The sequence below is a fragment of the Acinetobacter sp. MF4640 genome, assembly GCF_002018895.1.
In the GTDB taxonomy this organism is placed as follows: Bacteria; Pseudomonadota; Gammaproteobacteria; order Pseudomonadales; family Moraxellaceae; genus Acinetobacter; species Acinetobacter johnsonii.
Genome location: NZ_MVOM01000022.1, coordinates 1 through 56959, shown reverse-complemented (window position 1 = coordinate 56959; position 56959 = coordinate 1). Strand labels below are relative to the sequence as shown.

General features: G+C 42.0%; 47 protein-coding genes and 1 pseudogene. 27 read left to right on the top strand and 21 right to left on the bottom strand.

The window, feature by feature from the left end:
* Positions 1-183: 183 nt before the first annotated feature.
* From MF4640_RS09215 to MF4640_RS09175, 9 genes are all read right to left on the bottom strand, one after another.
* Positions 184-951 carry a ThiF family adenylyltransferase gene (locus MF4640_RS09215; protein ID WP_005400793.1) on the bottom strand — a complete coding sequence of 256 codons (768 nt, stop codon included), beginning with the start codon at positions 949-951 and terminating at the stop codon, positions 184-186.
* Positions 952-1065: 114 nt separating this feature from the next.
* Positions 1066-3819: an aconitate hydratase AcnA gene (gene acnA, locus MF4640_RS09210; RefSeq protein ID WP_078389375.1), complete on the bottom strand. Its 2754-nt coding sequence runs from the start codon at positions 3817-3819 to the stop codon at positions 1066-1068.
* Between the two features lie 127 nt (positions 3820-3946).
* Positions 3947-4762, bottom strand: coding sequence for a TatD family hydrolase (locus MF4640_RS09205; protein WP_161944379.1), 816 nt, complete (start codon positions 4760-4762; stop codon positions 3947-3949).
* 12 nt (positions 4763-4774) lie between these two features.
* Positions 4775-5725 (bottom strand): RsiV family protein, encoded by a 951-nt coding sequence (locus MF4640_RS09200; protein ID WP_078389373.1) that lies wholly within the window; start codon positions 5723-5725, stop codon positions 4775-4777.
* Between the two features lie 47 nt (positions 5726-5772).
* Positions 5773-6591, bottom strand: coding sequence for a hypothetical protein (locus MF4640_RS09195; RefSeq protein ID WP_078389372.1), 819 nt, complete (start codon positions 6589-6591; stop codon positions 5773-5775).
* A gap of 90 nt (positions 6592-6681) precedes the next feature.
* Positions 6682-8271, bottom strand: coding sequence for a peptide chain release factor 3 (locus MF4640_RS09190; RefSeq protein WP_004979098.1), 1590 nt, complete (start codon positions 8269-8271; stop codon positions 6682-6684).
* Positions 8272-8654: 383 nt separating this feature from the next.
* Entirely contained in the window at positions 8655-9161 is a 507-nt protein-coding gene (locus MF4640_RS09185) for a hypothetical protein (protein ID WP_078389371.1), read from the bottom strand.
* A gap of 224 nt (positions 9162-9385) precedes the next feature.
* Positions 9386-11464 carry an EAL domain-containing protein gene (locus MF4640_RS09180; protein ID WP_078389370.1) on the bottom strand — a complete coding sequence of 693 codons (2079 nt, stop codon included), beginning with the start codon at positions 11462-11464 and terminating at the stop codon, positions 9386-9388.
* 263 nt (positions 11465-11727) lie between these two features.
* The gene (locus tag MF4640_RS09175; protein WP_078389369.1) at positions 11728-13923 is read right to left on the bottom strand and encodes a carboxy terminal-processing peptidase; all 2196 of its coding nucleotides are present in this window, start codon (positions 13921-13923) and stop codon (positions 11728-11730) included.
* Positions 13924-14164: 241 nt separating this feature from the next.
* Here MF4640_RS09175 and nagZ point away from each other — a divergent pair, with 241 nt between their 5' ends.
* Both nagZ and MF4640_RS09165 read left to right on the top strand, forming a co-directional pair.
* Positions 14165-15181: a beta-N-acetylhexosaminidase gene (nagZ, locus tag MF4640_RS09170; RefSeq protein ID WP_078389368.1), complete on the top strand. Its 1017-nt coding sequence runs from the start codon at positions 14165-14167 to the stop codon at positions 15179-15181.
* A 158-nt stretch (positions 15182-15339) separates the two neighbouring features.
* Positions 15340-16215, top strand: a complete 876-nt coding sequence (locus tag MF4640_RS09165) for a class I SAM-dependent methyltransferase (protein ID WP_078389367.1) — start codon at positions 15340-15342, stop codon at positions 16213-16215.
* A gap of 62 nt (positions 16216-16277) precedes the next feature.
* On the opposite strand, the gene MF4640_RS09160 is transcribed toward MF4640_RS09165, so the two are convergent.
* Positions 16278-17609 (bottom strand): alpha/beta fold hydrolase, encoded by a 1332-nt coding sequence (locus MF4640_RS09160; RefSeq protein ID WP_078389366.1) that lies wholly within the window; start codon positions 17607-17609, stop codon positions 16278-16280.
* A 306-nt stretch (positions 17610-17915) separates the two neighbouring features.
* Here MF4640_RS09160 and MF4640_RS09155 point away from each other — a divergent pair, with 306 nt between their 5' ends.
* From MF4640_RS09155 to pta, 3 genes are all read left to right on the top strand, one after another.
* Positions 17916-19181, top strand: coding sequence for a glutamate-5-semialdehyde dehydrogenase (locus tag MF4640_RS09155; protein WP_078389365.1), 1266 nt, complete (start codon positions 17916-17918; stop codon positions 19179-19181).
* Positions 19182-19659: 478 nt separating this feature from the next.
* Positions 19660-20877, top strand: a complete 1218-nt coding sequence (locus MF4640_RS09150; RefSeq protein ID WP_078389364.1) for an acetate/propionate family kinase — start codon at positions 19660-19662, stop codon at positions 20875-20877.
* A gap of 55 nt (positions 20878-20932) precedes the next feature.
* Entirely contained in the window at positions 20933-23074 is a 2142-nt protein-coding gene (gene pta, locus MF4640_RS09145) for a phosphate acetyltransferase (protein ID WP_078389363.1), read from the top strand.
* Positions 23075-23225: 151 nt separating this feature from the next.
* Here pta and MF4640_RS19690 read toward each other — a convergent pair whose 3' ends face one another.
* Complete coding sequence (locus tag MF4640_RS19690; protein ID WP_227518635.1) at positions 23226-23528, bottom strand: hypothetical protein; 303 nt, start codon at positions 23526-23528, stop codon at positions 23226-23228.
* 224 nt (positions 23529-23752) lie between these two features.
* Between MF4640_RS19690 and MF4640_RS09130 the strand changes: the two genes are divergently transcribed.
* A complete protein-coding gene (locus MF4640_RS09130; protein ID WP_078389361.1) occupies positions 23753-24763 on the top strand; it encodes a hypothetical protein in 1011 nt (336 codons plus the stop codon).
* Positions 24764-24937: 174 nt separating this feature from the next.
* Positions 24938-25348, top strand: coding sequence for an NUDIX domain-containing protein (locus MF4640_RS09125; RefSeq protein WP_078389360.1), 411 nt, complete (start codon positions 24938-24940; stop codon positions 25346-25348).
* A 110-nt stretch (positions 25349-25458) separates the two neighbouring features.
* Here MF4640_RS09125 and MF4640_RS09120 read toward each other — a convergent pair whose 3' ends face one another.
* Entirely contained in the window at positions 25459-26364 is a 906-nt protein-coding gene (locus MF4640_RS09120; protein WP_078389359.1) for a DMT family transporter, read from the bottom strand.
* A 179-nt stretch (positions 26365-26543) separates the two neighbouring features.
* On the opposite strand from MF4640_RS09120, the gene MF4640_RS09115 reads away from it, so the two are divergent.
* Positions 26544-27413, top strand: coding sequence for a helix-turn-helix transcriptional regulator (locus tag MF4640_RS09115; protein WP_035326410.1), 870 nt, complete (start codon positions 26544-26546; stop codon positions 27411-27413).
* Between the two features lie 22 nt (positions 27414-27435).
* Here the strand turns inward: MF4640_RS09115 and MF4640_RS09110 are convergent, their stop codons facing one another.
* Positions 27436-27741, bottom strand: a complete 306-nt coding sequence (locus MF4640_RS09110; RefSeq protein WP_004692420.1) for a hypothetical protein — start codon at positions 27739-27741, stop codon at positions 27436-27438.
* Between the two features lie 681 nt (positions 27742-28422).
* Between MF4640_RS09110 and MF4640_RS09105 the strand changes: the two genes are divergently transcribed.
* A complete protein-coding gene (locus MF4640_RS09105) occupies positions 28423-29949 on the top strand; it encodes a fumarate hydratase (RefSeq protein WP_004692421.1) in 1527 nt (508 codons plus the stop codon).
* A gap of 103 nt (positions 29950-30052) precedes the next feature.
* The gene (locus MF4640_RS09100; RefSeq protein WP_078389358.1) at positions 30053-30601 is read left to right on the top strand and encodes a DUF2059 domain-containing protein; all 549 of its coding nucleotides are present in this window, start codon (positions 30053-30055) and stop codon (positions 30599-30601) included.
* 5 nt (positions 30602-30606) lie between these two features.
* Here the strand turns inward: MF4640_RS09100 and MF4640_RS09095 are convergent, their stop codons facing one another.
* The 4 genes from MF4640_RS09095 to tig form a co-directional block, all read right to left on the bottom strand.
* Positions 30607-31323, bottom strand: coding sequence for a DUF2846 domain-containing protein (locus tag MF4640_RS09095; protein WP_078389357.1), 717 nt, complete (start codon positions 31321-31323; stop codon positions 30607-30609).
* A 159-nt stretch (positions 31324-31482) separates the two neighbouring features.
* Positions 31483-32793 carry an ATP-dependent protease ATP-binding subunit ClpX gene (gene clpX / locus MF4640_RS09090; RefSeq protein WP_078389356.1) on the bottom strand — a complete coding sequence of 437 codons (1311 nt, stop codon included), beginning with the start codon at positions 32791-32793 and terminating at the stop codon, positions 31483-31485.
* A 28-nt stretch (positions 32794-32821) separates the two neighbouring features.
* A complete protein-coding gene (gene clpP / locus MF4640_RS09085) occupies positions 32822-33427 on the bottom strand; it encodes an ATP-dependent Clp endopeptidase proteolytic subunit ClpP (RefSeq protein ID WP_004692427.1) in 606 nt (201 codons plus the stop codon).
* Between the two features lie 192 nt (positions 33428-33619).
* Complete coding sequence (gene tig, locus MF4640_RS09080; RefSeq protein WP_004979052.1) at positions 33620-34951, bottom strand: trigger factor; 1332 nt, start codon at positions 34949-34951, stop codon at positions 33620-33622.
* Positions 34952-35224: 273 nt separating this feature from the next.
* Between tig and MF4640_RS09070 the strand changes: the two genes are divergently transcribed.
* The 9 genes from MF4640_RS09070 (at position 35225) to rdgB (ending at position 47198) form a co-directional block, all read left to right on the top strand.
* Complete coding sequence (locus MF4640_RS09070; protein WP_078389355.1) at positions 35225-37408, top strand: TonB-dependent receptor domain-containing protein; 2184 nt, start codon at positions 35225-35227, stop codon at positions 37406-37408.
* A gap of 330 nt (positions 37409-37738) precedes the next feature.
* Positions 37739-40018 carry a TonB-dependent receptor gene (locus MF4640_RS09065; RefSeq protein WP_078389354.1) on the top strand — a complete coding sequence of 760 codons (2280 nt, stop codon included), beginning with the start codon at positions 37739-37741 and terminating at the stop codon, positions 40016-40018.
* A gap of 115 nt (positions 40019-40133) precedes the next feature.
* A complete protein-coding gene (locus MF4640_RS09060; RefSeq protein WP_078389353.1) occupies positions 40134-40817 on the top strand; it encodes a Fe2+-dependent dioxygenase in 684 nt (227 codons plus the stop codon).
* A gap of 49 nt (positions 40818-40866) precedes the next feature.
* A complete protein-coding gene (locus MF4640_RS09055; protein WP_078389352.1) occupies positions 40867-41973 on the top strand; it encodes an alpha-hydroxy acid oxidase in 1107 nt (368 codons plus the stop codon).
* Positions 41974-42330: 357 nt separating this feature from the next.
* A complete protein-coding gene (gene leuA / locus MF4640_RS09050; protein ID WP_004692435.1) occupies positions 42331-44028 on the top strand; it encodes a 2-isopropylmalate synthase in 1698 nt (565 codons plus the stop codon).
* 101 nt (positions 44029-44129) lie between these two features.
* Positions 44130-45287 (top strand): homoserine O-succinyltransferase MetX, encoded by a 1158-nt coding sequence (gene metX, locus MF4640_RS09045; protein WP_078389351.1) that lies wholly within the window; start codon positions 44130-44132, stop codon positions 45285-45287.
* Positions 45287-45880, top strand: coding sequence for a methionine biosynthesis protein MetW (gene metW / locus MF4640_RS09040; protein ID WP_004692438.1), 594 nt, complete (start codon positions 45287-45289; stop codon positions 45878-45880). Before metX ends, metW begins: the two co-directional genes overlap by 1 nt.
* Positions 45877-46467, top strand: a complete 591-nt coding sequence (locus tag MF4640_RS09035; RefSeq protein ID WP_004692440.1) for a tetratricopeptide repeat protein — start codon at positions 45877-45879, stop codon at positions 46465-46467. Before metW ends, MF4640_RS09035 begins: the two co-directional genes overlap by 4 nt.
* Before the next feature lie 104 nt (positions 46468-46571).
* Complete coding sequence (gene rdgB, locus MF4640_RS09030) at positions 46572-47198, top strand: RdgB/HAM1 family non-canonical purine NTP pyrophosphatase (RefSeq protein WP_005400826.1); 627 nt, start codon at positions 46572-46574, stop codon at positions 47196-47198.
* Positions 47199-47315: 117 nt separating this feature from the next.
* Here rdgB and MF4640_RS09025 read toward each other — a convergent pair whose 3' ends face one another.
* Positions 47316-48200 carry a permease gene (locus MF4640_RS09025; RefSeq protein ID WP_078389350.1) on the bottom strand — a complete coding sequence of 295 codons (885 nt, stop codon included), beginning with the start codon at positions 48198-48200 and terminating at the stop codon, positions 47316-47318.
* 159 nt (positions 48201-48359) lie between these two features.
* On the opposite strand from MF4640_RS09025, the gene tatA reads away from it, so the two are divergent.
* The 4 genes from tatA to MF4640_RS09005 all read left to right on the top strand — a co-directional run bounded on the left by tatA (position 48360) and on the right by MF4640_RS09005 (position 52312).
* The gene (gene tatA / locus MF4640_RS09020; RefSeq protein ID WP_004979030.1) at positions 48360-48581 is read left to right on the top strand and encodes a Sec-independent protein translocase subunit TatA; all 222 of its coding nucleotides are present in this window, start codon (positions 48360-48362) and stop codon (positions 48579-48581) included.
* 17 nt (positions 48582-48598) lie between these two features.
* Positions 48599-49054 carry a Sec-independent protein translocase protein TatB gene (gene tatB / locus MF4640_RS09015; RefSeq protein WP_078389349.1) on the top strand — a complete coding sequence of 152 codons (456 nt, stop codon included), beginning with the start codon at positions 48599-48601 and terminating at the stop codon, positions 49052-49054.
* Positions 49051-49830, top strand: a complete 780-nt coding sequence (gene tatC / locus MF4640_RS09010; RefSeq protein WP_078389348.1) for a twin-arginine translocase subunit TatC — start codon at positions 49051-49053, stop codon at positions 49828-49830. Before tatB ends, tatC begins: the two co-directional genes overlap by 4 nt.
* A gap of 172 nt (positions 49831-50002) precedes the next feature.
* On the top strand, positions 50003-52312 hold the full coding sequence (locus MF4640_RS09005; RefSeq protein WP_078389347.1) for a PhoX family protein: 2310 nt from the start codon (positions 50003-50005) through the stop codon (positions 52310-52312).
* Positions 52313-52354: 42 nt separating this feature from the next.
* Here the strand turns inward: MF4640_RS09005 and MF4640_RS09000 are convergent, their stop codons facing one another.
* Positions 52355-53137, bottom strand: a complete 783-nt coding sequence (locus tag MF4640_RS09000) for an NRDE family protein (RefSeq protein WP_078389346.1) — start codon at positions 53135-53137, stop codon at positions 52355-52357.
* 93 nt (positions 53138-53230) lie between these two features.
* On the opposite strand from MF4640_RS09000, the gene lgt reads away from it, so the two are divergent.
* The 3 genes from lgt (at position 53231) to MF4640_RS08985 (ending at position 54899) form a co-directional block, all read left to right on the top strand.
* Positions 53231-54043: a prolipoprotein diacylglyceryl transferase gene (gene lgt / locus MF4640_RS08995; protein ID WP_004692458.1), complete on the top strand. Its 813-nt coding sequence runs from the start codon at positions 53231-53233 to the stop codon at positions 54041-54043.
* 100 nt (positions 54044-54143) lie between these two features.
* A complete protein-coding gene (locus MF4640_RS08990; RefSeq protein WP_005400833.1) occupies positions 54144-54527 on the top strand; it encodes an AzlD domain-containing protein in 384 nt (127 codons plus the stop codon).
* A 3-nt stretch (positions 54528-54530) separates the two neighbouring features.
* Positions 54531-54899, top strand: coding sequence for a hypothetical protein (locus tag MF4640_RS08985; RefSeq protein WP_005400834.1), 369 nt, complete (start codon positions 54531-54533; stop codon positions 54897-54899).
* Between the two features lie 39 nt (positions 54900-54938).
* On the opposite strand, the gene MF4640_RS08980 is transcribed toward MF4640_RS08985, so the two are convergent.
* The gene (locus tag MF4640_RS08980; protein WP_005400835.1) at positions 54939-55448 is read right to left on the bottom strand and encodes a CHAP domain-containing protein; all 510 of its coding nucleotides are present in this window, start codon (positions 55446-55448) and stop codon (positions 54939-54941) included.
* 527 nt (positions 55449-55975) lie between these two features.
* Here MF4640_RS08980 and thyA point away from each other — a divergent pair.
* Complete coding sequence (thyA, locus tag MF4640_RS08975) at positions 55976-56818, top strand: thymidylate synthase (RefSeq protein WP_005400836.1); 843 nt, start codon at positions 55976-55978, stop codon at positions 56816-56818.
* 34 nt (positions 56819-56852) lie between these two features.
* Here the strand turns inward: thyA and MF4640_RS18985 are convergent.
* Positions 56853-56959, bottom strand: a pseudogene (locus MF4640_RS18985) (IS5/IS1182 family transposase); the annotation flags it as partial.

Here is a 56959-nt window from a genome sequence, read left to right as displayed (position 1 = left end):
TCTTGACTATTTTGTATTGCTCGACGCACTGCCTGTGTCGTTGTGGCGCTGCTGTGTAGAACTTGTCCCATAGTGCTTCCTTCCATTTATCTGAGAATATTGCACCATTAAAATCTGGGACTAAACATCTAAGGACTGTATCCATATATCGATGTATACAGTCCAATTAAACCTAAAACAGTATTATTGTTTCGCTTTCATTCCATCTAATTTTTTCAGCACTTCCGCCACTGCCACCATCGCAAAGCTTGAAGTCACCACCACCGCAGAACCATAGCCACCACAGCGTAGGCCTGCACTTGGACACACATCTGCACTGGAAAATGGATTATCAATCGAATACACACAGCTAATGCCGAACTTTTCTTTTGGTTTTTTACAAATTCCCATGCCACGTAACTGGGTTCGAAGCTTCGCCAACATTGGATCTTGTTCAGTTTTAGACAAATCAGCCACTCGGATTTTCAATGGGTCGAGCTTACCCCCCGCTCCCCCTGAAACAATCAATGGAATTTTATTAAAACGACAGTGTAACATCAGTGCTAATTTAGCTTTGACGTCATCAATACAATCTAAAATTAAGTCTGGTCTATGCTCTAAAATTTCTTTGACGTTTTCTGGAGTCAAATAGTCATCGATCAAATTGATTTTGATCCGTGGATTGATGGATCGACAACGCTCGGCCATGACTTCAATTTTTTCATGGCCCAAGGTCGAGCTCATGGCTGGCAGTTGACGGTTAACATTCGAAGCCGCAATCGAGTCCATATCAACCAGTGTTAATTCGCCAACGCCTGTACGCGCTAAAGCCTCTACTGCCCACGAACCTACACCACCAATTCCAATCACCATCACATGACTTTTTTCATAATATGAAAAGGCCTCGTCTCCATAAATTTTGGCTACCCCAGCAAAACGGCGGTCATATTCATCATGTTGCAGATCAGTCATGCGTACATCTATATCGGTAAAATCGTGTTCATTTTACCTGAATACGACCTTGGATTGAATGTATCGCTACAAACAATAAAGCCCTGATGATGACAGGGCTTTATTCCATTGAGATTAGGCCGCAATTAAATTACGCAGTACATAATGCAAAATGCCGCCAGCTTTAAAGTATTCCACCTCATTCAAGGTATCAATACGGCACAACACTGTAAATTGGTCTTGGCTACCATCTTCTCGAAACACTTGAATTTCCAAGGTTTGATGCGGTTGGAGATCATCCGACAACCCATGAATCGAAAGCACTTCCCGACCTGTCAAATTTAAGAATTGGCGTGTTTGTCCATCGATAAATTGCAATGGCAATACACCCATACCAACCAAATTCGAACGATGAATTCGTTCAAAACTTTCGGCAATCACCGCTTTAACTCCCAATAAGTTCGTACCTTTGGCAGCCCAGTCGCGCGATGAACCTGTACCATACTCTTTCCCAGCAATAATGATTAATGGCATATGTTGCTGCTGATAAAGCATAGAAGCATCATAAATCGGCAAGGTTTCTCCGGTTGGAATATAGATCGTGTTTCCACCTTCTTCACCGCCCAACATTTCATTCTTAATGCGGATATTGGCAAAAGTACCTCGCATCATCACTTCATGGTTCCCACGTCGAGACCCGTAAGAGTTGAAGTCTTTGGGTTCAACCCCTTGCTCTTGCAAATAGCGTCCCGCAGGGCTGTCTTTCTTGATATTACCCGCTGGGGAAATATGATCGGTGGTGACCGAGTCTCCAAGCACAGCCAAAATACGTGCCTGTTCAATATTGGTAATCGGTTTCGGTGGCTGATCTATCTCTTCAAAAAATGGCGGGTGGCGAATATAGGTTGAATTCTCTTGCCAAGCATAGGTCTGACTTTGAGGAATCTGAATCGCCTGCCATGCTGCATCACCATCAAATACTGCGGCATATTCTTTATGGAACATCGCGGTATTTACGCTCTGTAGCGCATGATCAATTTCAGCCTGACTCGGCCAAATATCTTTCAAATAGACTGCTTGCCCATCTTTGCCTAGACCAATCGGTTGTGTAGTCAAATCTGTACGGATATTGCCCGTCAAACCATAAGCCACCACCAAAGGCGGCGAAGCCAACCAGTTGGTTTTCACCAGAGGATGCACACGCCCTTCAAAGTTACGGTTGCCTGAAAGCACTGAAGCGACATTGAGATCATGGCACTGTATGGCTTCTTCAATCGGTTCAGGCAGTGGTCCAGAGTTCCCGATACACGTGGTACAGCCATAGCCGACCAAGTTATAACCCAACTCATCCAAATACGGTGTTAAACCAGCCGCAGCCAAATAATCGGTCACTACTTTAGAACCAGGTGCAAGCGAACTTTTCACCCACGGTTTACGCTGTAGACCTTTTTCAATGGCTTTTTTAGCGAGGAGCCCTGCGGCTAACATGACACTTGGGTTTGAGGTATTGGTACATGAGGTGATGGCTGAAATGACCACATCACCATGGTTCAATGGGTAAGATTTTCCATCAATGGTGCAAGATGGCTCCTCATGCGGCAGATTGGCTTTTTTAGCTTCAACAGCTGTGCCACCGCCTTCATTTTCTAAACGCTCTTTGGCTTCTTTGGCTGGCTTGAGATTTAGTTCCATCAAATCATGAAAAGTTTTAGGTACATCTGACAGCAAGACACGATCTTGCGGACGTTTAGGGCCTGCCAAACTGGCCTGCACGGTGCTCATGTCCAAGCTCAAAGTATCGGTAAAAACGGGTTCATCACCTGCATTTCGCCACAGGCCTTGCGCTTTACTATACGCTTCAACCAAATCAATCCGTTGTTGCTCACGACCTGTCAACGCTAAATAAGCCAAGGTCACATCATCAATCGGGAAGAAACCACAGGTTGCACCATATTCAGGGGCCATATTGGCAATAGTGGCGCGGTCAGCCAAAGGCAAGTCGGCCAAACCATCGCCATAAAATTCGACAAATTTACCAACCACGCCTTTTTGGCGTAGCATTTGTGTGATGGTTAAAACCAAATCTGTTGCAGTAATGCCTTCATTCAATTTCCCTGTGAGTTTGAAACCGATGACTTCAGGAATCAACATGGATACAGGCTGCCCGAGCATCGCCGCTTCAGCTTCAATCCCGCCAACACCCCAACCGAGCACGCCTAAGCCATTGATCATGGTAGTATGCGAATCTGTTCCCACCAAGGTATCAGGGAACGCAAAAGTTTGTCCCTCATCCTCCCCCAGCCATACCGCTTGAGCCAAATACTCTAAATTGACTTGGTGGCAAATTCCTGTACCGGGCGGGACAACGCTAAAGTTATTAAAGGCCGATTGTCCCCAACGCAGAAATTGATAGCGCTCACCATTGCGTTGCATTTCAATTTCGACATTTTCAGCAAAGGCATCTTTATCCGCAAAATGATCGACCATCACGGAATGGTCAATCACCAAATCGACAGGGGACAAGGGATTTATCAAATTCGGATCGCCACCCGCTTGTGCCATTGCGGCACGCATGGCAGCCAAGTCAACCACGGCAGGAACCCCTGTGAAATCCTGCATCAGCACACGTGCAGGCCGATATTGAATTTCTTGATCAGAGCTTCTGGTTTTTTGCCAATCGACTAGGGCTTGAATATGCTCTACTTTTACACTTTTTTGATCTTCAAAACGGAGTAAATTTTCGAGTAAGACCTTTAAAGACTTGGGTAATTGATCAATATTACCCAATGTTTGGGCGGCTTGAGGGAGGTTAAAAATTTGATAGGATTTTTCACCCACCGTGAGTGTTTGTAATGCATTGAAACTATTGATTTTGCTATATCTGGCCATTCGGTTGCCCTCCCAGTATTGGCGAATTTATTTATTATGATGTTCTTTCTTTAATGTAAGCCTGTTTAGAAAAGAATGTGTTCCCTTTTGGTTATCTTATTTTTATCGAGATTATTGTCTTATTCTTCTAAAATTTTAAATGCAACGCAGCCAATGAGTTCTGCCAGAGTTGAGTTGCTAGCGCCCACTCAGTCTGATCCAATGTCTGTGCGAGACTCTCCAAAACATAAGGTAAATTCACCGGTGTATTGCGGGTACGGTGCTCAGTCGATGTTTGACAACACAACGGCGTCATATCTGGACAGTCCGTTTCAATCACCAAATGTTCACTACCAAGTACTTGCACCACTTGATGCAATTTTTTGGCATTTGGATTGGTGATTTGCCCTGTCACCCCAATTTTAAAACCGAGTTTGACCAAGGCCTTGGCTTCTTCCACCCCACCACTAAAGGCATGAGCGATACCACCGAATTTAAATTTTTGGGCTTTTAAAATGGCAATACTTTCTGCATGTGCTTTGCGAATATGCAATAACACAGGTTTTTGATATTGCTTAGCAAGTTCCAGTTGTTCAGAAAAATAAGATTGCTGCTTGGCGAAAAGTGCAGGCTGTTTATGCTCTTTTAAAAAGGTGTCTAAACCAATTTCACCCACAGCTACGCAGTCCTGCTGCTGCAGGACCTGCTCTAAACGTTGTAAGTGTTCGGTCTGATGCTGTTCGATATAAAACGGATGTAAACCAGGGGCAAGATAAGAGCACGGAACATTCTTCCAGCTTTTTAATTGCTGATGGGTCTGAATCAGCGTATCAAATCGTGATTCAAGAAAACCAATAAGGACCAGTGCCTCTACCCCAACACGTTTTGCTTGCTCAGCCAAATGTTGCCGATCAGTATCAAAATCGGCAACATCAAAATGAGTATGGGTGTCGAACAGAGGCAAGCTCATGCTTGATTAGCTCTTGGCTTCTGAAGCAGCCTGTACGCTCTGTTTGGCTTTGGGTAAATACTCAGGCTTTAAAATTTTCTGGAGTTGATCATAACCAAGAGTTAAGCGCGGTAAACCCACCACATAAGGGCCAATTTCATACTCGCCATATTGCAAAATCAGACCTTCAGTGCCCAAGTAATAATTGTTACTCAAACTAAACTTCCACGCTTGCTCATATTCATCGACATTGGTCGCTAACTTAGAGTCGACGACCCAAGTACGAAAGGCTTCATGCGCAACTCTATTTAACGCCGCCTTCTGATTCGGCAACAATAGATCATCCAAACTCACCAGCTTTTGCTGCTTCAAGTCAAAATTATAATAATGCTGCGACGATGAACCATGTGCACCGCCTAAGTAGCTGCTGGTGTTCAACACCACCGTAGCCAAAGGATCTTTGGCATTTAGAATTTTCGGCTTAATCATCAAACTAATTTGATGGTTAGAACTTAAGGCTTTCAACTCTTGATCTAAACCCAGAAAAGCAGCTAAATAAGGTTGAACTTGTTTCTCTAGTTTCAGTTTAGGGGTGAGGACTTGGCCCACTACCGCAGGTTCAGAACTTGCCGCCACAGCACTTGATGCCTCGGTAGCAGAACTGCTATGCATAGGCGAAATATCAATAATCTGCGATAAATCTTTCACAATTTGTTGATCAATAAAATCATCAATAAACGCTTGATTACTTTGCAAACGATCAATGTTTAATTCTGGGCAAGCATTGCCATCACATTCAGGTAATTCGAATTGTAATTTTTCTGTGTCACCGACCAGTTTTAAAGTGGTGTCTACCTCTGAAGCCGCTGTGGTTTGCGTTGCAGGAGTTTGAGGCTCTTTATCTTTTGGTTGGCAGGCCGTCAAACTGATGGCAGCTGCAAGTACGCTGATTGTCAATATTGTTTTGCTTTTTAACATATATAACCTATTACCTTTTGAAGCCAGCTCTTGCTTTGGCCAGTACACTAAAACAACTGGGTATAGACATCGGCTTTTAATACCTGTTGAGTTTGTGCTTTCGTCAAATAAATATCAAGCTGAGTCCCATCTTTTACAATCTCATGAGTCCGATAGTGTAAACCGATGCCCTCTTGGTCAAAGAACCAATCTGCTTGCCCCCAGTACAACTTCGCAGGTGCAGATTTTCGCGCTTCGGGTTCTTGTTTCTTCAACCAGTCTTGATACGCTTTTTGCACCAACACATTCATCGCCAGCTGCTGTTTCGGGTGAATTAAATCTAATAATGCCACCGCTTTTTGGTTTTTACGATCCGCAACAAAGAAATAATAACGTTCCTTAACATTTACATTCTCTTGATTGGTATCAACCCCAATTTGCATGAGCACAAACTGATTGCGCTGATACGGTATACGCGTATACATCGCCAAGCTATAAGCCTTATTGCCCTTGAATTCAGCTTGCCATGTATCCGACTTTTTCACATAGGCATTAATGGCTTGCTGTAAGCTCATGTCTTGTTTTAAGCCAACCTGATCTTGAATCACTCGAGCCTGACTTTTGGCAATCCATTGGTTTAGCCACGGATCTGCCGTTGTTAAGCTTTGCAGATCTAATTCAATACAATTCTTGGTTTCACAAAATGGTTGTGCAATATCAGCCGCTTGTTGCTGAATATTTAAATATGGTAACACTTCAGCCTGCTCTGTTTTAAATACCGAGCTTTTGGCATCTGCGTCTGTTTCAGATTGTTTAGAGGAGTCACATGCCGTCAATAAGACAGTCAAACTCACCAATATTGTATAAATAGCCTGTTTCTGCAACATGCGTCTTCCATGAAATTCATGATTAAAATAAAGTATCTTGCATAATAAAACAGCTTCACGAAGAAGCTGTTTTATTTTTTAACATCCCGATTAGTGTTCGCGGGTATTGCGGAACACGATGTCTGGATAGCGCTCTTGCATCAGTTGTAAGTTCACACGACTCGGTGCCAAGTAGGTCAAGTGACCACCACCATCTACCGATAATTGATCATGTGCTTTTTTCTTAAATTCATTGAATTTTTTGTCATCATCACATGACACCCAGCGCACAGTGTTAATGCTCACAGGCTCGTAGACGCAGTCGACTTTGTATTCTTCTTTCAAACGGTATGCCACCACTTCAAACTGAAGCACACCTACCGCACCGACAATCAAGTCATTGCTATTTTGCGGCATGAAGACCTGTGTTGCACCTTCTTCTGAAAGCTCTTTTAAGCCTTTTTGTAACTGCTTCGATTTCAATGGATCTTTCAAACGTACACGGCGGAACATTTCAGGGGCGAAGTGCGGGATGCCCGTAAATTGTAGTTTTTCACCTGAGGTAAAAGTATCACCAATTTGAATCGTACCGTGGTTATGTAAACCAATAATGTCGCCCGGCCATGCTTCTTCTAGATGCTGACGATCACCGGCTAAGAAAGTCAAAGCATCACTAATGCGCACATCTTTATCTAGACGCACATGCTTCATTTTCAAACCTTTTTCATATTTGCCTGAACAAATACGCATAAAGGCAATACGGTCACGGTGTTTCGGGTCCATATTGGCTTGAATTTTAAAGACAAAGCCAGTAAAACCCTCTTCGGTGGCTTCAACCAAACGATTTTCTGTTGGGTGTGCTTTAGGTTCAGGTGCATAGTTACTAAATGCATCTAACACATGGTCTACACCAAAGTTACCCAGCGCTGTACCAAACAATACAGGCGTTTGACGACCCGCAAGGAACTCTGTGCGGTCTAAAGGCTCATTGGCCATTTGCACCAACTCTAGAGACTCTTCAAATGCCGCCCAAGCCAGCTCACCGACTTTTTCACGTAAGTCTGGATAGTCATAACCATCACGGACTTCGATTTCGGTAATGGTTGAACCAAAACCTGCTTTATACACATAAAACTTTTCTTCGATCAGGTTAAACACCCCAGCGAAGTCGCGACCGGTACCGAGCGGCCAAGTGATCGGCACACATTTAATTTTGAGAACGTTTTCAATTTCATCCAACAGCTCTAAAGGCTCACGGATTTCACGGTCCATTTTGTTCACAAATGAAATGATCGGTGTGTCACGCATACGACACACTTCCATCAGTTTCACGGTACGATCTTCAACACCTTTTGCACCATCGATTACCATCAAAGCTGAATCGACCGCTGTTAAGGTACGATACGTATCTTCAGAGAAGTCTTCGTGTCCCGGCGTATCGAGAAGGTTGATCATCTTGTCTTTAAATGGAAACTGCATTACAGAAGTGGTGATCGAAATACCACGTTCTTTTTCCATTTCCATCCAGTCCGAAGTGGCTGCACGGTCCGATTTACGGCTTTTCACCATACCAGCAATCTGAATAGCTTGTCCCCACAACAGCAATTTTTCTGTCATGGTGGTTTTACCAGCATCGGGGTGGGAAATAATCGCAAAAGTCCTACGAGCCGCGACTTCTTTCGCCAATTGATCTTTAAACATAAGAGAAATCTTCAATAGGTACACGGTGTTGTACACAACTTATGGATGTGTATCCAACCCGTAAAGTGATAACTTAAAATTGGCGCAATTGTAGCAGATTTATCAATGAGATTTTATTGATAATTTTCCCTTAACCCATCAGCTTAGTACATCGCATTCGTCGTCCATTCGAATGCTTTTTAGCTCTGGTAATGGGTAAGAATAGAAACGCTATAGTCCTATCAGCGACAACTTAGATGTACAGAAACATTGTTTGATCCGATCTGAACGTACACTTAATCACGCTGTACCCAAGGACAACTAGGAGTAAAACTTCCGTTACCCCTCATACATCAAGCATTCTTTTATCTTGTTAAGCCTAATCTGAGGTCATTTTATAAACTTCATTCAAACTCTGGATATACGAAACTATATTTCCCTGTTTTTATACGTTCTACTATAGCCAAAGGAGGCATAACCACACCTATTTCTGCTTTACGGTTTTCTCCATCTAGATTTCCAACATAAGAAAATTTATCATCATTAATGTGCCATACAAACCAATTGTGAGAAATTTTTATTGGTTCTTCCCCTACCATAACACCATAATCATCTGTGTCTCTGAATAATATTGTAGAAGTTCCACCCACATCAGATATGTTTCCAACTTTCTCCCAAAGATTCATTTTTATGCCAAACTTAGTGACACAATGCGCATAAAAATCGACATCATCATTAACGATATCCAATAACGTAGGAGTTACATGGATAGGGTACACTTTTTTAAATGCTCTGATCACATCACTATTTAATTGTGTTAAATCAAAAGCAATGAGCTGGAAATATTTTTTCATCTCATTATCCAACTTTACAGAAAAAACATCACCAACCTTAGTCACGACTCTAACCATAATTATTTAATTCCAAATTGTTCCCAATGTTTTGAACTGATTGAATTGAACGGCTTGGTATACGGACAACAGGACACTAAAACGAATAGATTCTAAAGAATGCATAAAAAGCCGATATCACTAGATAGAGGATTTTGCGAACACTGCTTATTTTTTATTAGATTCTCAACTGAATTACATCACCATAAAAGCGATCAGCCATCAGCACAAATTGTAGATATCGCTTAATTGAAATAAGTTGACGATGTGTACTCAAACTCTTCCAAGCGCTTAACATCCATAGGCATACCCAACAAATAGCCTTGTAATTGCTGACAGCCTAACCGTGATAAAATTTCCATTTGCAGGGGACTTTCTACACCTTCTGCTGTCACGACCAAACCCAAGTGAATCGCCAGATGAACAATACTTTCTAAAATCATTTCATCTTTTGAGCCAACGGTCAGTTCATGAATAAAACCGCGATCAATCTTCAACTCATCTACTGGTAGATTTTTTAAATATAAAAAGCTGGAATGGCCTGTCCCAAAGTCATCAATTGCCAAACGAATCCCCATTTCACGTAAACGCTGTAAGGTACGAATGCTGCCTTCGATATGGTGCATGGCTGTACTTTCAGTAATCTCAATAATTAAATGATTAGGGTTGACTTTATATTTATCAAAAAGATGCTCAAGATTATTAAATAAGTGCTTATGCTCAAACTGCACCGCCGATAAATTCACGGCAATTGGATAGAGTTCAATTTTCTCTCGCTCCCAGATTTGCAGTTGTTTACAGGCTTGCTCCAGAGCCCAATACCCCATTTGGATAATCAACCCTGTTTTCTCCGCACCTTTAATAAACATATTGGGGGTCAACAAACCTAAAGTCGGATGTTTCCAGCGAATCAATGCCTCGACCCCACAAATCCGTTGATCTTGGATGGTAAATTTAGGCTGATAATACAAAACAAACTGTTGTTCTTCTACGGCTTTATACAAGTCATTGATCAGCTTAGTTTGGCTTTTCGCTTCTTGTTGGTCAAAACTGTAATTAAAAATAGAATAGGTATTTCGTCCCTGATATTTTGAGGTCAGCATCGCTGCATCGGCATTAATCAATAAATCTTGCAAATTACTACCATGCTCAGGATACATCGCAATACCAATACTGGCCGACACATTGATTTCTTTACCCGCAATCAAAAAGCTATCTTGAATCAACTCCAGTACTTGCTCGGCCATTTGGCACGCTTGCTCAGCAGTCGCCTGCTCCAACACCATTAGAAACTCGTCCCCACCAATTCTGAGAATTTTTTCATTTTTACTTAAGTGGCGATGAATTCGTGTGGTCAGTTGAACCAATAATTGATCCCCAACATGGTGCCCAAAGACATCATTCACAGCTTTAAAGCGATCTAAATCGATATATAGAAAAGCAATGCTTTCATTGCGGAAGCGGTGATCTGTAAACAGAAAATGGGCGTATTCTGCCAAATACAATCGATTGGGGAGCTTGGTTAAATTGTCTTGTACCGCCTGATTTGCCAACTCTTTATTGGCGAGAGAGAGTTGAATATTACGCTCTTCTAAACGCTGCTCCAACACCGCAACAACAAATGCCGCCACCAAAATCAAACAGGTAATAAAGATAACAACAAATAAAACAATGCTTTGACCTGCTTCAAGGGGCATCACCAGCTTGTCACTATGGGTTGGATAGAACGAGACTGCTAGCATACCGGTATAATGCATACTCACGATGGTCAAGGCCATCATCCCTGCAACATACCATTGGTACAACAGTTTCTTGCTGACCGCACTTTTATATTTAAAGATCAGCCAAAAGGTTAAACCCGAGCCACTGATGGCAAGTAAAATAGAGAAAACTGTCAGCAAGGGATCGTAAACACTCTGATAGCCCTCAATAATCAGCCCCATCATGCCAGTATAATGCATGCCCGAAATACCAAGCCCCATCAATACCGACCCCAAGACTAATCTTAAAAAAGGTAAGGTCTGACGCGTGGTCAACCAAATTGAAAAAACAGATGCAATAAAAGCAATAAAAAAAGAAAGAATTGTCAGTGCAGGGTCAAAATAACTATGCGTCGGCAAATCACAAGCCAACATGCCCACAAAATGCATGGCCCAAATGGCACAGCCTAAGAAAAAACTACTGAGTAAAATGAGCGCTGTTTGAAATTTTTTACGCCAAGCACGAAATAATAAGCGTTCGGTCGACACTGCAAAAAAACACGCCAACAATGCCACAACAATTGAACCTAATACCAAACTAAAATCGTAATGCACATGCATCATATAAAGTGTCCGTATTAATTTCTCTTTTTCTTCATTTATATCCTTTTTATCAAAGGCGAAAAGCATTACTACCCGATTAAGAATCTTATACAAACAGGTTCAGGTCAAGAAAAAATCACAGAGATATCATTAGAATTTATAGATTTATTTTACCTAGCAGATTGCTTTGGCAGCCTGCCAATCCCACATTTGTGTTTTGAATCACAATTTAAATAAAAAGCCAGTCGAAACTGGCTTTTTAATACATTGCGTCAGAGATTAAACTATTTTGCAGTGCCTTTTTGCAACTTGGCATAATCTAACAAGACATTTGCAGATTCAGTCACAAATGCTTCCTCTTCAGGCAATGCAGGACGTTGATTCGCTTTCATTTTAGCGCGTGCTTCAACCAAAGCTTCCATAGAAGCTTGATAGCTTTCCCAGTTTGCATAAGGCTTTTGTCCTGCAATCTGACGGCGCTTGTTTTCCGAGTCTAAAGTCTGTTTTTCCAGTGCCAACAATTCAGCTTTACGTTGATCAATATCTAAAACCACACGTTTTTGATCTTCGGTCTTTTTCGAGATGTCTTTACGCTGTTCAAGATAGTTAAACTGCGGGTCGACTTTAACGCGTGCTTGCGACAGCTCACCTAAACGTTTTACATACGGTGCAATGCTGCCTTCTCGTTTAAACGGTGCTGTTGGGATTGTGTCCCACTCAAGCGCATTTTTCGCTTTACGCTCACCAAACTCTTCATTGTAAATGTCTACCAATTTCACGTCTGGAATCACGCCTTTGTTTTGTGTACTGCCACCCGTCACACGGTAAAACTTACGTTGCGTTAGTGTTGCTTGACCATGTGCCAAGTTATCCAGCTGTACTTGTGCTGTTCCTTTACCTGTGGTGGTGCTACCAATCACAATGCCACGTTCATAGTCTTGAATCGCAGCAGAATAAATTTCGCTTGCAGACGCAGATGCTAAATTCACCATCACTGCCAGTGGACCTGCATAGGTCTGTGCACCATTGTCATCGTCTTCGAAAACGCTCACATTGCCGTTACCATCTCGAATTTGCACCACAGGACCTGACTTAATCACCTGCCCAAGCATACGAGCCACTTCTTCAAGTGAGCCCCCTGGGTTATTACGTAAGTCGATAATAATCCCTGATACATTTTTGGCCGCTAAAGTTTTCAGCGCATTGTTGGTATCTTCAGATACAGAACGATATTCCGTGCCCGCACGACGTGCACGATAGTTCAAATAGAAAGACGGAATCTCAATCACACCAAAGGTGTATTGTTGCCCATCGCGCGTCACATTCACAGTACGTGAACGTACCCCAGCATCTTCTTCTTGAATGACGTCACGGGTAATGGTCACATTACGCGCTTGGCTCATCGGTGCACCTGAACCGAGTAAGCGTATGGTAACTTTGGTACCGCGTTTACCACGGATTAAGCCCACAATTTCATTGCTCGGCCAACCGATCACATCCACCATTTTTTCGCCATCTTGCGCCACACCAATAATGCGGTCACCCGACTTCACCTGTCCAGACTTGCTCGCAGGACCACCTTCTACAATGGTTTCGATTTTGGTGTAGTCTTCATTGCCCCGTTCAGGTCGAATCGACACCCCAATCCCTTCAAGTTGCAAAGTCGTCTGGCGATTCAACTCCATTGCATCGACAGGTGGGAAATAGTTACTGTGCGGATCATATGTCAGCGTCATCGCATTGAGTGTTTTGTCTAACACATCATCACTTTTCACCCGTGAAATACGTTCTAACTGGCGCATATAACGCTTGGTTAAGGTTTGTACTGGGGTTAAATCTTCCGAGCTAGTGAGATCTTGTCCATTGGCCAATTCTGGGTTGGCTTTAAGCGCTTTTTGCTTCGCTAACTCTTCTTCTTTGCTAATGGTCAAATTAATCAGCTGCGAAACCAACATTTTGTTCCAATGCTGACGCTGCACTGCTTCATTCGCAAAATAAGGTGCCTTTTCACGATCCGTTTCGATATAAACGTTGGCTTGTTTTAAATTCTGCGGCTTTTTCAGCTCATCCAACATATAGGTATAAAACTGGGTCAAACGATCTCGATACTGTGCATGAATCGCATACGGCCCACTTAAGTCACCTGCTTTTAAAGCCGCACCTAAGTTTGAGCCATATTTACGCTTATAACTCTCTACTTCAGAGGCAAGAAACAACGAATGGTCTGGATCTAAACTGTCCAGATAGAAATCGAGAATACGCGCCGATGTTTTCGCATCTAAACGTTGATTGAGATAATGTTGACGGTCAACCAAGGTCGCCAGTTGACGAGACACCAAAGCCTGCTCCTGCGACGGAACAATAGCTTGTTTGGTTACAGCGGTAGTTTCAGTCGCTGCAATAGCTTCATTAATGGCATGGGTGAAAAAGAATCCACCCGTTGCAATTGCAACCGCACAAGCAATGGTTTGAAGTTTCATAAATAATTCTTAGTTCCTTGGTTTTTGACCAAAATTACAATGTCATTTTTCGACATGAATTGAGAATATTCAAAATCTTAAACAACTTAATCTGTTTATGTCGTGTAGTTTTATCATAATCTGTGCTGACAAAATGTAGCAAATCATTGCAAAATTCGGGTATTGTTTTCGACGACCTGTTTCGCTCACCTTTCAGAGCCAAAACAGCCACTGACTAAAAAATCAAATACGGACACCCAGTATGATTGGCGCATTGATGCTCGACATCGCAGGCACAGAACTTACTCAAGAAGATATTGCACTATTACAAGCACCGCAAGTCGGTGGCATGATTTTATTTGGACGAAATATTGAGTCTCCTGCACAAGTTCGCGCCCTCACCGACCATATGCGCCGAATTCGTCCTGATATTTTGATTGCTGTCGATCAAGAAGGCGGACGTGTGCAACGCTTAAAACAGGGCTTTAGCCTACTTCCAGCCATGGGTAAGTTTGGCGAGCTATTCTTAAGCGAACCTGAAAAAGCCTTAAGCTTGGCAGAACAATCTGGCTGGTTGATGGCGACAGAAGTGCTTGCCGTCGGTATCGACTTTAGCTTCGCCCCTGTACTCGATTTAAATGACATCAGTGATGTGATTGGTGACCGTGGCTTTGCCAAAAATATTCAAGACATAGTACCACTGGCCAGTGCATTCCTAAAAGGGATGAAAGCCGCAGGCATGGCATCGACAGGCAAACATTTCCCCGGTCATGGTTCAGTCAAAGCAGACTCGCATGTCGCAGCAGCCATCGACTCACGCACATATGATGAAATCTATGCCAAAGATATGCAGACTTTTATAAAACTGATGCCACAGTTGGATGCACTCATGCCTGCACATGTGATTTATAACCAAGTCGATCCAAACCCAGCAGGTTTTTCACCGTATTGGATTCAAACCGTTCTACGTCAACAACTGGGTTTCAATGGCGTCTTATTCTCAGATGATTTAAGCATGCAAGCTGCATGTGTTGCAGGCGGTGCAGATGCACGCATTCAAGCCGCACTCCATGCAGGCTGTGACATGGGACTGGTGTGTAATGACCGAGCAGCTGCATGCGTGGCTTTGGAGGGGATTAGCCAACTGGCGCTACCAAACCAAGCTCGCTTAGAACGCATGCGTGGTCAGATTCCAAACGTCAACGTTCAATCGACGCTGCATTTAGGTGAAGATTGGGCCAAAGTACGCGACCAAGTGGAACTGTTTAGATTAAGTTAAGCACTTCATCTTTGACCATTTCAACCACGATATTTCGGACAAAGGGACATCACAAGATGTCCATTTTTCATTATGATAAACTTAAAATAAATCAACAGGCTTGCTCTGCATTGCCCAAACAACAACGCTAAAATAACAAAATATCGGGTACGGATACCATGACAGATGCTTTATCGGCTCATCGCCACATCTCTTTTACTGCGCACTATACAGGCTATATTTGGTATAGCATGGGCATCTCACATCCTGTATTTGCCACCCGCAAAGGGAAGTTACTGGCCAAACTGGTGCATCCACTCGAAAGCTGGGCCGAGAAACACGTCGGTGGCAGTATGCGCACCACCTTAAAACAGCGTCATCAAATGATAGACGCGCAACTCTGTGCACTGATAAAACAAGTCCCGAACTTACAAATCTTAGAAATTGCCAGTGGCCTGTCCCCACGTGGCTGGAGCTTTCGCCAACAGTTTCCCGACATTGACTATCGTGAACTCGACTTACCAGATATGGCGAAAATCAAAACTCAGGCCTTAAAACAGATCGATCAGACCAGCCCAGCTGTTCTCTCCGCCGACTTATTTAGCGCAGATTTTGCCCGTGCTTTTGAGGTGTTTGACCCAAACCGCCCTTTGGTGGTGGTGAGTGAAGGTTTGATCAACTACTTTAGCAAAGACATGCTCGCTCAACTGCTACAAGGCATTGTCCAATACGGACAGCAGTTTGATCAGTTATATTATCTGACTGACCTCTACCCTGAACCTGTGAAAAATAAGCTGGCTAACTTTATCTGGAACAGTAGCAAGCTTTTAAAATGGATGTCCCGTAGCGCCTTTGGCTTTCACTTTATCAGTCCGACTGAAGCCACTCAGTTTTTCAAACAAGCGGGCTTTCATACTGTGACCGTTCACCAACCCACTTTGACCTTCAATAGTACTCAGGCCGATACTTCAAACTTAGATCAGCAGAATCACTTAGGCGACTTGGTCTGGTTGATACATAGCCAATGGCAAAAGCCCAATCAACCCGAGCAATAGCCTAAAAACCCAACCCACAAAAAAACAGCGATGAAACGCTGTTTTTTTATTTTGAATTTCACTTAACTTACGGCTTCGAGCAACGTCTGTTCTTGTTTCTGATGCCCCACAAAGCGGAGCAGTCGCTCCGCGAGTTCAAAACTGCCATGTTTAAATAAGGCACGAATATACGGTCCATCTTCCGCAAAAATTAAACATTCAATCTGAAACTCGCCTTCTTCATCGCTCAAGTGCAAAGCTAAATCACGCGGATATTCAGCCGCGACAGCAGCCAAGTCTGACTCAAAGCGTAAAAGCACCCCAAAGTAGTTCAAATCCACCACTTCTGTCTCAATCACCAAATCCGAATGGCGATAGCTTAAAAAGGTTTCAGGGTGTTGAATCTGAACCCGCTCTTCACCACGGCGCTCCATATCTAGCATTTGTGCTCGACTAAAGGGAATAATCCCGTCTAAGTGCTGAATGGATTCGTCCTTCAGAAACGTCGCAAACAAGTGCATTGTTTCTTTACGGCGTTGTAGCTGTGGCACATGGTCTGCATTAGCAATTTGCGCATATTCCATGTCAGGACATTGCAACGCAAAGTTGGCATTTTCATGTGGCAAGGTAAAACTGTCATATTGGCCACAGGCCACCAAGACTCTGCACTGTGGAATCGGCACATCGGTGAGGCGAAGCAAACGATTACAGTTGATTTCATAACGCTCTTGTTCTGTTGCGGTAAACTCCGCCATCTGCCTGAAGAACAAACGCTTGGCTGTGGGTGACATTTTGGTTTTATCCATTTTGGCATGATTGACCAAATACAAAATCACGGCCTGACCAAATTCATCCATGCGTTGTTCACGCATTAAATGTAACGACTCTTCCAGCAACATCCGCCAGCTTTTACGGGTCTTTTGCATAACGCCCATTAAAATCATACGGTCAATCAGCTCTGGTCGTTGATCGGCCAGACAAGACGCCACCACTGAGCCCAGTGACATGCCCATCACTGAAACTTTGTCTAATCCTTCAATATCGAACCAGATGCCAAGCATCTTCGCGAGATCACCCAGTTCTAATGTTCCTGCAGACAAGCCCGTATCGATATTACGAATTTGTTGATTGGCACCCATTGAAGGCAGATCAATCAGGACAATCGGACCGGCATCCAGCAATTGCTCAACACAGTATTTGTAGGAATTAAAGTTTTGAAATGCCCCACCGATAATCACGATAGGCGTACGATGGAATGACTCTGGCCGAGCAATCGCCATGTATTCGACTTTCCAGCCCTCAATCCATGTGGTTCGTGCAGGTTCTTTAAAGCTGTTACGATGGTAAACATCAAAAAAACCTAAGCGTAAATTCGCGTCATTCAGCTCGGCATCCCTTTGAATCATAGAATTCATGTTCCTTCCCTCTACTCTTGCCTATACTTTTTGTTTTGCAAGAAATGCACGATCACGCCTGTCAACAGCAACAGGGTGTTCAGTGTTGTAATAATTATGCAAGGACTTCATGTCCTAAAATTCATTCTATACAGAGCACTGTTTTACACGCAACAGATTGTATAACCGCTCATCATGTTTTAGATAAAAAACAATTTCAAAATATGTATAAGTCCGCCTCTGCACTGGATTTTTCATGTAGAGACTATGCGGTCGAGTGTTAGGCTGTTACTATCTTCTGTGAAATTTCTAAGTGATCAACCCGCTATGCAAGAGTCGATTGAACAATATATGCAAACGGTAGGACAGCAAGCACGTCAAGCTTCTCGTATTTTGGCGCGTGCCTCTACCGAAACTAAAAACAATGCGTTGTCAGCTATTTATACTGCTTTAGTCAACAGTGAACCTGCTATTTTAGCGGCGAACCAAGCAGATATGAACAAAGCGCACAGCAACAACTTAGACAGTGCTTTACTTGATCGCTTAGAACTGTCTCCCGCACGATTTAAAGGCATGTTGCAAGGCTTAAAAGATGTGATTAGCCTCAAAGATCCTGTTGGTGAAATCACCGACATGGCCTATCGTCCGTCAGGAATCCAGCTCGGTAAGATGCGCGTTCCTTTAGGCGTGGTTGGCATGATTTACGAGTCTCGCCCAAATGTGACCTTAGAAGCCGCGTCTTTAGCACTAAAGTCTGGCAATGCCATTATTTTACGTGGTGGTTCTGAAGCGCTCGAATCAAATAAAGCCATTGCTGAAGCCATCCAACGCGGTTTAAAACTGGCGGGTTTACCTGAACATGCGGTTCAAGTCATTAACACCGCAGACCGTGCAGCCGTGGGGCAACTGATTACACTCACTGAATTTGTCGATGTGATTGTTCCACGTGGAGGCAAAAGCCTGATTGAACGTATCAGCAATGAAGCCCGTGTCCCTGTGATTAAACACTTGGATGGGAACTGTCACGTTTATGTTGAAGCGCAAGCTGACCTACAAAAAGCCCTACCGATTGCGCTCAATGCAAAAACTCACCGTTACGGCGTATGTAATGCAATGGAAACTTTGCTGGTCGATGAAAAAGTCGCAGATGAGTTTTTACCGCGTGTCGCTGAGCTCTACACTGAAAAACAAGTAGAATTGCGTGGCTGTGCTGAAACTCAGCGCATTTTAGGTACGGCAGTCAAAACGGCAACCGAAGAAGATTGGTACACGGAATACCTCGGTCCAATTTTAGCGGTGAAAGTGGTGTCTGGTATGGAAGAAGCGATTGAGCATATCAATAAATATGGCTCACATCATACCGATTCGATTATTACGGAAAACTACTCTCTAGCTCGCGAGTTCTTGGCCGCTGTGGATTCGAGTTCTGTCATGATCAATGCGTCGACCCGTTTTGCCGATGGTTTTGAATATGGCTTAGGTGCAGAAATTGGCATCTCAACGGATAAAATCCATGCCCGTGGCCCAGTCGGCTTAGAAGGCCTGACTTCACAAAAATGGATTGTGTTTGGTGATGGTCAAATTCGCCAATAACTCATCCGACACATTTTAAATATCTATGTTCAGCTCTTTCCAAAGGGCTGAACATTTTTTATATCTAAACATTCTCTGCCTCTGCGAATCCTTAAAATCTACAGGAAATCCTGATTTTTTTGATGGTCACGTTGATTGCGTATGTGATTATGTGTGGACTTAAAATGACATATCAAAAATAAACAGGAACGCCACAATATATTCAGCTGCTTTCAGCAGATAGCGTGTTATTTTTATAGCGTTGAAGTTGATGAATAATTCAGCATCATTTCATGAATAAATGAAAATCATGAACCGATAAATTTTAATTATTATTCATCAGATGGTCGATAGTGCTTAAGTCTAATCACCTAAAGTCTATCTTGGACTAAAAATATACACATGATACAACATAAAAAATGATCAAGATTGCATAAGAACGTACTGCATGAAGATCAGTTCTAGGACGGATAATTCAATTAGAATCAGGTATTAAAACGTGTCTACATCAGTATTAGTAATTAACTGCGGATCTTCATCAATCAAATATGCGCTCGTTTCTGAACGTCGTGAAGATCGTATTTTCGGTTTAGCTGAGAACTTAGGTTCTGCTGACGCTCGTATCAAAGGCATTACTGCGGGTGGTCAACCCCTTGAATTGTCTATTCCACATGCCGATCATGAAAAAGCATTGGAAACCATCTTAGAACGCCTTTCACATTATAACCCTCAAGCCATTGGTCACCGCGTGGTACACGGCGGCACATTGACCAAAGCTGAGCTTTTAACAGAAGAAATTGTCGAACGCATTCGTGCAGCAACACCACTTGCACCATTACACAACCCTGCACACTTGGTTGGGATTGACGCCACGATGCGTTTATTCCCAGAGCTACCGCAAGTGGCTGTATTTGATACAGCATTCCACCAAACCATGCCTGCACATGCTTATCGCTATGCTGTGCCAAAATTTTTATACACTGAGCATAATGTCCGTCGCTATGGCTTCCACGGTACGAGCCATGCTTATGTGTCTGAACGCGGTTCAGAACTGGCAGGTAGCTTCAAACAAGGAGGCTGGTTAACCGCACACTTGGGTAATGGTAGCTCTACTTGTGCAATTTGGAATGGGCAGAGTGTCGATACCTCAATGGGCTTAACTCCACTTGAAGGTGTTGTGATGGGCACACGCAGTGGTGATGTCGATCCAAGCTTACATAGTTTCCTTGCCAACAACCTAGGCTGGGATATTTATAAAATTGATAAAATGCTGAATAGCCAATCGGGCTTACTCGGGTTGTCTGATCTTTCGAATGACATGCGTACTTTGATTGAAGCCTCAGAACAAGGCAATGAAGATGCAACTTTAGCCATTGAAGTGTTCTGCTATCGCCTCGCAAAATCATTGGCCGCACTAAGCTGTGGTCTACCACGTCTTGATGGCTTATTCTTCACGGGTGGTATTGGTGAGAACTCGGCATATATTCGTGAAAAAACAGTCGCTTTCCTACCGCACTTTGGTTTTAACTTGAGTAAAGAAGCCAATGACAGTTTAAAACGTGGTACCGAAGGTCGTATTGATACAGGTACAGGCCCGCAAATTTGGGTTGTACCGACCGATGAAGAAGGCCGTATTGCCAAAGAAACTGCATCCGTGGCCAATGAGGTGATTCAAACTGCTGCAAAAAAGTCTGAAGACAATGTAGCGATCGCTTAAGCGGTCGTTACATTCCCTCAAGTCTGTTTTAAATTCTTGTATGACGAATAAATATATGAAAACGATTTTACTTGTGCCCACTGGGGAAGGCGTCGGCTTAACATCCGCTTGTCTGGGTTTGGTTTATGCGCTTGAATGCCAAGGTGTTAAAGCTGGATTTTTAAAACCTTTTTCTCAAGAACTGAGCACGGGTGCAGACCGTACCACAGCGCTCTATCACCATGTTTCAAAAAATGAAACCGTTGAACCGATTAGTTATCACACCATTTTGCAACAACTCAGTGCAGGTGAAAATGATGAGTTGCTTGAAGATGCGGTTCGTTTGCACCGTGCTATTGCGCGTAAGCATGACCTGATTATTGTTGAAGGCTTAGTCCCGAATAGCCGAGATTCTTTTGCTTCTGAACTAAATGCACAACTTGCGCAAGCACTCGATGCCAAAGTCATTATTGTCAGTAATGCAGACATTAACAAGCCAAGCGCGACGGCTGAAAAAGTCGATAGTCAACTACGCTACTTTGGGGGTGCGAGTTCAGAGCGAACTGCGGGTGTGTTATTGATGCGCACCAAAGGCTTGCCCGATGACTCAGCACACATTCCAGTAACGTTTGACCCAAGTCTGCGTTTAATCAGCGATACCAATAAATTTATAATTGAGCTCCAAAAGACCCATCCAAAGCTCGGATCAGACAAACTCCCTGTAATAGGCTTGGTTCCGTTTAGCAACACGCTCAGCGTACCGCGTATGTCAGACTTGGCTTCACACATTCAGGCGGAATGGATCAATCAAGGCGATGCAACTCAACGTCGTGTGTTGCATAGTAGTTTGATTGCATCGAACATTGAACATGAACTACATAAGTTTGTCGCAGGCGAGCTGATCATTAGTGCATCAGATCGTATCGATGTGCTTTTGGCATCCAGCTTAGCCAGCAGTAACGGTATTCCACTGGCAGGTTTAGTACTGACTGAACACCATACGCCAAACGAGCAAGTGCTTGCGTTCTGCCAAACAGCAATTAAGCAAGGCTTACCAATTTTACATACAGCGCTCAGCACGTTCGACACGGCACAGAGCTTAGCCAATCTCAGCAATGAAATTCCTGTCGATGATACGGAACGCGCTGAGCAAGTCACTCGTTTTGTGTCGAGCCATATCAATGAAGAATGGTTAACGGCAATGTTGAATGGCTCGTACCAACCTCGTCTCTCACCTTCGGCTTTTCGCCATGAATTGGTCCAAAAGTCAATTGCTGCGAAGAAGCGCATTGTCCTCCCTGAAGGCGATGAGCCACGCACAGTTCAAGCGGCGGCTATTTGCCAATCTCGTGGCATTGCACACTGTATTTTATTGGCGAAACCTGAAGCTGTAGTAGAAGTGGCAAAAGCACGTGGTATTGAGCTTCCACATGACTTAGAAATTATCGATCCAGATTTGATTCGTGAAAACTATGTCGAAAAAATGGTGGAACTGCGTAAAGGCAAACTGAACGAGCTGCAAGCGCGTGAACAGCTGCAAGACACTGTCGTTCTAGGCACCATGATGTTAGCGCTCGATCAAGTCGACGGTTTGGTTTCAGGTGCAATACACACCACAGCCAATACTGTACGCCCAGCCTTCCAACTGATTAAAACAGCGCCTGAGTACTCACTGGTCTCTTCCGTGTTCTTTATGCTGTTACCCGATGAAGTCTATGTGTATGGCGACTGTGCGATTAACCCAGACCCAAATGCCGAAGAGCTCGCTGAAATTGCGATTCAATCGGCTGATTCAGCAAAGGCCTTCGGCTTAGACCCACGTATTGCAATGATTTCATACTCTACGGGTACCTCTGGTGCTGGAGCTGAAGTTGAAAAAGTCGCTGAGGCAACACGTATAGCGAAAGAACGCCGTCCTGATCTATTGATTGATGGCCCACTTCAGTACGATGCAGCATCGGTTGAAAGTGTCGGACGCTCGAAAGCACCTGATTCTAAAGTTGCAGGTCGTGCCAATGTGTTTATCTTCCCTGACTTAAACACAGGCAATACGACCTATAAAGCCGTGCAACGCTCTGCCAATGTCGTAAGCGTCGGCCCAATGTTGCAAGGTTTGAACAAACCTGTAAATGACTTGTCTCGTGGTGCTTTGGTGGATGACATCGTGTTTACGATTGCACTCACTGCAATTCAAGCGGAACAACAAGCAACAACTTAAAGTAACTTGATGTGATCCAAACCATCCAACGGAAAAGTTGGGTGGTTTTTGTTTTTAAAAGAGCTATGTTCAACGAAATAAATGTTTAGAAGAAGCCACACACCTTCAAAATTATTTAATAATATATTAGGTTGAAAACCTACTTCTTTACTTAAAATAATAATCCAATCAAAAAGAAGAGTCCCCCCAAAATTGGAATGTAAATCCAATTTTTTCTTATCCATTGATTGATCTTAAAATCAATAATCCATCCACGGTCACCTTTCCTCATCATCTCTTGATACTGGTCATTTGATTTTTTTGATAAAGGAAATAAATTTGCTGTGTAAATTGGAAGTAATAATCCACCAACTATCAATAAACAACCAACTATTGAAAGAAATGAAAGCTCCATTATTTTCTTCTCTTGAACTATTTTAAAGTGTAATTTTGCGATTGCTACTGTAATCAGCACACGATGTGAAACCATTTTTCACTAAATACAAATTCGTCACTCTCCAGCATATACAATTGAACTGAGTGTGTAGTACCACCTAATCGTATAGCCTCTCAAACATTCGACTAATGTATATTTACGAGCATAGCCCAAACACAGATAAAACAGTAAGACTTTACTTTTCAGACACTTAAACAATATACTCAAGCGATATAATTAAATTCTAAATCATTGGTCTCATAATGAATAAAAAATTGCTTCCAATTCTAATAGTGACAACATTTTCACTGACAGCATGTAATGAATCTAAGCAGCACCAAACACCGTCAGACTCAACCACAGCATATAAAAACTTAAGTACAGCAAATCCAACTGACATTAAAGCGGATCTTGATGCCCTAGATCAGATTTCGAATAAAAACTCTCAAGCCATTTTGAACGCACAAGATGCACTTAAAGCGGCTCGTCAAAATAAAGAAGTCGATACCATCCCCGCCCTGCTAGAACAACTGAAAACCCATTCTCTTGCGTTTAATACTGCACTAGATGCAACAAACTTCAAAAGCCAAGAAGGTGCTGCGTTACGTGAGAAATTTAAGCAAGTCCATTTACTTGGTGTGGAACTGGCACAAGAAAATACTAAAAGTCCGCCACAGATGCAGCGTATAACAGCACTTGAAGCAGAAATCAGCGTCATACAACAAAGCTCTATCAGTGAAATGAGAGCCTTACAACACATGATTTACCCTCAACTGAATTCAGAGGCATTAAACAACACGCGACAACAGGTAAAATCAGACCCTGAGCTCAATGTTACGGCTCATACCCCACCCCATAGCACCTCACATCTGAGTCAAGATAATGCTGCAGACATTAAATATGATCTCATCGTTCTTGGAGCTGTATCTCAAACAGCCAAAAAAAAGGCTCAAGATTCTTTTATGGGCATGCAGTATGCGATAGACAGCGGTAATAGGAATGCGCTTATGACGGCTGTTAAACAAACCACTACGCAAATTCATGGCCTGAATCAAAAATACGATGCTGTGACACTCAAAAATGCTGAAGTCACAGCAGCTCGTGAAAGGTTAAAAGAAGAAAATAATCTCCAAATCGAAATGGGTAATATCATCTTATCGGACTCACCAGATCGACAGAGGTTTGCTGAGCTAAATGAGAAATGGAAAAATGCTCAGAAAATGGTTGAAATGGAGATGGAAGCGCTTCGAATTAAAGCTAATACAGCGTCATAACAAGCTCATGCAGCTTTGGTTCAAGCTATTTTAAAAAATTCCCTGATCGCTTTTGGTCTCGCGATTAGCCACGATAATCGGTGCTGATCGTGGCAGTGCTGTATACAATTCAGTTGTGTAAGCTCGATTTTATTCAGGCACTACAACAACCCACTTAATGGATAACATTGAAAAATGACATTAATAGAAAAAGTAGTCCCAGTTATATTTCGGGATATCAATCAAAGAACAGAAATATTAGTGTTTAAACATCCTATTGCAGGTATTCAAATCGTAAAAGGTACAGTTGAGAAGAATGAAGAACTAGAAGAGGCAGCTTTGCGAGAGCTTTATGAAGAATCAGGGATTTCGTCTGCACGCATTCACTCATACTTGGGTTTACATCATCCAGCTGAGCAAGGTCCTAACTGGCATGTATTTATATGCCATAGCACAGAGACTTTAAAAGAGCGCTGGACACATTTATGCAATGATGACGGTGGATTAGAATTTAATTTCTTTTGGCACCCTCTGTTTGAGTCACCAACCGCAGATTGGCATCCACTATTCCAAGAATTACTAGCGTTTATAAAATCAAAATATTAAGTACCGTTTAGGAAACATTATTATTCACTAGAACGAACAGAATATAGATTTAAAAACCCTAATCTCGTGCCTGAGTTTTATAAACTACAGTGCTTTGAGATATTCATCGCTCAACTTCGCTTCAACATTTGACTGAATTTCAACTTGGGCGGCTTGATAAAGAAAATTGCATTACCACATAAAATCAAAATCACCCCAATGATCGCATTCATATGCCATTGATACCCTTCCCAAATGGTCGAAATCACCAAAGCCACCAAAGGAAATAACAAAGTACTATAAGCTGCCTTACCCGCACCAATCCGTCCAACCAAATAGAAGTAGGCGGTAAAGCCAATCACTGAACCAAAAACAGCCAAATACAATAAAGCACTCACCGCACTGAATTCCATAGTAGGGAAAAACTCGTCTTGTTTAAATCCAGCAATCAATGCCATCAAGATTGAACCATATAGCATGCCATAAGCATTGGTGGTAAAAATATCCAGACCTTGTTTTTGATGACGCGCACTGATCATATTGCCCAATGAAAAACCATAGGTTCCCAACACACAAAGGCCAATTCCCATCAGCGTATAATTGTTTAAGGTACTCCCCACTACATCATGCCAAAACAAGGCAATAATTCCCAATCCACCCAACAAAGCTGCAGGATAAAAACGGGTAGAAACTTGTTGTCCAAAGAACAGTTTAGCGTTGAGGGTATTAAAAATGACCGCCATCGAAAAAATAACAGCCTCCAAACCGCTGCTGATATATTGAACCGCATAATAGAAACAAACAAAGTTAAAACCAAAAATACAGCACGCCTGTAACACACAAAACAGATGGTCTTTTACAGCCAGCTTTTGCAGTTTTCGGCACAACACAACAAAAGCAAACAACACCAGAGCCGAAATAAAGAAGCGCCAAAATACGGCTACATTGGGCGATATTCCACTTTGTTGTTGCAAACTAATCGCAATCCATGTCGTCCCCCAAATCACGACCACCAAAGCATATAACAGCGCATTCATACTCTTTAACCCAAACTCAAACCACTCACGCTATTGTGCTTGGTTTAGGACTCTCATTTCTTGCACCTTCTTGTGGTCATTATCATGAACTTGTGATTTTTTACTGATTTTCTGCTATAGATGACAAAATGAAATCAAAGTCCTACACTGAATCTTCCATTCGGCACTGCGTATAGATGATGAAATATCAGATTCTAGATCAATTACAACAACATAAAGCTCAACTCCTCGACTCGGTCGAATTGGGTTCGGGCATGCAGTTGGCCATGTGGCAAAACAACCAAGACCGTGTCAGTGTTTGTAGTAACCACCATACGCTTAGTATGTACATTCAAGGGGGATATCACAGTTATCAAAAGACAGCTCAAGGTTGGCATAATGGCGGTGGGCCAGATCATATGTGCTTGATGCCACAGGATTTTGAATCCACTTGGGATCTGCGCGACCCTCTGACTTTTGTGCATTTGTACTATACTGAACAACATTTACAACGCGTCGCCGAACAGGTGTGGGATCGTGAGCCAAGCCAAATTATTTTAAATCCACAAAGTTTCGTGGCCGACCCACAGATTGCTATGATCTATCGACATTTTTTACTCAATGGGGCTTGGCAGAACAGAGAAAATCACTTGCAGATGAGTACTGCCACAACGCTTCTGCTCAACCATCTAATTAAAAATTATAGCCATACCGAATGGCAAGTCCCTGAAGTAAAAGGTGGGCTGTCCCCGTATACCCTGAAACAGTTATTAGAATGGATTGATCAGCATATTCAACAAAGCTTGACCTTATCAGATTTGGCTGAACAAACTCAGCTCAGTGAATATCATTTTGCCCATATGTTTAAGCAATCCATGCACATGCCACCACACCAATATGTGATGCAACGTCGACTTGAACTGGCACACCAAGCTCTACAGCACACATCTGCCAATATGACCGACATTTCGGAACAGTATGGATTTAGCTCCAGCAGCCATTTCAGTCATCGCTTTAAAAAGTACTTTGGCTACTCTCCATCCCAAATGCGGAAAAGTGAGAAAAATTAGATCGGATAAACTCACATTCAGCTTATTTATCTAACATCAAAATAAAGCTCATCATTAAACTCGACATTAAAAAACCGAAAAAAGCACTCATCAAATAAGCTTTCCGACGCTCTTGAGCAGATTGGCTCAGGACTTGATGGCGCATTTCCATATGTTGCTTTTCTTCAAAAATCGTCATCTCGACATCATTCTTAGGCGGAGCTTTTTTCAAAAGCAAAGGCAACATTGCAAGCATCATGCAGTAAAAATTAAATTTAAATATATCTTCGACAATGACATTGCCTGCATGCTTTTGAGCCATTAAATAAAACAGGAAAATAGACCACAAGAAAAAGCATCCGATAAATAGCAAGGCTGAAGTCGAGGAATAGTATTTCATTGTATTTTTTTAAGATTTGAAACTGGAATCTTAAGGCGTTAAACAATTTTTAGCTAGTTGAAGATTTGAAGATTTGAAGATTTGAAGATTTGAAGATTTGAAGATTTGAAGATTTGAAGATTTGAAGATTTGAAGATTTGAAGATTTGAAGATTTGAAGATTTGAAGATTTGAAGATTTGAAGAGAGCTTAAAACAAAAAAAAGAAGATAAAGCTTAAGCCTGATCTTCTTTTTGACCGTACATCCAAGTCGCTGCGATATATACACAAAAGCCCGCAGCCATCACTAAACCTGTCAACATGTTCGATGTCCTATTGTTTGATGAATGCATTATGCGAAAGTTTTATGACAACTTTATGACAGTGCTGTCATATTTCGAAGATTATTATTTTTACAACAAATTCAACACCTTAAACAATAAATCATATTTATAATTCAAATTTAGACATGAAATATTTCATTAAACTTAGATATTTTTGTCATATTTACCAGCATTTACAACCCCATTTTCTCGTCAATTTTGTTCAACTATTAAACTTTCGCCCAAAGCCCTCGCAAAACATCCACAACCTCGGCATTTTGTCTTATAATTTAACCCGCTAGCTATCAGCCCGCTCAAGAGATATTTGTATGACCACTATTATCAAGCAAGATGATTTGATCACATCGGTCAAAGACGCGCTTCAGTTCATTTCTTACTATCACCCACAAGACTTCATCCAAGCGATGAGCCGTGCATATGATCGTGAAGAGAACAAAGCTGCGAAGGATGCGATCGCACAAATCTTAATTAACTCGCGTATGTGCGCAGAGGGTCACCGCCCAATCTGTCAAGATACAGGTATCGTCAACGTATTCGTTGAAGTGGGCATGGATGTTAAATTTGATTTAACTATGAGCTTAGACGATGCAATCAACGAAGGCGTACGTCAAGGTTACTTAGAAAACTCAAACGTATTGCGTGCATCTGTATTGGCTGACCCAGCTTTTGGTCGTAAAAATACCAAAGACAACACCCCTGCGGTGATCTATCACAAACTTGTTCCAGGCAACAAAGTGGATATTACCGTTGCGGCAAAAGGTGGCGGTTCAGAAAACAAATCTAAACTAGCTATGTTAAACCCATCAGACTCAATCGTGGATTGGGTACTAAAAACTGTTCCAACCATGGGTGCAGGCTGGTGTCCACCAGGTATGTTGGGTATTGGTATTGGTGGTACTGCTGAAAAAGCCATGATGCTTGCAAAAGAATCGCTCATGGAAGAAATCAACATGGACGAATTACTTCGTCGCGGCCCTGAAAATAAAATCGAAGAACTTCGTATGGAAATCTTCGAAAAAGTAAATGCATTGGGTATTGGCGCGCAAGGCCTAGGTGGCTTAACCACAGTTCTAGACATTAAAATTAAAGATTACCCATGTCACGCTGCGGGCAAACCAGTGGGCATGATTCCAAACTGTGCAGCGACTCGTCACGCGCACTTCCAACTTGATGGTACAGGTGTTGCACACATTCAAGCACCTAAACTTGAAGACTATCCATCAGTCACTTGGGATTCATCAACCTCTAAGCGCGTTGACCTCGACACCATTACCCAAGAAGAAATGAACGCTTGGCAACCAGGCGACACTTTGCTTCTAAACGGTACAATTTATACGGGTCGTGATGCTGCACACAAACGCATGGTAGACATGCTGAACAATGGTGAAGAGCTTCCTGTCGACTTAAAAGGTAAATTCATTTACTACGTGGGCCCTGTAGATCCAGTCGGTGATGAGGTGGTTGGTCCTGCTGGCCCAACAACAGCAACACGTATGGACAAGTTCACACGTCAAGTACTTGAAGCAACCGGTATGTTCGGCATGATCGGTAAAGCGGACCGTGGTCCTGCAGCGGTTGAAGCAATTAAAGACAACAAAGCGACTTACTTGATGGCAGTGGGCGGCGCAGCTTATCTTGTGTCTAAAGCAATTCGTGAAGCTGAAGTGGTTGCTTTTGCTGACTTAGGTATGGAAGCGATTTACAAATTTGTAGTGAAAGACATGCCTGTATCGGTAGCAGTTGATGTGAATGGTACGTCTATTCACGCAACAGCACCAAAAATCTGGCAAGCCAAAATTGGTAAAATTCCAGTAGTCGATGCTGCAGCGGGCTAAAACTTAAGTTTTACTTTTTTGGATACCCTTAACATGCTAAGGTCATGTTAAGGGTATTTTTTTGCCTACTTTTATAGACTTAATCAAAAGATATAGACCAACAATGAAAAAATTAAATCACATCCTTTGCAGTATTACCTTATGTGTCCTTAGCACAGCGTCTTTTGCAAAACCCGCGACCGAAGCATCGGTAGAAAAAGCACTCAAACTAGGCGATATTAAAGGCACTTTAGCGCAATCGCAGCAAGAAATGCGCCCTGCATATGACCAACAAGCCGAAGAAATTATTAAGAATATTTTTAAAACCTCAACACTCAATGCTGAACAACAAAAAGCAGCCAAGCAAATCGCCGAAATCACGGCATCATTTAGCAGTAAATTGATTTCAGATCCGAAATTTATGCAAATGCTTAAAAATGTCTATATGCAGACCTTTACCGAAAAGGAAGTGTTGGCCAACATTCAGTTCCTCGAAACACCTCTAGGCCAGTCTATCAATAAAAAAAGCAGCAAAATGATGAGTGAAATCATGCGCAATAGCATCGCCATGTCTGCTGAAATGATGCAAGATCCTGCTATTCAGCTGGAAATGAATCGTCAAATTGAAAAGACCCTTACACCATTATTTGAACAAGCCCAAAAAGCACAATAACTCACTTACCAGGTTAAAGGATTCCACAGTTTAAAGGGCTTCATCAGCTGAACCTCTTCACTTGGATCATATTTTGCGGGTTTAAGTTTTTGCGCTTTCTTTCGTAGTTCACCCGTGTGTTGAGCTTCCGCTACAAAGTTGTAGCTGTTCGACTTTAATTGGGTAAATGCAATCTCTTGAATCGCAATTTTTTCAGGGATAACCGCCAAAGGTCCCGAAACATCACGGCGTGTGGATAAGTTCTCTTCATCATACTTGATGAAATAAGACTGCCCTGCTTCTACGCTAAAATCGATATATTTCGGCTTTTGAAAATGGTTAATACCCAAAGGCCGACTACTCGATAAACGATAAGTCCCAGCGGGTAATTCGACCCAATAGTAATGATTGTTCAGCAGGCTTGGAATGCGCTCTTTATTGATAAATAAACTCGACGCCACAATTTCTTGTCGATTCCATTTTGAGTCTGGACGATACAGATAAACCATCGCCGCTTGTTCATGCTGGGGTTGGACACGCTGAAAACGCTGTCCTAATTTTTGGTTGACCCATCCACCTACACTAAACACTCCAATGCGATACTGCTCGACCATACCTGGATCGTGTTCAAAATCAACCTCATGGCTGAGCGTTGATGTTAATTCAGGTTGTTCAACTGTCGCTTTTCCATGACAACCCAATAAAATTAAACTGCTTAAAAGCGTAATCGTCATTGCACGCATGACTATTCCTCACGGCATATTTTTTATTTTGATACTGAATTTTTAGTTTGAATCTAGGCATCCCAGCCTATTGATGCAGAGTAGCATTCCCTCTTTTTTTTGAATATAAAAAAACGTGTGAAAACACTCGATTTTCACACGTTTCGGATGAATAACAACTTAAGCGGACTTTGAATTAATCACTTTTAAATCAACTTTAGCTGCATCTTTCTGTTCGATTCTTGGTAAACGCTCTGGCTTAAATAATGGTGCAGCCGTACCGTTAATCACGTCTTCATTCACCACAACCGTACCAACATCGGTACGACTTGGTAAATCATACATGGTTTCAAGCAGCGTATTTTCCAAAATAGAACGTAAGCCACGTGCACCCGTATTGCGGTCTAAGGCTTTTTTCGCCACAGCGCGTAGTGCTGAGTCTTCAAAAACCAGATCAACATTTTCCATATCAAACAAATGTTGATATTGACGGGTCAATGCATTTTTCGGTTCAGTCAGAATTTGCATCAAAGCTTCTTCATCTAACTCTTCCAAAGTCGCAATTACAGGTAAACGACCAATAAACTCTGGAATCAGACCAAATTTCACCAAATCTGTCGCTTCAACTTGACGGAACAAATCAGACAATTTCTTGCCTTCATCTTTCTTCTTCACTTCAGCCGTGAAGCCAATTCCACCTTTTTCTTGGCGCTGTTGTACGATTTTCTCAAGACCCGAGAATGCCCCACCACAGATGAACAAGATATTTGAAGTATCAATTTGAATGAATTCTTGCTGCGGATGCTTACGACCACCTTGAGGTGGAATAGATGCAACCGTGCCTTCGATCATTTTCAGTAACGCTTGTTGTACACCTTCACCCGACACATCACGCGTGATCGATGGGTTTTCAGACTTACGGGTAATCTTGTCGATTTCATCGATATAGATAATACCTTTTTGCGCTTTTTCTACATCGTAGTCTGCTTTTTGTAGAAGCTTTTGTACAATGTTTTCAACATCTTCACCGACATAGCCGGCTTCGGTAAGTGTCGTTGCATCAGCCATAGCAAAAGGAACATCGAGAAGACGTGCCATGGTTTGCGCAAGCAAGGTTTTACCCGAACCTGTTGGTCCTACTAATAAGATATTACTTTTCGCAATTTCAACAGCATCATCGTGTTTATGTCCACCATGTGTCGCTTTAAGACGTTTATAGTGGTTATAGACAGCAACTGACAAGGTTTTCTTTGCCACATCTTGACCAATGACATATTGATCTAATGCCGCACGAATTTCGTGAGGTTTAGGCAAGGGTTTTTCAGCCCAGTCACCCGACTCAACTTGTTGACTGGTTTGCACCAAGTCTAAGCATACGTCCACACATTCATTACAGATGTACGCGTCCTCGCCTGCTATCAGTTTCCCAACTTCAGACTGCGTTTTACCGCAAAATGAACAATGCTTTTGTCCTTGAGGATGTTCGGACATATTCACTCCAATTCTAAACTTTTAAAACTTATGGACGTTTAGATAACACTTCGTCCACGAGACCATATTCTTTTGCAGCTTGCGCTGTCATAAAGTTATCACGGTCAGTATCACGTGCCACAGTTTCATAGTCTTGACCACTGTGCTCTGCCATTAAACGGTTTAAACGTTCTTTAATGAACAGAATTTCACGTGCATGAATTTCAATATCAGATGCCTGACCACGGAAACCACCTAACGGTTGATGGATCATGACACGTGCATTTTCAAGGCAATAACGTTTACCTTTTGCACCTGCATTCAGCAAGAAAGCACCCATTGATGCTGCTTGCCCCATACAGTAAGTCACAACATCTGGTTTAATAAATTGCATGGTATCGTAAATCGCCATACCAGCAGTCACCGAACCACCTGGTGAGTTAATGTAAAGATGAATATCTTTATCTGGGTTTTCCGCTTCTAAAAACAACATTTGCGCGACAATCAAATTCGCCATGTTATCTTCAACTTCACCAGTCATAAAAATGACGCGTTCACGCAAAAGACGTGAATAAATGTCAAATGAACGTTCACCGCGAGATGACTGTTCTACAACCATTGGAACTAAGGCATTATCGATAGTTGGAATATACATACGTTTACTTATTCCTAAATTTTTTGTTACTCAACTCATAGTCACAATATGAGGGATAATTGCTGAAAATGCAAAATATTCCCAAGTAAATAACAGATATTTTTTGCATAAGCTTTGTGAACGCAAGGCCTTTTACAAACCTAAATCACAATAAAAAAGGCGCTCAAAGCGCCTTTTTTACTTTAGCTAAACTTAGCCTTGTTGACGAGCTTGTTGCTCTTTCAATAAGTCTTCGTAGCTTACAGCAGTATCCGTTACTTTAGCAGACGCTAAGATGTGATCAACCACTTGGTCTTCTAACACAACAGCTTCGATTTGCGAACGTTGTTGCTTGTCATTTTTGAAGTATTCGATCACTTCAGCTGGATCTTCATAAGAAGAAGCCATGTCTTCGATGTAAGCATCAACACGTGCTTGATCTACTTCAATTTTAGCATCAGCTAAAACTTTGCTTACCAATACGCCTAATTTTACAGATTTTTCAGCTTGTTCTTTGAACAACTCATCTGGAAGCATGCTTGAGTCAAATGCTTTCGCACCTTGAGCACCAAATTGCTGAGTGAACTGTTGGATCATTTGTTGACGTTGACGGTCAACTTCTTGAGCAACCATAGACGCAGGAAGTTCAACTTCGTTTGCAGCTACAAGTGCATCAAAAGCTGCACCTTTCACTTGATTACGCAAACCATTTTTCACTTCACGTTCCATGTTTTTACGAACGTCAGCTTTTAACTTCTCAATGCCTTCTTCTTCAGTTAAACCAAAGATTTTAAGGAATTCAGCATCAACTTCTGGAAGTTTTTGTTTTTCAACAAGCTTCACAGTGATTTTGAATTGAGCTGATTTACCAGCAAGGTTTTCAGCTTGGTAATCTTCAGGGAAAGTTACATCAATCACTTTCTCTTCGCCTTTCTTCATACCAACGATGCCGTCTTCGAAGCCAGGGATCATACGACCTGAACCTAAAACAAGTTTAAAGTCTTCTGCAGAACCGCCTTCAAACTTCTCACCGTCTACTGAACCTTCAAAGTCGAAAGTTACTTGCATGTCTTTTTTAGCCATGCCTTTCGTTTCAGCCCAAGAAGCACGTTGCTTCTGAAGGTTTTCGATCATTTGATCAACATCTTTGTCGTTTACTTCAGATGCTTTACGTTCAACTTCTAAACCATCAAATTTCACGTTAACTTCTGGATAAACTTCAACAGTCGCTTCGTATACAAGCGCGTCGTCTTTTAATTCAGATTTTTCAATGTTTGGCATGCCAACAGCATTGATTTTTTCTTGTTGGATCGCTTCAAATACTGTGTCACGAATAATGTCGCTTACGACTTCTTGGTAGATACCCGCGCCATATTCACGACGAACAACATTTACTGGCACTTTACCTGGACGGAAGCCGTTGATCTTCACAGTTTTAGCAGTGCGTTTTAAGCGAGCTTCGAACTGCTCGTTAACACGGCTCGTCGGTACAGATACATTTAAACGACGGGTAACACCCGAAACCGCTTCAGAAGTTACTTGCATGGCTTCCTCAATCTTTTGGTAAGAACAATTTTAAAAAGTGCCACATTATATGACAACATTGAACGATATACAAAACACCCGATTGAAACCACATATTTTTTTCTTCATTTATCGTTTTTTATTTTGAATATTTTTAAATCGCTACTGATTAAGCGCAAAGTATTATATTTTTTATGGCTTTTTGTTGCAAATGATAAATATTACCATTAATATTTGCGTCAATTTTGATCGTTTTTTTCAATTTTTTTCTCGTCCATCATTGGAACTCTAGTTATGAGTAAGTTTAATCTACACCCTCTTTCATTGGCATTGCTTGGGGCAATCACCACTCCTGTTTTCGCAGAAACAACAACTGAAGATTCATCTACCCATCAGCTTTCCACTATTGTGGTTTCAGCTGCGGGTTTTGAACAAGATATTAAAAATGCACCTGCTACAATGACGGTCATTACAGCAGAAGATTTAAAAAATAAACGTATTAATTCGATTGCCGATGCCTTAAGCGATATAGAAGGCGTTGATATTAGTCCCACAGCAGGAAAAACAGGTGGTCTGAATATTCGTATTCGTGGAATGGATTCAGAATATACACTTGTTCTAATTGATGGTCGCCGTCAAAACAGCACTGGTGACATTACGCCAAATGGATTTGGTGAATCAAACAACAGTTTTATCCCTCCAATATCTGCGATTGAACGTATTGAAGTCATACGCGGCCCTGCATCTACATTATATGGCTCTGACGCCATCGGTGGTGTAGTCAACATTATTACTAAAAAAGTTTCAAATGAATGGACTGGAGCAGTCACTTTAGAAGGAACATTACTCCCTAATAGTTCTGATTTCGGGAATCAACGCTCTGTAGATGCATATGTTACTGGTCCACTTATTCCAAACATCCTTGGTATCCAATTAAGAGGCCGCAAAGCTGAACGAGATCAATCAAACGTAATTCGTAGCGATGATGAAGGTACTGAAACAGAACTAACTCAGGGACAAAACCCAACCAAATCAGACTTAGAAAATATTGGTGTTCGCTTAACTTTAACACCAACGGATCAACACGATATTTCTGCGGAATATGAGCAGACAGATCAATGGTATGACAACTCTAAAGGACAATTAGGCACTTTAGGTGCAAACGGCGGTTATGATAAGTCCCAAGAATATAATCGTGAAAAAATGATTCTTTCACATACGTGGCGCAGTAATATCGGCACTCTTGAGTCTAGTCTCGCAAATACTCAAACAGAAACGGTAGGTCGCTTAATTCCGGCTCGCGCGCAAAATATGTCTCAGGCAATAACACCACGTTTGCTTGAAAGCGAAGATACTATTTTCGATACCAAGTTTACGACTAATTATATTAATGGTCATAACATTACTTTAGGGGGGCAATGGTGGGATGCAAGCATTCGTGATGGACTTCGTGTTCAAAAAGAAGTTTCTTTTGAGCAATTAGGACTATTCGCTGAAGATACATGGTCACTTAATGATAGTTTGGCATTAACCTTGGGTTTACGTTATGACAATCATGATACTTTTGGGGATTTTTGGACGCCGCGTGCTTATTTAGTCTGGAATGCAAATGAAAACTGGACATTTAAAGGTGGCTACTCTGAAGGCTACAAAGCGCCTCGATTAGAACGCCTAACCACAGGTATTTATAATGTTAGTGGTCAAGGCCGCACACCTGTTTTCGGTAATCCTGATTTAAAACCTGAAACCAGTAAAAATTTAGAACTAGGTACGTATTTTACGAATAACTTTAATTTTGACTTTAATATCACAGGTTTTTTTAGTGAAATTGAAGACAAAATTATGACGGGTAATGCTGAGTTACGCTGTAATACTGATACGAATAAACAGCAATGTGAAGACTATATGCTTTCCGTTGGAACGCCTTGGACAATGGACTATAACCGAGGTGCTCCAGATACGTGGAACGTTACGCGTCCAATCAATGCCGAAGAAGCTGAAGTTTATGGTATTGAAACTGGTCTAAATTGGGAGTTTGCAGAAAACTGGAAACTAGGCCTCAATTATACTTGGACCGAGACGGAAATTAAGGATAAACAACTTAATAACCCTGTTCTAAATGATACACCAAAGCATATGGCAAACGCCTCTTTGAAATGGCAAGCTGCCGATTTCGTCAATTTATGGGCACGTGGTGAATATCGTAGTGAACGTGCACGTTTTACGTCAAATTACGAGAATCTAACCGTAGCTAACCAAGCTGTTTATGATGCGTTAGGAGATTATAAGGCTTATACACTGTTCCATATTGGTTCAAACTTTATCGTTAATGATAACTGGGACGTTGGTGTGGCTTTATACAATGTCTTTGACAAAGACTTCAATGATTATGAAAAAATAGGGACAGGCTATTACAATCGTTATAGTAACACCCAAGAAGGACGACGCGTTCAGCTAAGTACGGCCTTTAAGTTCTAGGCTACATGCAAAACCCTGCGCCGGCAGGGTTTTCTTCATACATACCAAATATAGATCTAACATAATTTATACATACTCACTTGAGAAACACCTTCAAACTTAGCCTAAAAATAATGGATTCTAAATTCCAATAATATTATAAAAATATAATCTAATTTTCCAATCCAAATAAAAATCAAAAACTTATATCAAATTCATTACATTATTACATTTATTTTTTCTACACAAATACATCTAAGCATCGACAATTTCAATGTAATAGTTATGCTACAAAAAATAAGAATCATTATTATTCGCATACTAATTTACAACGCTAGAACTAGATTCGTTATGGCCTTCATCAAAACACGTAAAAAGCTGGTTTCTTCAGCAATCGCTTCAACACTCTCTGTGGTTGCAGTCAATGCTGTTGCGCAAGATCAAATCGCGCAATTAGAAACAATTCACACGGAAGCGGCAGCAGAACAAAGTTTGAAAGTAGACAAATCTGCAAACAGCAAGTTCGTTGCCCCCCTACTCGACACACCAAAGTCAGTATCTGTTATTTCTAAACAGTTGATTGAAGACACTCAAGTTACAACTTTAAGCGATGCTTTACGCACAGTACCTGGGATCACACTTGGTGCAGGTGAAGGTGGTAACCCAAATGGTGACCGTCCATTTATCCGTGGTTATAACTCTGAAAGTTCAATGTATGTAGACGGTGTACGTAACTCTACTTCTCAAAACCGTGAAATGTTTGCGATTGAGCAAGTTGAAATTACTAAAGGTTCTGCATCTGCTATGGGCGGTGCAGGTACAACTGGTGGTAGCATCAACATGATTTCTAAAGTTGCAAAAAAAGGTGACTTTTTAGAAGGTTCTGTGGGTGCAGGAACGGATGATTACCAACGTATTACTTTAGACGGTAACAAAGATTTTGGTAATGGTATTGCTGCTCGTGTTGCCGTAATGGGTCACCACAACGACAAAGCAGGTCAAGAAGATGGTACTGAATATGCACGTGCAGGTATTGCACCAAGTATTACTTTTGGTCTAGACAGCGACACGCGTGCAACTTTAAGCTACTACTACCTCAAAACTGATGATACCCCTGATTCAGGCATTCCATACAACAACCCATTTGGTGCTCCAAGAACTGGAGCAATTGATTACCGACCATTAAATGGCAATGGTAAGCCTATCGATGTTAAACAAGGTATGTATTACGGCTGGAAAGATCGCGATTTCCAAAAACAGGAAAATCAATCAGGAACGATCAAGCTTGAGCATGATCTTACTGATAATTTAACCCTTAGCAATACCGCTGTATACAACAAATCTAAAAATGACTATCTTTGGACGAATCCGGATGATTCACAAGGTAACTTTTACAATAAACCTGAATTCACTAATCAATTAGTAGGCAATGTTTGGGCGCGTGCAAACTCACGTGTAGCTGATACTGATACCTTTACAGACCAATTGGCTTTAACAGGTAAATTTAATACAGGTCGCTTAAAGCACAGCTTTAACCTAGGTGCTGAGTACTCAGACCAAGAAACAGACCGTACCCAATATATTATCAATGGCGAAAATACTACGGGAAGTGCCTACTCGGATTGTAGCAAGTCTGAAAATGTGAGCTCTGGTTGGTGCACCTCGGTTCAGAATCCTAATCGTGGTCCATGGACAGGCAGCATCAGTACTGAAGGCGCTGACCGCTATAACATTCAGAATAAAAACACTTCTGTATATTTCCTCGATAGCATTGAATTACACCCACAGTGGATCTTGGATTTAGGCTTACGTTGGGATGACTACTCAGCAGAACAAACCATGATTGCAGGTCGCTATAACTCAACCTATTCGGAAGGAACCGTTGTTAACCTTAAAAACGATTCAGACTTTGTAAACTATCAAGCTGGTTTAGTTTATAAACCTGTCGAAAATGGTTCAATCTATGCAAGTTATGCAACCTCATCAAATCCAGTCGGTGTGGATGGTGGTGATGGTTCAGAAGGTATTACAGCAGCTATTCAGAACTTAAAACCTGAAGAAGTCCGCACTATGGAACTGGGAACTAAATGGGATGTCTTGAATGACAAACTTAATTTAACTGCAGCCATTTTCCGTACTGAAAAAACCAATACACGTGCAACAGCTGATGACGGTACAACCAAAAATATTGGTGAAACACGTGTCGATGGTTTTGAATTGGGTGTAAACGGTAATATCACTGAAAAATGGGCGTTATCTGCTGGTTATACCTATTTAGACAGCGAATTAGTTGATGATGGCACTGGTTTAAATGACGGCAAGCAAGTTCAAAACGTTGCTAAAAACTCTGCAACACTTTGGACCACTTATCAAGTCACGCCACAGTTGACTTTAGGTGCTGGCGCAATTGCGATGGACAAAGTCTATGGCAATGCCGCAAATACCAAATGGGTACCAGGCTACGTTCGCTACGATGCTATGGCGCGTTACAACGTCAACAAAAATGTTGATCTACAGTTAAATGTCAACAACTTGGCTGATACACGCTACTTCACTAAAGCATATTCATCTCACTATGCAACTGAAGCTGAAGGTCGTAGCGCAGTACTGTCTCTAAACTTCAAATACTAAGTTTTTAACTAAAATCTTTTTCATCCTGAGATTTGATAAAAATAGCCTCTCATTGAGGCTATTTTTATATATGCTTAAAGACTAAATAGAGCTTTCATTTTCAGCAGGTCGCGTTGTGATCCATCATATTCCCAATGTACTAACAAAAGAGCAAGTTCAATACTTCCGTGATGAAATGGCAAAAGTCGAGTGGATTGATGGTAAAAAAACCACAGGATCACTCTCAAAAAATGTAAAACAAAATCAACAACTCCCTGAAGATCACCCGCTCACGCAACACTTAGGCAATATCATCTTAGAAGCACTTGGACAACATCCACTCTTTATATCCGCTGCTCTACCTTTAGATATTTTGCCGCCATATTTTAACCGCTATGAACAAGGCGAAACTTTTGGCTTCCATGTAGACAATGCCATTCGCTGGGTAGCCGGAAGCAAAGATCGGATTCGTACCGATGTATCCTGCACTGTTTTTCTAAGCGAACCTGACGAATATGAAGGTGGCGATTTGGTGGTAGAAGACACCTATGGTTATCATGAAGTGAAATTACCTGCGGGTGATATGATTTTATATCCATCTACTAGCGTGCATGAGGTAACACCAGTGACCTCAGGCTGCCGTGTCGCTTCGTTCTTTTGGGTTCAAAGTATGATTCGAGATGATACTGACCGCCATATCTTATTTAATCTTGATCAAACTATTCAGAACCTACGTGTGCAACTCGGTGATCAACATCAAGAAGTGGTCAAGCTCACTAGTCTGTATCATAACCTGATGCGCAAATGGGCTGAACTGTAAAACAATAATCCCAGCTCAACGTTAACTACTGTAGTAACTGGACCGTTCCATGACATCAAAAACTGTTTTGCCACCACTCACCCAAATTCCTGCCTCATTACAAACGATTGCAGACTATGAAATTGAGGCAGAAAAGCATCTGCCTGAGATGGTCTGGCACTATTTGCAAGGTGGTGCTATGGATGAAATCAGTGTTCGAAATAACCTCGCTCAGTTCCAAAACCTGCACTTGATACCACGCATGTTAAGAGATCTCACTCAAGGCAATACAAGCTGTGAAATCTTAGGACAAAGCTTTCCACATCCTATTTTTGTGGCACCGATTGGTCATCAACAGCAGTTTCATCCTGAAGCAGAAGCTGCAACTGCACTGGCAGCAGAAGTACTCGGCAGTAATATGATTTTGAGTACTTTTACCAACACAGACATGCGAACATTCAAACCTAAAAATCCCTACAAATGGTTTCAACTGTACTGGCAAGGTGACCGTAATAAATCTTTGGCTTTGATTAAGCTCGCTGAGGCACAAAACTTCACCGCCATTGTGATCACTGTGGACTCACCACATACAGGTATCCGTGACCGAGAACGTCGAGCCTTCTTTCACCTCCCTGAAAACATGCAGCATCCGCACACTCCTGCCCATATTCCACTGCCTGAACTGCAAGAAGGCGATCATCCCGTGTTTAATGGGCTAATGAAAATTGCTCCAACGTGGGACGACATCGCATGGATAGTTCAACAGACTGATTTACCCATCCTGTTAAAAGGCATCGTCAGTCCACTCGATGCCCAACTGGCCATTCAACAGGGCGTGCAAGGCTTAATTGTGTCTAACCACGGCGGTCGTGTTTTAGATACCTGTATTCCTCCACTAAAAGCCTTACAACTCATCAAGAAAACTGTGCCAAATGACTTCCCTCTTTTATATGATGGCGGTGTGCGTCGCGGCTCAGATGTATTTAAGGCGATTGCTTTAGGTGCTTCCGCGGTTTTAGTTGGACGACCATGTATTTATGGTCTTGCCACTGCGGGTGCCTTAGGCGTTGCACATGTGCTTAAAATCTTAAAAGAAGAATTTGAGATCACCATGGCGTTGATGGGCACTGCAACACTTGCAGATATACAGCCAGATATGGTCATAGAGTTCTCATAACCTCTTCAACAAAGCGAATGAAATGAATCAAATTCGTAAAATGAAGAAAAAGATCAAACACATCTCAAAAATATACGGAAATATTTCCCCTAAATATCAAATTAAAGGGAAATATTTTTTCAGATACGACTAAAAGCCATAAAAAAAGAAAAATCTTTTCGACCGAACTGGATTAAACTCTTAAATATAACGTTACAAGGTTACTCACGGTAAATCTAAGTCGTATCAAATATTTACGTTTACAAACACCCTGAAGACTCCCTTGTAAATAGAGACCATAGACACAATCTATATAAATAGTAGGTTGCTTTTTATTACCCACTCAAATGCAACCCGTACTATGTAAGGAGTTACCTCATGATGTTGGCTGATCCAAGTAAAAAATATCGTCGCATGTATCAACGTGTTGACTTGCCAGACCGTCAATGGCCAAACAACGAAATTACAAAAGCGCCTATTTGGATGAGTACTGACCTGCGTGATGGTAACCAAGCGATTTTTGAACCGATGGACATGGAACAAAAATTTAAAATGTTCCAAATGTTGGTGAAAATTGGATTCAAGAATATTGAAATCGGTTTCCCCTCAGCATCTCAAATTGACTTTGACTTTACCCGTAAATTGATCGAAGAAAATCACATTCCAGATGATGTGTATATCGAGGTTTTAGTTCAAGCACGTGATCATTTGATTCAGCGTACCTTTGAGTCTTTAGCGGGTGCAAAACGTGCCATCGTGCATATTTATAATTCAAATGCACCAACCTTCCGCCAAAAAGTCTTAAATGTCGATGTTGCAGGTGCGAAGCAATTGGCCGTTAATGCAGCCAGCAAAGTCAAAGAATATGCAGCGCAATATCCTGAAACGGAGTGGGTGTTCCAGTACAGCCCAGAGTGTTTCTCTGCAACCGAATTAGAGGTTGCAAAAGACGTGTGTGATGCAGTTACCGAAATTTGGGAAGCATCACCAAGCAATAAAGTGATTTTAAACTTACCGGCTACGGTTGAAGTTTCAACCCCAAACGTTTATGCAGACCAAGTTGAATGGATGCACCGCAACATCGCCCGTCGTGATGGCGTGATTATCTCTGTACACTGTCACAATGACCGTGGCTGTGGGATTGCCGCATCAGAATTGGCGATTATGGCCGGTGCAGACCGTGTCGAAGGTTGTGTGTTTGGTAATGGCGAACGTACAGGTAACGTCGACGTCGCTGCGATTGCTTTGAATATGTACTCTCAAGGTGTTGCGCCAAACTTAGATTTTTCAAATATCAATGAAATCATTGCAACGGTAGAAGAATGCACAGGCTTGCCTGTTCACCCTCGCCACCCTTATGCAGGCGACTTGGTCTTCACCGCATTTTCTGGTTCGCATCAAGATGCCATTAAAAAAGGGTTTGAGTTCCAAAAGAACGAAGAAATTTGGGATATGCCATACTTACCAATCGACCCGAAAGACTTGGGCCGCGACTATGATGCTGTGATTCGCGTCAATTCACAGTCAGGTAAAGGCGGTATTGCTTACTTGTTAGAAGCAAATTACAACGTAGTATTGCCACGTCGTATCCAAATTGAATTCTCTCAAACTGTACAAAAACGTACCGATGAAGAAGGCACTGAAATTACCGCACAAGAAATTTGGAAATTATTCAAAGAAACTTATGTAGACACCAAAGATACGCATTACTCTACTAAAAACTACCGTTTGTATGACAACAACGGCAAACAAGTGGTTGAGCTTGAAATTGAAGTGAATGGTGAAACGCAGCAATTACGTGGTGAAGGCAATGGTCCAATCTCTGCAATGTTGGATGCTTTACAGTTACCAATTGACGTCTTGAGCTACGAAGAGCGTGGTATTAGCTCTGGAGCAAATGCAAAAGCCTTGGCTTTGGTTGAGTTACAAGTCAAAGGCACTGGAAAATCAGCCTTCGGTGCGGGTATTCACGACAACATTGTGACCTCATCGATTGAAGCGATTATTGCGTGTACCAACCGCTTAATTGATCAAGGTGTGTTAAGCACAGATCAAGTGATTGCTGCTGCGGTATAAGTATTAGCAATAATAATTAGCACTAAAATGACTTTAGAAGGATACCCTCAAGTGGTATCCTTTTGTTTATTAACCCCAAAGATTTAAGGCGTATTATTCCTGTGTCTTTTCCTGCTGACTCCGTGGGTATCGTTACTCCACAAAAGTTTACTTTTGAAGGGCCCTTAGAGCTCGAATGCGGTCGTATTCTTCCTCGTTATGAATTGATGGTTGAAACCTATGGGGAACTCAATGCAGATAAATCCAATGCGATTTTAATTTGCCATGCACTATCAGGTCATCATCATGCTGCGGGTTACCATCATGCTGACGATAAAAAACCGGGTTGGTGGGATGCTTGTATTGGCCCAGGTAAAGCGATTGATACTTCAAAGTTTTTCGTGGTAGCACTGAACAATATTGGGGGCTGTAGCGGTTCAACAGGGCCAACTTCGCCAAATCCTGAAAATGATAACCGTCCTTATGGTCCTGACTTTCCTTTAGTCACCGTCCGTGACTGGGTTAAAACCCAAGCTATTTTATCCGATCATCTGGGTATTCAAGTCTGGAGTGCAGTGATTGGTGGTTCGCTGGGTGGTATGCAAGCCTTGCAATGGTCGGTTGATTATCCTGATCGTTTGCAAAAATGCGTGATTATTGCCAGTGCACCGAAACTGTCTGCTCAGAATATTGCCTTTAACGAAGTCGCACGACAGTCAATTTTGTCTGATCCAGACTTCCATGATGGTCGCTATCTTGAAAATGACAGCTATCCAAAACGTGGCCTAATTTTGGCACGTATGGTCGGTCATATTACCTATCTATCTGAAGAAGCCATGAAACAAAAATTTGGCCGTGACTTAAAGTCAGGCAAATTTATGTACGGTTTCGATGTCGAATTCCAAGTCGAAAGTTATTTGCGTTATCAAGGTGAGCAATTTAGCCGTAACTTTGATGCCAACACCTACCTGATTATGACTAAAGCTTTGGATTATTTTGATCCTTCGCGTGAGTATGAACAGTCTTTAGTTAAAGCCATGTCTCAGACCAAATGTCAGTTCCTTGTGGTGTCCTTTACCACCGACTGGCGTTTTACCCCGCAACGTTCACAAGAAATTGTGGATGCGTTGATCACCAACCACAAACCAGTGAGCTATTTAGATATCGACGCTGAACAAGGCCATGACTCATTCCTGTTCCCGATTCCTTTGTATGTAAAAGCATTACGTGCATTTCTGGGTGGTTCTGAACACCTTCAAGCATCTCAGGAGGCTGTGTAATGCGTATTGATCATCAACTGGCAGAAAAATGGATCAAACCTGATTCTAGCGTACTCGATTTAGGTTGTGGTGACGGTGAATTACTGGCTCATATGAGCAAAAAGCACAATATTCGCGCATATGGACTGGAAATTGATCAAGAAAAGATTGCAATTGCAGTCGGTCGCGGGTTAAATATTATCCAACAAGACTTAAACTTGGGTTTAAGCCGCTTTGCAGACCAGTCTTTTGACTATGTCGTTATGGCACAAGCCTTGCAAGCGGTAGATGCACCAGATGTTTTATTACGTGATATGGTGCGCGTAGGTAAACAGGCGATCATTACTTTTCCTAATTTTGCCCATTGGAAGACCCGTTCTTTCTTGGCACTGAAAGGAATGATGCCCGTTTCTGAAGTTTTGCCGTACATGTGGTATAACACACCCAATATCCACTTATGTACTTTCCGTGATTTTGAAGCACTTTGTGCGGAAAATAACATCAGAATTATTAATCGACTCGCTGTAAATGGGGATCAACAAGATAGTTTACTCAGTAAACGTCTCCCGAATTTGTTTGGTGAAGTCGCAATTTATCGAGTGAGCGCTCTATGAAAAAACTATTCTTAAGCACGACACTACTGGTTGGACTTTTGAGCATTCAAGCTCATGCAGATTATGTTTCCCCAACCACGTCTGTTGCGAGTCAAGCTGCACAGTATTCTGTTATGGATATCAATAGCTTAATTAAAGCAGCAAAAGCGGGTCAGCCTGCTGCGCAGTTCTATCTTGCAACCAAGTATCAACAGGGTAAAGACATTTCTGCAGATGAACGACAGGCCTTTGCTTGGTACAAAGCCGCTGCGGATCAAGGTCTTTCGGCAGCTCAGCTGAATGTTGGTCGTATGCTTGCAGATGGCCTAGGCACCAAAAAAGATGAATCTTTAGCACGTCAATACTTTGAAAAAGCAGCCAGCCGTGGTGATAACCGCGCAAGCTTTAACTTGGCGATGATGGAAGAGCAAAAGAAAAACTACATGGGTGCTTATCAATGGTATGAGCTTTCAACCCGTGATGGCATGCTCGATAATAAAGTGATTACGCTTTCTGAAGGCAAGAAAACAGCGTTGGCGGCAAACTTAACGCAAGATCAAATTCGTCAAGCACGTGACCGTGCAGACAAGTGGATTCAAGCTCAATAAGCTTTTATTTCCATACTCAGCACCTTCGGGTGCTTTTTTATTGCCTATCCATGAGTCGGACTTGTTAAAATAACCCCATAATTTTTAAAGCACGGATCTTTCACATGGCATCAACTGATTGGTTATCTCAAGGCACGTTAGTCCTCGCAAGCAATAACAAAGGTAAAATTGCGGAATTTGAAAAATTATTTGCAGAGCTCAACTTACCTGTTGAAGTGATTGCTCAAGGTAAATTGGATATTGAAGATGCCATTGAAGATGGTCTGAGCTTTGTCGAAAATGCGATTATTAAAGCACGCCATGCATCTAGAATTTCAGGAAAACCAGCCATTGCAGATGACTCTGGGATTTGTGTCCCAGTTTTAGGTGGTGCACCGGGGATTTACTCTGCGCGTTATGCAGGTGAACACGGCGATGATGCTGCCAATAACCAAAAACTCTTAGCTGAACTCAAGCCACTGCGTAAAGATGGTCAAGCGATTGAAGGCATGTTTGTATGCGTTTTAGCGTTAGTACAACATGCTGATGATCCTCTGCCGCAAATTTTCCAAGGCATTTGGAAAGGTGAAGTACTGGAGGCTGCTCGTGGGGAAAATGGTTTTGGTTATGACCCGCTGTTCTGGTTACCCGAGTTAGGGCTTTCAAGTGCAGAAATGAGCAAAGAAGAAAAAAATAAAATCAGCCATCGTGGTCAGGCGATGCAACTGTTTAAAGCCAGTTTAGAACAATAAAAAACTAAGCTGTATAATGTTGCCCCTTCTCCCCTCGGGGAGGACGGTGGCGAAAGATTCTCTATATCTCCCTATCACCGTTGCGCAGCACTTGCATTTCCAGCTAAAAGTGAGTGCTTAGATCACAGCAAATACATGCAGCAATAAACCATAAATACTCACCACGGCACAGCTGATGATCGTACCTGAAGCAATGTATTTTGCCGATGTGCCTGTACCTTGATAATGCGTTTCCAAAGCCACAATATTGGCTGCTGGCGGTAAACAGAACAATAAGAACATGACCCCAATATATTGTTCAATATGAGGAATAGCGAGATAACGATAACTCAGCCCACACAGCACCACGCCACATACCAATTTTAACAAAGCTGTCCGACTACTTTGCCACAAGTCCGCTTTTTCAACTTTGGTGTGCCTCAACCACATGCCCAATACACACATGCCAGAGAAGCTCATACCAAATTTGGCTGCACTATAAACCACATCAATCAGATCATGCTGTGACCAATGTTGTACCCCAACGGAACGCAAAATAAGGGCCAGAATCAAAGCAATCATGGGTGGAGCACAGAGCACTTTTTTTAAAATAAATGAAAAAGCTAACGGTGTTTGGCTCACAGCTGTCACTGCCCAGAGATTGCCAAAAATAGAGCCGCCGATATATAAGGCCACCATTGCTGGACTAATTTTTGTGCCAAATAACGCAATCGCAAAAGGAAAGCCTAACCATGCCATATTGACATAACTAAAACACAGGGCGCTTAATTTATTCTTTGAAAAATAGAGGAAAAAGTAAAATAAGAGCACTGCCACGACAAAACTGAATAACATCAGACTAAAGCTACCAGCCTGATAAAACACCATGTTGTAGACAATAACAATCGGAATGAAGCAACGCGCTAAAAGACTTGAAAAGCCTGTTTTCAACCGTGTTGCCAATGGGGTGGATGCAAGGAGTAAACCACTAAGAAAGGCCAACAGAGGGAGCAGCAACGTCACTTCAATATCCTTGAAATTTCACGGAATCATCATAACACTGCTTTTTCTCAAAATCAGTGCAAAGCGATCGTTTTGTCTTGAAATTGAAACATCATCGTCACCGCAATGTCACACAAGCCTGTTGATATAGGGAAAACGAAAAATGATGAGGATCTACCCATGGCGGGACTATCAATTTGGCACGTACTAATTTTTGCAATTGTGGTTATTCTTCTTTTTGGTACAGCCAAACTTAAGAACTTAGGCAAAGATGTCGGCGGTGCCGTGAAAGACTTTAAAAAATCAATCCGTGATGAGGACGCTGAAGCAGCTCAACTCAATGAACCACGCACCTTAGAACATCAAAATAGCAACACAAGCAACTCAACCGTCAAACATTAAGTCATTGGAGTTTTGCGATGCTCAATATCGGCATGACAGAGCTTTTGGTGTTTGGCATTATCGCACTATTGGTTCTTGGACCAGAGAAATTACCTGAAGCGGCGCGCTTTGCAGGCAAGTGGTATGGCAAAGTCAAACGCATGGTCAGTAATGTGCAAAATGACATTGACCGTGAGCTACGGATGTCTGAATTACGTGAACAAATGCAAAATGAAATGAAGCGAATTCAGGAGCTTGAACAAAAGATGCAAGCTCAGATGCAACACATACAACAACAAAATATTTTGGCAAATGAAAAACACCCAAAAACTGCCACACTCGATAATAAAAATATCTCCCATACTTATCAGTATGTAGATCAAAAAGCACCTGTATTTACACTTCAACCTATGAAACACAAGTCATCTGTAGATTCGGTACCTTATTTAGGCTGTGTTCAAAATAGCTTTGAACCGATGCGGGAGGCTGTATGAAATCTAATAACTTAAATCCTGTAGTGACTCAAGATTCAGAGCAACTGCTGCTTGAAGAAATGCCGATTACTAAGCACTTGATCATCTTAAGAGGTCATTTATTTAAAATCGTCGGTTTAATTCTCATTTTGTTTTTTTGTTTATTGCCTTTTGCCAATCATAGCTACCAAATGCTATCTGAACCCTTACGAGCACAACTTCCAATTAGCTCATCTATGATTGCAACGGATGTTACCGCCACCTTTATGGCGCCATTTAAACTGAACTTTTTTGTGGCTCTCATGCTGGCCATGCCTTTTATCATTTATCAGCTTTGGGCTTTTGTAAAACCGGCGCTATACGAAAAAGAAAAATCACTCGCAACGCCTCTTTTGATTGGTAGTATTGCATTGTTTTATGCTGGTGTGGCTTTTGCTTATTTCATTGCGCTGCCATCCATTCTGCACTTTTTTATCAGTGTTTCCCCTGACACTGTGGCCCCAATGACAGACATCAACAGCTATCTCAGCTTCTGTCTAAAACTGTTTTTGGTTTTTGGCTTAACATTTGAAATTCCTATTGTTACCTTGATACTCATCTTGATTGGGGTGGTGAGCACCCAACAATTGGTTGAAAAACGAAAATTCATTATTGTCGGCTGTTTTTTTGTTGCAATGTTTGTGACCCCACCTGATGCTCTTTCGATGATTATGCTCGCGATACCGATGTGGCTTTTATTTGAGATTGGTCTCTTTTTTGGAAAACTGATTGAAAAAAAACGAGCGGCTGAAGTTTAAGCTCCCCGATTTAAAACAATGAGCAGGCAAAATTGCCTGCTTTTTTTATGGCTAGATGTGCTACTGATCATTTCATGTTTTTGACATATAAGCTTCACCACGCTGTCATATTGACGCTTTACCTTGTTTGTAACTTTCTAAAAACGACCAAGCAAAGACGCTAGGAAAAGACATGACATACCAAACTCCATATCACGAAGATCAAGAACTCGATAACAATAACTCAAGCAATACACATTTTCGCGATATTTTAGAAAAACACATTTCACGCCGTAGCTTAATTAAGAAAACTGCAAGTGGAGCGGCTGCGTTAGCATTAGCATCAAGCTTAACAGCGTGTGGAGATGATGATAATTCTACAAACAATGAAACAACGCCTCCAACCGATCCAAACGTACGACCACAGAAATTAACATTTACCCCAGTAGATAAAAACTTAAATGACTGGGTTACGGTGCCTGAAGGCTATACAGCAACTGTACTCTATGCAATGGGCGATTCGATTAACCCAGCATATGCAGCATGGGATGATCAAAATGTCCCGTCTGGTCCGAGTTTCCAATTCCGTTCAGGTGATTGCCATGATGGTATGAGTTTTTTTGGTTTAAACAACTCAACTGGCCGTTATGATTCGTCTGCCTCAGAACAAGGTCTTTTGGTGATGAATCATGAATACATCAATCCAACATTCCTACATCCTAAAGGGCCAACAAAACCCAATGGCCGACGTCCTGAAGATGAAGTAATCCGCGAAGTCAATGCACATGGCGTCTCCGTAGTTCACATCAAGAAAGACAAGACAAATCAGAAAGTCGAAATTGTACAAAATTCTATTTTCAATCGTCGTATTACAGGCTCAACAATCATGGACTTTAATGGTCCAGTGGCAGGTAACCCTTTACTCGCAACACAATATTCACCTGTGGGTCTCAAAACTCGCGGCACACACAACAACTGTGGTAATGGCTACACACCGTGGGGTACATATTTAACCACAGAAGAGAATTTTATCGGCTATTTCAAACGTTCAGGTGCCGATGAATATGCAGGCCGCTCGGACAAAGAAAAAATTGCACTCAAACGCTACGGTTTAGGTTTAAGCATCGATTATCTTTACGAAAAAAATGCAGATGGCACACCTAAAAAAGATGAGAAAGGGCAAATTATTTATATTCTTGATGGTTCAGGAAATAAAATTCCGAATAAAGATGCGCAAAACCGTACTGCTTATTTGGATACAAACTCACGCTATGCTTGGGAAACAGCCGTTGGTGCAGTTGAATCACAAGACTTATATGATCGCTGGGATGCTTCCATTAAAGGTGTAACGACTGCACAAGATTTCCGTAATGGTCCGAACACCTTTGGCTGGATTGTTGAAATTGACCCATTTGATGGTCGTCAAAACCCTGTGAAACGTACTGCACTCGGACGTTTCGCACATGAAGACTGTCGTGCAAGCCGTGCAATTGAAGGCCAACCGTTTGCCTTCTACATGGGGGATGACTCTCGTGGCGAATACATTTATAAATTTGTCTCGGATGCAACTTGGGACCCAAAAGACATTAACAAGGGTTACCGAGCTGGTGACAAATACATGAACAATGGCAAGTTCTATGTGGCTCAATTTAATGATGACGGTACAGGACAATGGGTCGAATTGGCTTATGGACAAAATGGCCTAAATGAACAAAACAACATTTACCCATTTAGCTCTCAAGCAGAAGTCCTGACCTTTGCACGCTTAGCGGGTGACACGGTTAAAGCAACCAAGATGGACCGTCCAGAATGGGTCGCTGTGAATCCAGAAAATGGGGAAGTCTATGTTACGCTGACCAACAACTCAAACCGTGGTACAGCATATACCACCGATGCAGCGAATCCACGTAACTATAGCGACCCAGAAGGCGGTAAAGGCAATGTCAACGGTCATATCATTCGCTTCAAAGAGGAAAACTCAGCGGCAGAGACCTTTGAATGGGATATTTACTTATTTGGTGCTGAAGCTGCGATGGCGGAAAACATTAACCTCTCAGGTTTAAATGATAACAACGACCTGTCATCACCAGATGGGATGTGGTTTGACCCACGGGGCGTGCTGTGGATTCAAACCGATGATGGCGCGTATACCGACACAACTAACTGTATGATGCTTGCAGCCTTACCGGGTCAAGTGGGTGATGGTGGTGTTGCAACTGCACCAAATGAACAAGCAACCATTGTGGGTGCAAAAGTTACAGATGAAAACTTACGTCGTTTCCTCACAGGCCCTGCTGAATGTGAAATCACGGGGGTGACCATGACGCCTGACCACAAAGCCATTTTCATTAATGTGCAACATCCGGGTGAAGACTCTAAGAGCTACAATGCGCCAACCAGTCACTGGCCTGCAAGCCAAACTGATCGTGTAAACCAAACTGCGCGTCCACGTTCGGCAACCGTGGTCATTACACGTAATGATGGCGGTTTGATCGCAGGTTAAGCAAAAAAAATGCAGCAAATGCCGACCTCATGTCGGCATTTTTTATGATTTAAAGAGTACAGCCTGTTCCGTGATTTTTCCTTTGAACACACCCTGCTGCTGCTTTTCCAGCCAAGACCATTGTTCATGAGTCATGCGTAGGAAGTTAGAACAGCGTGTCCCATAAATAGGGCTTTGAATAAAAGTCGAAGATAATAATTCTTCCATATCCAGACTAATCCCAGTTTGTGGCAACAAGTCTGAAATAACCTTGCGTTCATCCTCCAAAATATCCCAAGCTGTCTTCTCTAACTCACTTTGTAAGATATGGGATTGTTGCAACATCGGTAAGAACTCTTGGGTAAAGCGCTTACGTAAATGTTTGGTTTTTTCCCAATGTTCCGTCATCAAACCATTCGACACCACATATACGCCTTTCGGAAGAACCTGTGGTGCTTCACCACGATTGCTCATGTAGACCGCCTGATGCCGATCCCCCATAAAAAGATTAAAGCCCGCATAGTCACATTGTTTTTTCTCTAAGTCTTGAGCAAAACGAATCGGGGTTTGTTCAGACTCTAAAAAGGATTGAATCAAATGTCCACGAGACGTTGGATAGCTGGTTTGATCCTTTCCATCGCGAAAGTTGGTTAAAACTGCCCAACGTCCTGTTGGCGTTATACCCATCCATGTGCCGCCAGACTGCAAATCTTGCCCTGCAATAATCGGGCTATTTTCCCACTGCTTTAAATGGCTCGAAGGGCGCTGATAGAACTCATCTCGATTTGAAATCAAACTCAATGGCATCTCATCCAAGACCTGCCATGCTATTGCCACAATACACATAAATGATACTCATCATCTTTACACATTGAATGTACAACATTTTTCATCTCTTTCAGCTAAAATCTGTTCAAAACATAATGACTAGGAATATGCATGCTGACCTATCCAAATATTGACCCCGTCGCAATAGCACTTGGCCCTTTACAAGTTCATTGGTACGGCCTGATGTATTTATTGGCCTTTTTGTTTGCTTGGGGACTTGCAAGCTACCGCGCGAAAGAACGTGGTTGGACACCAGATATGATCTCCGATTTGATCTTTTATGGCGCTCTAGGTGTGGTTATTGGTGGTCGTGTCGGTTACGTCTTCTTTTATGGCTTTGAGCAATTCCTTGCCAACCCAATCTGGTTGTTCCAAGTCTGGACAGGCGGTATGAGTTTCCACGGCGGCTTCTTGGGTGTAATGCTTGCCATGCTGTTCTGGTGTAAGAAATACAAAATGACTTGGTTCCAAACCCTCGACTTTATTGCGCCATGTGTCCCTACAGGGCTCATGTTTGGCCGTATTGGTAACTTCATTGGCGGAGAGCTTTACGGTCGCCCAGTTGCAGATCCAAACTTTGCACTGGGTATGATTTTCCCAACGGATCCGCTACAGCTAATTCGCCATCCGTCTCAGCTCTATCAGGCCTTTTTTGAAGGGTTATTGTTATTCATCGTACTGTGGTGGTTCAGTTCAAAGCCACGGCCTCGTATGGCGGTTTCAGCATTATTCTTGATCGGTTATGGTATGGCCCGCTTCATCGTAGAATTCTTCCGTGAGCCTGACAATGGGCAACTATTCATCGCATGGATGAGTAAAGGTCAATTCCTCAGTCTGCCAATGATTTTGGTTGGTACGTGGATGATGTGGTATGCCTATCAAAAGAAAATCTATGATTGGGGTCCACAAAAGAATAATGGCTAATCCGATGAGCGGATAAAATATTGGGGGCTTCATTGCCCCCTTTTTTAGGGCCAAATTATGCTAAAGTGACATATGTTTGGTTTTTAAATACATCACTCCCATGCTCGAATTTTGGTTTAATCCCTCAATTTCTATTCTTAAAAAATTACTTATTTTTATTGCAATTGCTGTTGTAACAGGTGTGTTGTATTGGATGGAACCCCTGAGCCTCAATGCCATTTTAATGTTCTTGGGTACTGGGATTGTTTTTCTGATTTGTCGTTACTGCAAAATCCATTTTGCGGCCAAAAATCCTACAGGTTTTTTATATCGTCTACTGACTTGGATTCCTATTGCCCTACTCTTAGCGCTGATTTTTATGAATATTAAAGATGGTGAGCTACTGGTTCCGGGTGCACAAGGGATTGGTTTTATGGCGCTAGGGATTTGCCTATTTTCCCCCCTATCTCTTTTGCATAGCAATACTCAGCCTGAGTCTAAATAAACCATGTTGAACTTTTGGTATTCGGAACGCTGTAGCCGTCAAATTAAACTCATCGTTTGTATTGCCACTTGCGTGATGATTTTTATGGCAGCACAAGTTCAACAGCTTGGCGCAATTTTTATTGGTTTGTGTCTCGTGATTGGCATTGCAACGCATTTGCTACGTGGTGTGCTATTGAAGATTGCTCAGGACAATCCGTATCGGGAAGGCTTTTCGCGTTTGGTTATTTTTGTACCCCTAATTGCCCTGATTTGTTTGCTGGGCTATCTCCCCGCTCAAGATAAAATTGCTCTTGCGCTCCAGTGTATCGGCTTTAGTGGAATTGGTTTATTTTTAGTATCGATTCACGCACAGCGTGAAAAAAGAATTTAATTAGGATGTGGAATTGCTCTACATCCGGTCAACATCTGCTTAATCCATTCGATAATAGCTGTAGTTCACATTTTGGTTACGGTAAACCGCATAACCACTTTGTTTAAAATCAGAAACCCAGCCATTGCCTGAATAAGCGGCAATATGTCCATAACGGTTTTTTGCAGTACGGTCGATAATATAAATATCACCTTTTTTAGGCTGATCAAAAGATAAATTAATTTTACGATAACCAATGCTGGTTAGGGTATTCCCCCAATCTGCCGCAGCCACAGGATGACTCTTGAAGCTTGCACCCGCAGACTCTAAGCCAATGCGAATACTTTTAGCACATTTTTGAGTGCTGGTTTGACGGGTAATATTTCTTAAAAATCCTGTAAATTTTTCAATATCCACACGCTGATGGTTGCTAATAGCCCTTTCTCTTGCTTGCTTCGAGCTTAAAATATCCGCAGCGGTAACATTTCGCTCTGACTGAGAACGTATTATGATATTGGTTTGCGCAGGCGCATAGATGTCATTCATATTTACGTTTTGATCATAAGGCATACTAAAACCAACTCTCCTCCCAATCATTAGGGGTGTGCAACTTTTCGAGTTCGAAATACTAACCGCTCAGTATTGAACTTTCATGTCGTAAATGTAATATTTTTTTTCAAAATGCAACACAACTTTTCTAAAGTTTTATTTTCTCTGTACTTTTTGAAACTTAAATTAACTAAAAAAATTTACCCCTTACCCAAGTCCTTTTTCGGCTTAAGCTCAAATGTTTCACCATTGGCTAATGAAGTCCTTAGATATGGAATGGATTGCCCATCTAAACGGCTATCTATTTAGATTCGATACAACTCAATTATTGCAGTTTAAATCCTGCACAAAACCACTTTAACCTGGTTCTCTGTAATAGCTTTCACATAACTTTTATATGATTAATCATCTCGCCTGACTTACTAATCTCGAGTGCGCAATAAGGCACAATTCAGTATAATCATCCGCAGATTTTATAATTTAGAGTGGAAAGTACAGGCACATCTATTAAGAGGTCTGTTCCCCCGAAGTGTTTATTTGAGAGTTTTATGAAAACGTATTTAGACCTGCTACAACACATCCTCGATCACGGTGGTGATAAAGGCGACCGTACTGGTACAGGTACGCGCTCGGTATTTGGTCATCAAATGCGCTTTGATCTTTCTCAAGGCTTCCCTTTATTAACCACTAAAAAAGTACACTTTCGTTCGATCGTGATTGAACTGTTGTGGTTCTTAAAAGGCGATACCAATGTGCAATATTTACAGGACAACAAAGTCAGTATTTGGGACGAATGGTCAACCGCAGAACAAACTGCGCGTTTTGGTCGCCCAGAAGGTGAACTGGGGCCGGTGTATGGTCATCAATGGCGTAATTTCGGTGCAACTAAAAAAGCCGACGGTTTGTATGAAAAAGATGGTTTTGACCAAATTGCGTGGTTAGTCAATGAAATTAAAACCAATCCAAACTCACGCCGTCTGATTGTATCGGGTTGGAATCCACAAGAAGCTGGGCAAGTCGCCCTTCCTCCGTGCCACACCCTCTTCCAGTTCTTTGTTCATAACGGCAAACTGTCTTGTCAGCTCTATCAACGCAGTGCCGATGTTTTTCTAGGTGTGCCTTTCAATATTGCCAGTTATGCGCTACTCACCCATATGATTGCGCAAGTCTGCGGTTTAGGCGTGGGTGACTTTGTCTGGACGGGTGGTGATACGCATTTATATGCCAACCATTTTGAGCAAGCGAAGCTTCAGTTAAGCCGTGAACCTTTAGGGCTGTGCCAACTGAAACTCAATCCTGCGGTTAAAGATATTTTCGACTTTAAATTTGAAGATATCGAAATCGTGGGTTATGAATCACATCCAGGGATTAAAGCACCTGTCGCTGTTTAAAATCTTTTACAGAATAGATCTCCTGCGAAAGTCATTATTGCAAGTTTATCCGGTTTACGAGTGCAGCAATTAAGTTAATGCGTAAGCCGAATCTTTTCCGTCTATTTCGATAGCGTTCACTTAATATTCTAAATGTTTTCA

Excerpts from the sequence above, each read along its gene's own strand:
- MF4640_RS09215 (WP_005400793.1), bottom strand. The coding sequence starts at position 951 with ATGACTGATCTGCAACATGATGAATATGACCGCCGTTTTGCTGGGGTA.
- acnA (WP_078389375.1), bottom strand. The coding sequence starts at position 3,819 with ATGGCCAGATATAGCAAAATCAATAGTTTCAATGCATTACAAACACTC.
- MF4640_RS09200 (WP_078389373.1), bottom strand. The coding sequence starts at position 5,725 with ATGTTAAAAAGCAAAACAATATTGACAATCAGCGTACTTGCAGCTGCC.
- MF4640_RS09195 (WP_078389372.1), bottom strand. The coding sequence starts at position 6,591 with ATGTTGCAGAAACAGGCTATTTATACAATATTGGTGAGTTTGACTGTC.
- MF4640_RS09190 (WP_004979098.1), bottom strand. The coding sequence starts at position 8,271 with ATGTTTAAAGATCAATTGGCGAAAGAAGTCGCGGCTCGTAGGACTTTT.
- MF4640_RS09185 (WP_078389371.1), bottom strand. The coding sequence starts at position 9,161 with ATGGTTAGAGTCGTGACTAAGGTTGGTGATGTTTTTTCTGTAAAGTTG.
- MF4640_RS09180 (WP_078389370.1), bottom strand. The coding sequence starts at position 11,464 with ATGATGCATGTGCATTACGATTTTAGTTTGGTATTAGGTTCAATTGTT.
- MF4640_RS09175 (WP_078389369.1), bottom strand. The coding sequence starts at position 13,923 with ATGAAACTTCAAACCATTGCTTGTGCGGTTGCAATTGCAACGGGTGGA.
- nagZ (WP_078389368.1), top strand. The coding sequence starts at position 14,165 with ATGATTGGCGCATTGATGCTCGACATCGCAGGCACAGAACTTACTCAA.
- MF4640_RS09165 (WP_078389367.1), top strand. The coding sequence starts at position 15,340 with ATGACAGATGCTTTATCGGCTCATCGCCACATCTCTTTTACTGCGCAC.
- MF4640_RS09160 (WP_078389366.1), bottom strand. The coding sequence starts at position 17,609 with ATGAATTCTATGATTCAAAGGGATGCCGAGCTGAATGACGCGAATTTA.
- MF4640_RS09155 (WP_078389365.1), top strand. The coding sequence starts at position 17,916 with ATGCAAGAGTCGATTGAACAATATATGCAAACGGTAGGACAGCAAGCA.
- pta (WP_078389363.1), top strand. The coding sequence starts at position 20,933 with ATGAAAACGATTTTACTTGTGCCCACTGGGGAAGGCGTCGGCTTAACA.
- MF4640_RS09130 (WP_078389361.1), top strand. The coding sequence starts at position 23,753 with ATGAATAAAAAATTGCTTCCAATTCTAATAGTGACAACATTTTCACTG.
- MF4640_RS09125 (WP_078389360.1), top strand. The coding sequence starts at position 24,938 with ATGACATTAATAGAAAAAGTAGTCCCAGTTATATTTCGGGATATCAAT.
- MF4640_RS09120 (WP_078389359.1), bottom strand. The coding sequence starts at position 26,364 with ATGAATGCGCTGTTATATGCTTTGGTGGTCGTGATTTGGGGGACGACA.
- MF4640_RS09115 (WP_035326410.1), top strand. The coding sequence starts at position 26,544 with ATGAAATATCAGATTCTAGATCAATTACAACAACATAAAGCTCAACTC.
- MF4640_RS09105 (WP_004692421.1), top strand. The coding sequence starts at position 28,423 with ATGACCACTATTATCAAGCAAGATGATTTGATCACATCGGTCAAAGAC.
- MF4640_RS09100 (WP_078389358.1), top strand. The coding sequence starts at position 30,053 with ATGAAAAAATTAAATCACATCCTTTGCAGTATTACCTTATGTGTCCTT.
- MF4640_RS09095 (WP_078389357.1), bottom strand. The coding sequence starts at position 31,323 with ATGCGTGCAATGACGATTACGCTTTTAAGCAGTTTAATTTTATTGGGT.
- clpX (WP_078389356.1), bottom strand. The coding sequence starts at position 32,793 with ATGTCCGAACATCCTCAAGGACAAAAGCATTGTTCATTTTGCGGTAAA.
- clpP (WP_004692427.1), bottom strand. The coding sequence starts at position 33,427 with ATGTATATTCCAACTATCGATAATGCCTTAGTTCCAATGGTTGTAGAA.
- tig (WP_004979052.1), bottom strand. The coding sequence starts at position 34,951 with ATGCAAGTAACTTCTGAAGCGGTTTCGGGTGTTACCCGTCGTTTAAAT.
- MF4640_RS09070 (WP_078389355.1), top strand. The coding sequence starts at position 35,225 with ATGAGTAAGTTTAATCTACACCCTCTTTCATTGGCATTGCTTGGGGCA.
- MF4640_RS09065 (WP_078389354.1), top strand. The coding sequence starts at position 37,739 with ATGGCCTTCATCAAAACACGTAAAAAGCTGGTTTCTTCAGCAATCGCT.
- MF4640_RS09055 (WP_078389352.1), top strand. The coding sequence starts at position 40,867 with ATGACATCAAAAACTGTTTTGCCACCACTCACCCAAATTCCTGCCTCA.
- leuA (WP_004692435.1), top strand. The coding sequence starts at position 42,331 with ATGATGTTGGCTGATCCAAGTAAAAAATATCGTCGCATGTATCAACGT.
- metW (WP_004692438.1), top strand. The coding sequence starts at position 45,287 with ATGCGTATTGATCATCAACTGGCAGAAAAATGGATCAAACCTGATTCT.
- MF4640_RS09035 (WP_004692440.1), top strand. The coding sequence starts at position 45,877 with ATGAAAAAACTATTCTTAAGCACGACACTACTGGTTGGACTTTTGAGC.
- rdgB (WP_005400826.1), top strand. The coding sequence starts at position 46,572 with ATGGCATCAACTGATTGGTTATCTCAAGGCACGTTAGTCCTCGCAAGC.
- tatA (WP_004979030.1), top strand. The coding sequence starts at position 48,360 with ATGGCGGGACTATCAATTTGGCACGTACTAATTTTTGCAATTGTGGTT.
- tatB (WP_078389349.1), top strand. The coding sequence starts at position 48,599 with ATGCTCAATATCGGCATGACAGAGCTTTTGGTGTTTGGCATTATCGCA.
- tatC (WP_078389348.1), top strand. The coding sequence starts at position 49,051 with ATGAAATCTAATAACTTAAATCCTGTAGTGACTCAAGATTCAGAGCAA.
- MF4640_RS09005 (WP_078389347.1), top strand. The coding sequence starts at position 50,003 with ATGACATACCAAACTCCATATCACGAAGATCAAGAACTCGATAACAAT.
- MF4640_RS09000 (WP_078389346.1), bottom strand. The coding sequence starts at position 53,137 with ATGTGTATTGTGGCAATAGCATGGCAGGTCTTGGATGAGATGCCATTG.
- lgt (WP_004692458.1), top strand. The coding sequence starts at position 53,231 with ATGCTGACCTATCCAAATATTGACCCCGTCGCAATAGCACTTGGCCCT.
- MF4640_RS08990 (WP_005400833.1), top strand. The coding sequence starts at position 54,144 with ATGCTCGAATTTTGGTTTAATCCCTCAATTTCTATTCTTAAAAAATTA.
- MF4640_RS08985 (WP_005400834.1), top strand. The coding sequence starts at position 54,531 with ATGTTGAACTTTTGGTATTCGGAACGCTGTAGCCGTCAAATTAAACTC.
- MF4640_RS08980 (WP_005400835.1), bottom strand. The coding sequence starts at position 55,448 with ATGCCTTATGATCAAAACGTAAATATGAATGACATCTATGCGCCTGCG.
- thyA (WP_005400836.1), top strand. The coding sequence starts at position 55,976 with ATGAAAACGTATTTAGACCTGCTACAACACATCCTCGATCACGGTGGT.